Source organism: Lysobacter stagni (assembly GCF_030053425.1).
Classification (GTDB): domain Bacteria; phylum Pseudomonadota; class Gammaproteobacteria; order Xanthomonadales; family Xanthomonadaceae; genus Lysobacter_J; species Lysobacter_J stagni.
Genome location: NZ_JASGBI010000001.1, coordinates 625,253 through 681,896 on the forward strand (window position 1 = coordinate 625,253; position 56,644 = coordinate 681,896).

General features: G+C 67.9%; 50 protein-coding genes and 3 pseudogenes (1 of these 53 only partly in view). 27 read left to right on the forward strand and 26 right to left on the reverse strand.

Features of this window, described 5'->3' with window-relative positions; genetic code table 11:
- Positions 1-124: 124 nt before the first annotated feature.
- Positions 125-985, reverse strand: a complete 861-nt coding sequence (locus QLQ15_RS02780; protein WP_283211337.1) for a sulfite exporter TauE/SafE family protein — start codon at positions 983-985, stop codon at positions 125-127.
- 137 nt (positions 986-1,122) lie between these two features.
- Between QLQ15_RS02780 and QLQ15_RS02785 the strand changes: the two genes are divergently transcribed.
- The 5 genes from QLQ15_RS02785 to QLQ15_RS02805 all read left to right on the forward strand — a co-directional run bounded on the left by QLQ15_RS02785 (position 1,123) and on the right by QLQ15_RS02805 (position 6,108).
- Entirely contained in the window at positions 1,123-3,093 is a 1,971-nt protein-coding gene (locus tag QLQ15_RS02785; protein ID WP_283211338.1) for a transglycosylase SLT domain-containing protein, read from the forward strand.
- 26 nt (positions 3,094-3,119) lie between these two features.
- Positions 3,120-4,016 carry a complex I NDUFA9 subunit family protein gene (locus tag QLQ15_RS02790; RefSeq protein ID WP_283211339.1) on the forward strand — a complete coding sequence of 299 codons (897 nt, stop codon included), beginning with the start codon at positions 3,120-3,122 and terminating at the stop codon, positions 4,014-4,016.
- A gap of 77 nt (positions 4,017-4,093) precedes the next feature.
- Positions 4,094-4,393 (forward strand): hypothetical protein, encoded by a 300-nt coding sequence (locus tag QLQ15_RS02795; protein WP_283211340.1) that lies wholly within the window; start codon positions 4,094-4,096, stop codon positions 4,391-4,393.
- A 103-nt stretch (positions 4,394-4,496) separates the two neighbouring features.
- A complete protein-coding gene (locus QLQ15_RS02800; RefSeq protein ID WP_283211341.1) occupies positions 4,497-4,874 on the forward strand; it encodes a PH domain-containing protein in 378 nt (125 codons plus the stop codon).
- Positions 4,875-4,884: 10 nt separating this feature from the next.
- A complete protein-coding gene (locus QLQ15_RS02805) occupies positions 4,885-6,108 on the forward strand; it encodes a multifunctional CCA addition/repair protein (RefSeq protein ID WP_283211342.1) in 1,224 nt (407 codons plus the stop codon).
- Between the two features lie 222 nt (positions 6,109-6,330).
- Here QLQ15_RS02805 and QLQ15_RS02810 read toward each other — a convergent pair whose 3' ends face one another.
- From QLQ15_RS02810 to QLQ15_RS02820, 3 genes are all read right to left on the reverse strand, one after another.
- Positions 6,331-8,961: a TonB-dependent receptor plug domain-containing protein gene (locus QLQ15_RS02810; RefSeq protein WP_283211343.1), complete on the reverse strand. Its 2,631-nt coding sequence runs from the start codon at positions 8,959-8,961 to the stop codon at positions 6,331-6,333.
- A gap of 143 nt (positions 8,962-9,104) precedes the next feature.
- On the reverse strand, positions 9,105-9,521 hold the full coding sequence (locus QLQ15_RS02815; RefSeq protein ID WP_283211344.1) for a VanZ family protein: 417 nt from the start codon (positions 9,519-9,521) through the stop codon (positions 9,105-9,107).
- Entirely contained in the window at positions 9,518-10,681 is a 1,164-nt protein-coding gene (locus tag QLQ15_RS02820; RefSeq protein WP_283213912.1) for a class I SAM-dependent methyltransferase, read from the reverse strand. The genes QLQ15_RS02815 and QLQ15_RS02820 overlap by 4 nt, the downstream gene beginning before the upstream one ends.
- 127 nt (positions 10,682-10,808) lie before the next feature.
- Between QLQ15_RS02820 and QLQ15_RS02825 the strand changes: the two genes are divergently transcribed.
- Positions 10,809-11,555, forward strand: a complete 747-nt coding sequence (locus tag QLQ15_RS02825) for a pteridine reductase (RefSeq protein WP_283211345.1) — start codon at positions 10,809-10,811, stop codon at positions 11,553-11,555.
- A gap of 329 nt (positions 11,556-11,884) precedes the next feature.
- On the opposite strand, the gene QLQ15_RS02830 is transcribed toward QLQ15_RS02825, so the two are convergent.
- Entirely contained in the window at positions 11,885-12,712 is an 828-nt protein-coding gene (locus tag QLQ15_RS02830) for a DUF6159 family protein (RefSeq protein ID WP_283211346.1), read from the reverse strand.
- Positions 12,713-12,868: 156 nt separating this feature from the next.
- On the opposite strand from QLQ15_RS02830, the gene QLQ15_RS02835 reads away from it, so the two are divergent.
- Positions 12,869-13,588 carry a L,D-transpeptidase family protein gene (locus QLQ15_RS02835; protein ID WP_283211347.1) on the forward strand — a complete coding sequence of 240 codons (720 nt, stop codon included), beginning with the start codon at positions 12,869-12,871 and terminating at the stop codon, positions 13,586-13,588.
- A gap of 3 nt (positions 13,589-13,591) precedes the next feature.
- Here the strand turns inward: QLQ15_RS02835 and folK are convergent, their stop codons facing one another.
- The 3 genes from folK to tsaD all read right to left on the reverse strand — a co-directional run bounded on the left by folK (position 13,592) and on the right by tsaD (position 15,569).
- Positions 13,592-14,077, reverse strand: a complete 486-nt coding sequence (gene folK, locus QLQ15_RS02840; RefSeq protein WP_283211348.1) for a 2-amino-4-hydroxy-6-hydroxymethyldihydropteridine diphosphokinase — start codon at positions 14,075-14,077, stop codon at positions 13,592-13,594.
- A gap of 19 nt (positions 14,078-14,096) precedes the next feature.
- On the reverse strand, positions 14,097-14,450 hold the full coding sequence (folB, locus tag QLQ15_RS02845) for a dihydroneopterin aldolase (RefSeq protein ID WP_283211349.1): 354 nt from the start codon (positions 14,448-14,450) through the stop codon (positions 14,097-14,099).
- An 84-nt stretch (positions 14,451-14,534) separates the two neighbouring features.
- Entirely contained in the window at positions 14,535-15,569 is a 1,035-nt protein-coding gene (tsaD, locus tag QLQ15_RS02850) for a tRNA (adenosine(37)-N6)-threonylcarbamoyltransferase complex transferase subunit TsaD (RefSeq protein WP_283211350.1), read from the reverse strand.
- Between the two features lie 181 nt (positions 15,570-15,750).
- On the opposite strand from tsaD, the gene rpsU reads away from it, so the two are divergent.
- The 4 genes and pseudogenes from rpsU (at position 15,751) to dnaG (ending at position 18,746) form a co-directional block, all read left to right on the forward strand.
- Positions 15,751-15,966, forward strand: coding sequence for a 30S ribosomal protein S21 (rpsU, locus tag QLQ15_RS02855; protein WP_031371286.1), 216 nt, complete (start codon positions 15,751-15,753; stop codon positions 15,964-15,966).
- A gap of 203 nt (positions 15,967-16,169) precedes the next feature.
- Positions 16,170-16,616: a GatB/YqeY domain-containing protein gene (locus QLQ15_RS02860; protein ID WP_283211351.1), complete on the forward strand. Its 447-nt coding sequence runs from the start codon at positions 16,170-16,172 to the stop codon at positions 16,614-16,616.
- 167 nt (positions 16,617-16,783) lie between these two features.
- Positions 16,784-16,840 (forward strand): annotated as a pseudogene (locus QLQ15_RS18340) (SEC-C metal-binding domain-containing protein); the annotation flags it as partial.
- Positions 16,841-16,970: 130 nt separating this feature from the next.
- Entirely contained in the window at positions 16,971-18,746 is a 1,776-nt protein-coding gene (gene dnaG / locus QLQ15_RS02865) for a DNA primase (protein ID WP_283211352.1), read from the forward strand.
- Between the two features lie 36 nt (positions 18,747-18,782).
- Here dnaG and QLQ15_RS02870 read toward each other — a convergent pair whose 3' ends face one another.
- Positions 18,783-19,211 (reverse strand): nuclear transport factor 2 family protein, encoded by a 429-nt coding sequence (locus QLQ15_RS02870; RefSeq protein ID WP_432277836.1) that lies wholly within the window; start codon positions 19,209-19,211, stop codon positions 18,783-18,785.
- Between the two features lie 93 nt (positions 19,212-19,304).
- Positions 19,305-20,186, reverse strand: a complete 882-nt coding sequence (locus tag QLQ15_RS02875) for an AraC family transcriptional regulator (RefSeq protein WP_283211354.1) — start codon at positions 20,184-20,186, stop codon at positions 19,305-19,307.
- Positions 20,187-20,323: 137 nt separating this feature from the next.
- Here QLQ15_RS02875 and QLQ15_RS02880 point away from each other — a divergent pair, with 137 nt between their 5' ends.
- The 6 genes from QLQ15_RS02880 to QLQ15_RS02905 all read left to right on the forward strand — a co-directional run bounded on the left by QLQ15_RS02880 (position 20,324) and on the right by QLQ15_RS02905 (position 26,425).
- The gene (locus QLQ15_RS02880) at positions 20,324-20,884 is read left to right on the forward strand and encodes a DUF1579 family protein (RefSeq protein WP_283211355.1); all 561 of its coding nucleotides are present in this window, start codon (positions 20,324-20,326) and stop codon (positions 20,882-20,884) included.
- Positions 20,885-21,113: 229 nt separating this feature from the next.
- Positions 21,114-22,379 (forward strand): sensor histidine kinase, encoded by a 1,266-nt coding sequence (locus tag QLQ15_RS02885; RefSeq protein ID WP_283211356.1) that lies wholly within the window; start codon positions 21,114-21,116, stop codon positions 22,377-22,379.
- A complete protein-coding gene (locus QLQ15_RS02890; protein WP_283211357.1) occupies positions 22,372-23,148 on the forward strand; it encodes a LytR/AlgR family response regulator transcription factor in 777 nt (258 codons plus the stop codon). Before QLQ15_RS02885 ends, QLQ15_RS02890 begins: the two co-directional genes overlap by 8 nt.
- Before the next feature lie 52 nt (positions 23,149-23,200).
- Positions 23,201-23,581, forward strand: a complete 381-nt coding sequence (locus QLQ15_RS02895; RefSeq protein WP_283211358.1) for a hypothetical protein — start codon at positions 23,201-23,203, stop codon at positions 23,579-23,581.
- A 133-nt stretch (positions 23,582-23,714) separates the two neighbouring features.
- On the forward strand, positions 23,715-25,715 hold the full coding sequence (locus QLQ15_RS02900) for a S9 family peptidase (RefSeq protein ID WP_283211359.1): 2,001 nt from the start codon (positions 23,715-23,717) through the stop codon (positions 25,713-25,715).
- A gap of 146 nt (positions 25,716-25,861) precedes the next feature.
- Complete coding sequence (locus QLQ15_RS02905) at positions 25,862-26,425, forward strand: hypothetical protein (protein ID WP_283211360.1); 564 nt, start codon at positions 25,862-25,864, stop codon at positions 26,423-26,425.
- A gap of 6 nt (positions 26,426-26,431) precedes the next feature.
- Here the strand turns inward: QLQ15_RS02905 and fosX are convergent, their stop codons facing one another.
- The 6 genes from fosX to QLQ15_RS02935 are packed head-to-tail and all read right to left on the reverse strand — an operon-like array spanning position 26,432 to position 31,678.
- On the reverse strand, positions 26,432-26,836 hold the full coding sequence (gene fosX, locus QLQ15_RS02910; protein WP_283211361.1) for a FosX/FosE/FosI family fosfomycin resistance hydrolase: 405 nt from the start codon (positions 26,834-26,836) through the stop codon (positions 26,432-26,434).
- A 20-nt stretch (positions 26,837-26,856) separates the two neighbouring features.
- A complete protein-coding gene (locus QLQ15_RS02915) occupies positions 26,857-28,185 on the reverse strand; it encodes a Xaa-Pro dipeptidase (protein WP_283211362.1) in 1,329 nt (442 codons plus the stop codon).
- A gap of 39 nt (positions 28,186-28,224) precedes the next feature.
- A complete protein-coding gene (locus QLQ15_RS02920) occupies positions 28,225-29,148 on the reverse strand; it encodes a heme o synthase (RefSeq protein WP_283213913.1) in 924 nt (307 codons plus the stop codon).
- An 11-nt stretch (positions 29,149-29,159) separates the two neighbouring features.
- The gene (locus tag QLQ15_RS02925; protein WP_283211363.1) at positions 29,160-30,308 is read right to left on the reverse strand and encodes a COX15/CtaA family protein; all 1,149 of its coding nucleotides are present in this window, start codon (positions 30,306-30,308) and stop codon (positions 29,160-29,162) included.
- Positions 30,309-30,342: 34 nt separating this feature from the next.
- On the reverse strand, positions 30,343-30,945 hold the full coding sequence (locus QLQ15_RS02930) for a hypothetical protein (RefSeq protein WP_283211364.1): 603 nt from the start codon (positions 30,943-30,945) through the stop codon (positions 30,343-30,345).
- A gap of 10 nt (positions 30,946-30,955) precedes the next feature.
- Positions 30,956-31,678 carry an SURF1 family protein gene (locus tag QLQ15_RS02935; protein WP_283211365.1) on the reverse strand — a complete coding sequence of 241 codons (723 nt, stop codon included), beginning with the start codon at positions 31,676-31,678 and terminating at the stop codon, positions 30,956-30,958.
- A gap of 65 nt (positions 31,679-31,743) precedes the next feature.
- On the opposite strand from QLQ15_RS02935, the gene QLQ15_RS02940 reads away from it, so the two are divergent.
- Complete coding sequence (locus QLQ15_RS02940) at positions 31,744-31,959, forward strand: twin transmembrane helix small protein (protein WP_283211366.1); 216 nt, start codon at positions 31,744-31,746, stop codon at positions 31,957-31,959.
- A 133-nt stretch (positions 31,960-32,092) separates the two neighbouring features.
- Here QLQ15_RS02940 and QLQ15_RS02945 read toward each other — a convergent pair whose 3' ends face one another.
- The 5 genes from QLQ15_RS02945 to coxB all read right to left on the reverse strand — a co-directional run bounded on the left by QLQ15_RS02945 (position 32,093) and on the right by coxB (position 36,497).
- Positions 32,093-32,971, reverse strand: a complete 879-nt coding sequence (locus tag QLQ15_RS02945) for a cytochrome c oxidase subunit 3 (protein WP_283211367.1) — start codon at positions 32,969-32,971, stop codon at positions 32,093-32,095.
- A gap of 39 nt (positions 32,972-33,010) precedes the next feature.
- Entirely contained in the window at positions 33,011-33,628 is a 618-nt protein-coding gene (locus tag QLQ15_RS02950) for a cytochrome c oxidase assembly protein (RefSeq protein WP_283211368.1), read from the reverse strand.
- A complete protein-coding gene (locus QLQ15_RS02955) occupies positions 33,625-33,759 on the reverse strand; it encodes a hypothetical protein (RefSeq protein ID WP_283211369.1) in 135 nt (44 codons plus the stop codon). The genes QLQ15_RS02950 and QLQ15_RS02955 overlap by 4 nt, the downstream gene beginning before the upstream one ends.
- Before the next feature lie 147 nt (positions 33,760-33,906).
- A complete protein-coding gene (ctaD, locus tag QLQ15_RS02960) occupies positions 33,907-35,520 on the reverse strand; it encodes a cytochrome c oxidase subunit I (protein ID WP_283211370.1) in 1,614 nt (537 codons plus the stop codon).
- A 26-nt stretch (positions 35,521-35,546) separates the two neighbouring features.
- Positions 35,547-36,497, reverse strand: a complete 951-nt coding sequence (gene coxB / locus QLQ15_RS02965; RefSeq protein WP_283211371.1) for a cytochrome c oxidase subunit II — start codon at positions 36,495-36,497, stop codon at positions 35,547-35,549.
- Positions 36,498-36,848: 351 nt separating this feature from the next.
- Here coxB and putA point away from each other — a divergent pair, with 351 nt between their 5' ends.
- The 5 genes and pseudogenes from putA (at position 36,849) to QLQ15_RS02990 (ending at position 47,026) form a co-directional block, all read left to right on the forward strand.
- Positions 36,849-40,070, forward strand: a complete 3,222-nt coding sequence (gene putA, locus QLQ15_RS02970) for a bifunctional proline dehydrogenase/L-glutamate gamma-semialdehyde dehydrogenase PutA (RefSeq protein WP_283211372.1) — start codon at positions 36,849-36,851, stop codon at positions 40,068-40,070.
- A 273-nt stretch (positions 40,071-40,343) separates the two neighbouring features.
- The gene (locus QLQ15_RS02975; protein WP_283211373.1) at positions 40,344-43,808 is read left to right on the forward strand and encodes a YadA-like family protein; all 3,465 of its coding nucleotides are present in this window, start codon (positions 40,344-40,346) and stop codon (positions 43,806-43,808) included.
- Between the two features lie 512 nt (positions 43,809-44,320).
- Positions 44,321-45,159 (forward strand): annotated as a pseudogene (locus tag QLQ15_RS02980) (S8 family serine peptidase); the annotation flags it as partial.
- A gap of 150 nt (positions 45,160-45,309) precedes the next feature.
- Positions 45,310-45,588 (forward strand): PPC domain-containing protein, encoded by a 279-nt coding sequence (locus QLQ15_RS02985; RefSeq protein ID WP_283213914.1) that lies wholly within the window; start codon positions 45,310-45,312, stop codon positions 45,586-45,588.
- Between the two features lie 400 nt (positions 45,589-45,988).
- Positions 45,989-47,026 (forward strand): winged helix-turn-helix domain-containing protein, encoded by a 1,038-nt coding sequence (locus tag QLQ15_RS02990; protein ID WP_283211374.1) that lies wholly within the window; start codon positions 45,989-45,991, stop codon positions 47,024-47,026.
- A gap of 283 nt (positions 47,027-47,309) precedes the next feature.
- Here the strand turns inward: QLQ15_RS02990 and QLQ15_RS02995 are convergent, their stop codons facing one another.
- Positions 47,310-48,689 (reverse strand): OmpP1/FadL family transporter, encoded by a 1,380-nt coding sequence (locus tag QLQ15_RS02995; RefSeq protein WP_283211375.1) that lies wholly within the window; start codon positions 48,687-48,689, stop codon positions 47,310-47,312.
- A gap of 231 nt (positions 48,690-48,920) precedes the next feature.
- On the opposite strand from QLQ15_RS02995, the gene QLQ15_RS03000 reads away from it, so the two are divergent.
- Positions 48,921-49,613: a rhomboid family intramembrane serine protease gene (locus QLQ15_RS03000; RefSeq protein ID WP_283211376.1), complete on the forward strand. Its 693-nt coding sequence runs from the start codon at positions 48,921-48,923 to the stop codon at positions 49,611-49,613.
- Between the two features lie 83 nt (positions 49,614-49,696).
- Positions 49,697-50,017 (forward strand): DUF1820 family protein, encoded by a 321-nt coding sequence (locus tag QLQ15_RS03005; protein ID WP_283211377.1) that lies wholly within the window; start codon positions 49,697-49,699, stop codon positions 50,015-50,017.
- Between the two features lie 24 nt (positions 50,018-50,041).
- Here the strand turns inward: QLQ15_RS03005 and QLQ15_RS03010 are convergent, their stop codons facing one another.
- From QLQ15_RS03010 to gpmI, 4 genes and pseudogenes are all read right to left on the reverse strand, one after another.
- A complete protein-coding gene (locus QLQ15_RS03010; RefSeq protein ID WP_283211378.1) occupies positions 50,042-50,314 on the reverse strand; it encodes a hypothetical protein in 273 nt (90 codons plus the stop codon).
- 2 nt (positions 50,315-50,316) lie between these two features.
- A pseudogene (locus QLQ15_RS03015) lies at positions 50,317-51,648 on the reverse strand (S41 family peptidase); the annotation flags it as partial.
- Between the two features lie 129 nt (positions 51,649-51,777).
- On the reverse strand, positions 51,778-52,986 hold the full coding sequence (locus QLQ15_RS03020) for a murein hydrolase activator EnvC family protein (RefSeq protein WP_283211379.1): 1,209 nt from the start codon (positions 52,984-52,986) through the stop codon (positions 51,778-51,780).
- The gene (gene gpmI, locus QLQ15_RS03025) at positions 52,986-54,494 is read right to left on the reverse strand and encodes a 2,3-bisphosphoglycerate-independent phosphoglycerate mutase (RefSeq protein WP_283211380.1); all 1,509 of its coding nucleotides are present in this window, start codon (positions 54,492-54,494) and stop codon (positions 52,986-52,988) included. The genes QLQ15_RS03020 and gpmI overlap by 1 nt, the downstream gene beginning before the upstream one ends.
- 182 nt (positions 54,495-54,676) lie before the next feature.
- Here gpmI and QLQ15_RS03030 point away from each other — a divergent pair, with 182 nt between their 5' ends.
- Complete coding sequence (locus QLQ15_RS03030) at positions 54,677-55,333, forward strand: DUF4097 family beta strand repeat-containing protein (RefSeq protein WP_283211381.1); 657 nt, start codon at positions 54,677-54,679, stop codon at positions 55,331-55,333.
- A 105-nt stretch (positions 55,334-55,438) separates the two neighbouring features.
- Positions 55,439-56,644, forward strand: partial view of a M28 family metallopeptidase gene (locus QLQ15_RS03035; RefSeq protein ID WP_283211382.1) — the 5' portion only. 552 nt of this gene lie beyond the right edge of the window; 1,206 of the gene's 1,758 nt are visible here — the first part of the coding sequence; the start codon lies at positions 55,439-55,441; its stop codon lies off the right edge, out of view.

A 56,644-nucleotide genomic window follows, 5' to 3' on the forward strand; every position in this document is an offset into this window, starting at 1 on the left:
GTGGGCCTGAAGCCGCTATTTCCGTGAAGATCATGTGAAGATCTGCGGCCCGCCCACGAATCCGGGGCCCACGTCGGGCCTGTCACCGCGTTCGGAAGCGCGCCAGGCCGCGCGCGACGAAGCGTCAGCCGCCGATGACCAGGCTGGAACCGACCAGCACGAGGAATCCCGCGAACACGCGCTTCAGCGTGTCTCCGTGGAGGCGATGCGCCAACCGCATGCCATAAGGCGCTGCGAGTACGGACGCCGCGGCGACGCCGATCGCGGCGGGCAGATAGATGTAGCCGAGGGCATGGTGCGGCAGCGCACCTGCCGGTGCATGAAGCGCATAGCCCACCGCGCTGGCGATGCCGATCGCCACGCCGCAAGCGGATGACGTACCCACCGCCCGTACCGGTACGACGCCCCGCCACACCAGAAGCGGCACCGTCATGCTGCCGCCGCCGATGCCGACCACCGCCGATACCGCGCCGATGCCCAGCCCTGCCGCGACCATGGGCGCGCCCGTCGGTGCGGGCACGGCCTCGCCCGCCTTCGCACGCGTGCCTCCGAACGTGAGCTGCGCGGCGGCGATGAAGCAGTAGCCCGCGACGATCCAGCGCAGGAGGTTGTCGTCCACGCGCACCGCGATGCCGCTGCCAAGCCAGCCGCCGATCAGCAGACCGGGCACCATCCAGGCCACCGTCGGCCACAGCACGCTGCCGCGTGAGGCGTGCGCACGCGCGGAGGCAGCCGCCGTCAGCACGATGCTCGCCAGCGAGCTGGCCAGCGCGGCATGCATCGCGGCTTCTTGTGGGATCCCCAGCGTCGGCAGCAGCCATGCCAGTGCGGCCACCAGGACCAGACCACCGCCCACGCCGAGCAGACCGGCCAGCACACCTGCCACCGCACCCAGCAGGAGGAACACAAGCACTGCACCGATCATCCGGATCTCCTTGCGAAGCAATGCGAACTTGTCGCCGAACGTTGCCTGAGCGTGACGCATGCGTGGAGACGGTTGCTTCACGACGCTGGGCTATAGTCCCGCCAATGGTCCCCCGCCCATTCATCATCGTACTCGTTGCGTGCTGCGTGGCTGTTGCCGCATCTGCCTGTGCGCAGAGCAGCGCAGCCGGTCCTGCCGTGCCCATTCCACCCTTGCCCAGGCCACTGGCCGACAGCAAGCTGCCCCGCGTTCGTGCCGCGCTGGAAGACGCCGAACTCGGCCGATTCGATGCCGCGCAGTACCGCGACCTTGCGGAGCACCCGCTGCTGCCATGGATCGAGTACGCCGCACTGCGGCGCGATATCGACACGGTGGCGCCCGAGCGCGCGCAGGCATTCCTGACGCGCTGGCGCGGCCAGGCCGCCGCCGCGACGTTCCGCGATGCCTGGATCGCCGCTTCCGCCCGACGCAAGGACTGGCCGTCGGTGCTCGCCGCGTGGGACCCGCAGATCAAGAGCGTCGCACTTCGCTGCAGCGAACTGGACGCGCGCCAGCAACTCGGACGCGCCGATGCGCAGTGGACGCGCGATGCCCAGGCGATCTGGCGCAGCACCGGCAAGTCGCTGCCGGATGCCTGCGACAGCCCGATGGCGGCGCTGTCGGCACAGGGCGGGCTGACGCCGGACCTGCGATGGGAACGCATCGACCTGGGCGCGGCCGAATGGCAGCCCGGCGTGATGCGCGTCGCCGCGCGCGGCCTGCCTGCCGACCAGGCAACACTGGCCAACGACTACGCGTCCTTCGTCGACTCACCCAACGAACGCGCCCTCACCTGGCCAAAGACCGACCGCAGCCGCGAAATCGCTTCGCACGGGCTGGCGAAGCTGGGCAAGTCCTCGCCCTCTTCCGCCGAGGCGATGCTGCCGCGGTTCGCCGACGCGCTCGGGCTGAGCGAGGCCCAGCGCGGTCGCGTGCTGTACCAGGTCGCGCTGTGGACGGTGGCCTCCTACGAACCCGAATCGGCGCGCCGACTCAACGCGGTGCCTGCATCCGCCTTCGACGAACGCCTGCACGAGTGGCGCGTGCGCGAGGCGATGTCGCGTTCGGACTGGCCCGCCGCGCGATCGGCCATCGAGAAGATGGGAACCAAGCAGCGCGGCGAATCGCGCTGGACCTACTTTGCCGCGCGCCTGGACGAACTCGCCGGCCGCAAGACCGACGCCGATCGCCAGTACCGCGAGGCCGCGAACAAGCCCGAGTTCCACGGTTTCCTCGCCGCCGACCGGCTCGGGCGTCCGTATGCCTTGTGCCCGTGGCTGCCGGAAACGCCGAAGGCCGCGCAGCAGGCCATCGCGCGCGATCCCGCGATGGTCCGCGCCATGGCACTGTTCCAGATCGAACGCACCGGCTGGGCGGCGCGCGAATGGGATGACGCGCTCACGCGCTTCAACGACGAGCAGCGGCGGATCGCGGTGGAAGTGGCACAGGGCAATGGATGGTTCGACCGCGCGGTGTTCGCGCTGGGTCGCAGCCCCGACGAACTCCGCCTGTATGGACTGCGCTTTCCCCTGCACCACGAGGCGACCATCCGCCGGGAAGCCGAGCGCAACCGGCTCGATCCGGCGTGGGTGGCCGCCGAGATCCGCGCCGAAAGCGTGTTCTATCCGCGTGCGCGCTCCAGCGCGGATGCGATGGGCCTGATGCAGGTACTACCCGCAACGGGCGCCGGCGTGGCCTCGCGGCTTGGCCTACCGTGGGCCGGCTCGGACAGCCTGTTCGATCCGGATATCAACATCGCCATCGGCACGGCCTACCTGCGCGAGCTGATGGACAAGTACGGCGGCCTGCCCTACCAGGTGATCGCCGGCTACAACGCGGGCCCGTCGCCGCTGAGTCGCTGGCAATCGCAGCGCGCCGGCATGGACCCGGACTTCTGGATCGAGACGATCAGCTACAAGGAAACGCGCGAGTACGTCGCGCGCGTGCTGGCCTTCAGCGTCCTCTACGACTGGCGCCTCAACGGCGACGCATTGGCCGTGAGCGACCGCATGCGCGGCCGCCTCGATGGACCGCGCAAGCGGTTCGAATGCCCCACGCCCGCCGCCACGCCGACTGCACCGCCCGCAACGACCGTCGGCAGCCGACCGCGTTCGCGATCACAGCGCTGAATTCGACGCTCGCCTACACTGGGGCGATGGCAAATCGGCACGTAGTGGTCCTCGGTGGTACCGGCTTCGTCGGCCGGCATCTGGTCGCGCGCCTGCTGGAGGGCGGCGATCGCGTCACCGTGCTCAGTCGCGGCGTCGATCCGAGCAAGCGCGGATTGAAGCCCCGTGGCGCCAGCCTGATCGAGGGCGACGTCGGCGATGCGAACTTCCTGGCCGCAGTGCTGGACGACGCCGATGCGGCGATCAACCTGACGGGCATCCTCAACGAGAAGGGCGACCGCGGCGATGGCTTCGAACGGGTGTTCGTCGGCATCACCTCATCGCTGATCGAGGCGATGGAGCGCATGGGCGTGCGCCGCCTGCTGCAGATGAGCGCGCTCAACGCCGGTCGCGGCGAGAGCCACTACCTGCAGGCGCGCGGTCGCGCCGAACAACGCGTGCGTGCAAGCGGGCTGGACTGGACCCTTTTCCGCCCCTCGGTGATCGCCGGACCGGGCGATGGTCTGTTCTGCCGGTTCGACCAGCTGCTGCGCATGGCACCGGTGCTGCCCATCGGTCGCGCGGACGCGAAGTTCCAGCCCGTCTGGGTGGGCGACGTGGTCGATGCCTTCGTGCGTGCGCTCGACGAGCCGCGCAGCATCCGTGAAACCTACGACCTGGTCGGCCCGGACGTGATGACGCTGGCCCAGATCGTGCGCGTGGCCGCGCGTGCGCGGGGCCGCCATCGCGCGGTCATCGGGTTGCCGCTGGCGCTCGGGCGCCTTCAGGCGAATGTCGGCGAATGGCTGCCCGGCAAACCGATCAGTCGCGACAACTGGCGCTCGCTGCAACTGGACTCGGTGAGCTTCGAGGACGGGCTGCGCCGGCTGGGCATTCCAGCGACACCGGTGGAACCCAAGGTCGCGCAGTTCCTGAACGGCTGACGGCACCCGCGCGCGCGCCGTACTTCCGATACGCTTGGGGTCCCCCGGGCCCTGCCCATCGATAGGACGCTCGCACCATGTCGATCACGTCGTTGCTCGCTGCCGCCTTTGTCGGACTGGCCGTTGGCCAGGTCGCGCCGCCTACTGCAACCCCGCCGGCCGCGCCCAGCGCCAGCAGTCCGATGACCAGCGACGTGGCCGCAGAAGCCGTCCATTCGACCGACGACGACGACAAGATGGTGTGCCGCCGCGTGCGCAAGACGGGCAGCAACATGCTGGTCAACGACTGTCGCACCGTGGGCCAGCGCCGCAAGGAGATGGAAGACGTGCAGCAGGCGCTGCGCAACCGCCCGCCGGATCCGACCAAGGGCAACTGATCGCGGCATCGCGCGGCATGGACGGTGGGCCAACGCTTCCGTCCATGCACCGGTGGCGGGCCGCCCGCTAAGATCGGAGCCCGCATCCGACCGGGAGTCGCCCATGGGTCTGTTCGACACGCTGCTCGGCCACGCCGCCGAGAAATCCATCGACAAGCTCGCGGCGGATTTGGCGCCGCTGCTCGCGCCAGGCGAAAGCCTGCAGCGCGCGTTCGGCCTGATCCGCGACCTCATCGTCTTCACCGACCGCCGCATGATCCTGGTCAACAAACAGGGCATGACCGGCAGCAAGGTCGAGTACCTCAGCGTTCCCTATCGAAGCATCGTGATGTTCTCGGTGGAAACGGCCGGGCATTTCGATCTGGAAGCCGAACTGCGCGTGTGGGTGTCCGGCCAGCCCGCGCCGATCTCGCGCTCGCTTGGCCGAGACAGCGGCGCGCAGGAGATCGTCGCCCTGCTCGCGCAGCACTCTCCGCGCTGAGGTCGAAAGCATGAGGCGCTATCTCGTCGGCGGCGCGGTCCGCGACCGTTTGCTGGGCCTGCCGGCGGGCGATCGCGACTGGGTGGTCGTGGGCGAAACGCAGGCGTCTATGGAAGCGGCGGGCTTCCGCGCCGTGGGCCGCGACTTTCCGGTGTTCCTCGACCGCGACGGCGAAGAGCACGCGCTTGCGCGCACCGAACGCAAGAGCGGACGGGGTTATCGAGGCTTCGTCGTCGACGCTGATCCTTCAGTAACGCTGGAGGAAGACCTGCAGCGGCGCGACTTCACCATCAACGCGATCGCGCAGGACGAAGCGGGCGACATCATCGACCCCTGCGGCGGCGTGCGCGACATCCAGGCGCGCGTACTGCGCCATGTCGGTCCCGCGTTTGCGGAAGATCCGCTGCGCGTGCTGCGCGCCGCGCGGTTCATGGCGCGCTTCGCCGCGATCGGATTCACCGTCGCGCCCGAGACGATGGCGCTCATGCGCGAAATGGCCGCCTCCGGCGAACTGTCCACGCTGACGCCCGAACGCGTGTGGCAGGAGTTGCGTCGCGCGCTGGCCAGTGCCGCGCCATCGGCATTTCTGCGCACGCTGCACGAAGCCGGAGCGCTCGGCGTGGTGCTTCCGGAAGTGGAAGCCCTCTACGGCGTGCCGCAACGCGCGGAGTTCCACCCCGAGGTGGACACGGGCGTGCACGTCGAACTGGTGTGCGACATGGCCGCGAAGCTGGCGCCGGGCGACGATCTGATCGGCTTCGCCGCGCTCACGCACGACCTGGGCAAGGCACTCACGCCCGCACATGTGCTGCCCAAGCACCTGGGCCATGAGCACGCTGGCCTGGCGCCGCTGCGTGCGCTGTGTGACCGGCTCAAGGTGCCGACCGAGCATCGACAGCTGGCCGAAGCGGTATGCCGCGAGCACCTCAACGTGCATCGCTTCGACGAGCTGCGCGCCAGCACCGTGTTCGAACTGCTCGCGCGCTGCGACGGGTTCCGCAAGCCGGCACGCATCGCGCAGCTGGCCATCGCCTGCGAAGCCGACAAGCGCGGACGCGCCGGCCGCGAGGACGAACCCTATCCGCAGGGGCGCGCGCTGTGTGCCGCCTTGGACGCGGCGATGGCGGTGCGCGCGGACGATGTGGCGCGCGGCCTGTCCGGCCCGGAGGTAGGCGAAGCGATCCGGCGTGCGCGCATCGCGGCGATCGCGCAGGCGACGGGCAAGAAACCGTAGGACGCGGAAAAAGCAACGCCGGACGACCTTCCCCGTCGTCCGGCGCGTCTCCCCCCTGCAGGTGCGCGCACGATATCCGAATGAAGGCGACGTCGACGGTGCGGCAGGTCACAGGACCTCGCGCATCGACGTTGCCTCATCCGGCCATAGCGCCCAACCGTGAACGCCATCGCACGACCTGCAACGGCGCCGGACGGATGACGTCCGGCGCCTTGTAGCGACTCAGAACTCGTACGACGCCTTCACGTACCACTCGCCGCCGTTGAAACCGAACGGCGAGGACAACGGGTACTGCGCGCCGAGGAAGTTGAGCGTGCTGTTGGTTTCCTTGTCGGGGTAGTTGTCGAAGATGTTGTTGCCGCCGACCGTGATATGCAGCTTGTCCTGGTACAGGCTGAAGGTCACCGCCAGGTCGAACAGCCACTCCGAGCCGAACTCGCCCTTCTCGCCGAAGGTGAAGTCTTCCCAGCTGTCGTAGTAGTTCGCACGGGCGGTGAAGTTCATATTCCAAGGCGAACGCCAGTCGAAGGTGAGCACGCTGCGGTTGTTCGGCAGCTGGTTCTCCAGGTCGGCCACGCGCTCTGCGTCGATGACCGGCGCGCCGGTGCCCGGAACGGTCGCGACCTTGTCCACTTCCTGCTTGTTGTAGCTGTGGCGGAAGTCAAACACGCCCGAGCCCCAGGCACCGAAATCGGAGCGGTAGGTGGCCACCAGGTCCACGCCCTGCACCGTGCTGTCGAAGCCGTTGACGAAGTACGACACCTGGCCCAGCAACTCCGCACCCGGCACGCCGGCATCGATCAACGCCTGCTGTTCCGGCGAACCGGGCTCGATGGTGATGGTTTGCAGCGCGATGCGGTCATCGACTTCGATGTTGTAGTAGTCGAGGGTCATGCTGAAGGCATCGGTCGGCGTCCACACCATGCCCGCCGAATAGGCGAAGGATTCCTCCGCATTCAGCGGCTGCGCGCCCAGTGCGATCGCAGCGGGGCTGTTCACCGGGAACGTGCCCAGCGGCACCAGCGCGCCGCTGGAGTCGGCCGTGGTCGTCACGTCCAGCGTGTTGAGCTGGCCCGGCGTCGGCGTGCGGAAGCCGGTGTTGACGGTGGCGCGCATCGCGAACGCATCGGTGAACGCAAAGCGCGTGGAGGCCTTCCAGTCGAACGTGCTGTCGAACGCGGAGGAATCCTCGTAGCGGCCGGCCACACCCACGGTCCAGCGTTCGACCACATCGGTTTCCACGTCGATGTACGCCCCGCGGCTGTACTGGCTGAAGTTGCCGGTCGCTTCAGGCGAGTCGCCCTGGAAACCATCCGAACCGATGCCGAACAGCACGCCGGTCGGGCCGTTCGCCCACGAGGCCGGATCGCCGGCGGCGATCTTGTAGGTCTCCTCGCGCCACTCGGCGCCGAAAGCGACGTTCACTGGCGTGGCGAACACGTTGTTCTGCCACGGGTAGACGAAGTCGGCATTGGCGCCGCGTTCGAGCTGGGTGAGGTTGCCCGGCTTGAAGCGCGTCGGGCTCAGGCGACCCAGGCTGGGATTGATCGAGTTGGTCATGGTGTAGACCATCTGGTTCTCACCCTGACGCAGGCTCACGTCCCAGCGCAGGCCCGCACCGGTTTCACCCTTCGCACCGAACACGCCTTCGTAGTCTTCGATCGTCGCGCCGAAAGTAGGCGTGTAACCGCCCGGGAACAGCGTGTAGATCGGGTTGAGGGCGATGAAGCCCGACGGGCTGGTCGCATCGGCGGTGAGGAAATCGGCCGGGTTCAGGCCCTGCGCACGGATGTTGTCGACGATGGACTGCTCGACCGCATCGGCGGCGCCGTCGCCATCGCTGTCCACGAACAGCGTGCCGCGCGGCCCCACGCCCGGCACGCCCACCGGCGTGCGGTAGAAGAAGCTCGACTCGTACTCGGTATCGGCGTAACTGCCGAAGCCGTACAGGCTGACGGCATCGTTGAGCGGGTACTCCGCGTTGAAGAACGTGCGCAGGCCTTCGCCGTCGGGATCGCCCCAGCGCTGGCCCAGGCCTTCGAACGGAACCAGGTTGCTGCCGACGAATGCACCGACCTGCGCCGCGTCCGCGCGCGGGATGCCGCGCGAGGTGTGGTCGCTGTCGAAGTACTCGAAGGTCATGTTGAAGAAGCCACCGTCGCTCAGCGGGGTGCCGAAGTTGACCGAGCTGCGCCACTTGTCGCCGTCGCCCTCGTAGGTCGAACCGTACTGGCCATCGATGCGGACGCCATCGTCGTAGTCGTTGAGCAGCACGTTGATGACGCCGGCGATGGCATCGGAACCGTACTGCGCGGACGAACCGTCGCGCAGCACTTCCACGCGCTGGATCGCGGCGGACGGGATCAGGCTGTAGTCGACCGCCTGCGAACCCTGGTTGACCGTGCCAAAGGGCTCGACCTGCAGGTTCACGAGTGCGGAACGGTGCCGGCGCTTGCCGTTGATCAGCACCAGCGTCTGGTCGGGCGGCAGGTTGCGCAGGTTGGCGGGACGGACGAAGGCCGTGCCGTCGGCGATCGGAAAGCGCTGTGTGTTGAACGACGGCGCGATGTTGGCCAGCTGATCGGTGAAGTCGGCCGAGGCCTGCTTCTCCAGATCGGCGGGGCGGAAGACGTCGACGGGCGACAGCGACTGCGTCGGCGAACGGCCCTGGACGCGGGTGCCGGTGACGACCAGTTTGTCGAGCTCCACCGGGTCCTGTCGCGCGGCGGGCGCCGACGGAGCCGGGGGCTGGGACGGGGCCTGCGGGCCGTCCTGGGCCAGGACCGGCAGGGCGGTGGAAATGAGAGCGGCAGCGACGGCCAAAGTCAGACGATTGCGGGTTACGGCAAGCATGGCGTTTTCCTTGCTCAGGGTGGGCGGACTCCCCCTGTCGAGCCCGACGCCGAGCTTTAACCAAGCTTTAACCTTTGCGCAATACCTACGGTCGCTTTTCCTAATCTGGCTTTATGGTTAATTTTTGGCCAATCTCCCGCTTCTCACCGGGTGACGCGACGATCCAGCCATTCCAGGGCCAGTGCCGCGGGGGTCGGCCCGAGCACCAGCCCACCGAGGGCTCCAAGCGCATTGGCCAGCGCGTCGGCGGAATCCGCCTGCCGCGACACCGTCAGCGCGCCCTGCGCGAACTCCAGCCCGATGCCCAGCCCGATCAGCCCGGCGACGGCGACCGACTGCGCCCGTCGCCCCTGGAACAGCATCACCGCGTACGCGGCGAGGATCAGATAGGCCAGGAAATGCTCGACCTTGTCCACGCCATCGAACGGGGCCGGCGGCAGGTCCTGCGCCGACACCAGCGAGGTGGCGACCACCGCGCCGATCATCAGCAGCCAGATCCCCAGCCACAGCCAGGGACGCCGGAAATCGCGCAGCCAGGGGCGCACGGGGGCGGCGCTCACAAACGGAAGCTCAGGTCGCCGGCCATGAAGGCCGTGCCGAACTCGACGTCCTTCTCGAAGCCCATCGCCTGGAAGCGCTCGCCCATCTCGCTGGGCAGGGTCAGGCGCTTCACTTCCTGCGTACGCTTCATTCGCTCGCCCTCGTCGGCGATACGCTCGATGCGTTCCAGAACGCCCGCCAACCCATTGCCCAGCAGGAAGCTGGCCTGCGAGCAGTAACCGGCGAAATCGAATCCCGCCGCGACGCCCGCCTCGGCCAGCGCCGTGAAGTCCACCGAAGCGGTGAGGTCCTGCAGTCCCGGCCACAGCAGCGGCTCATGGTGCATGCGGTGACGGTAGAACGCGCGCAGCGTGCCGTCGCTGCGCTCGGGCAGGTAGTACTCGCCACGCGGATAACCGTAGTCGATGAACAGCATCGCGCCTCGACGCATGCCGCCGGACACCGCCTGCACCCAGTACGGCAGCTGCGGCAGCGCTTCGGATCGATAGCCGTGTTCCAGCTCGCGGCCGAGCCGGCGCTCGATGTGGCGCACGGCATTGACCAGGAATGTATCGGCCGGTCGCAGCACGCGCACCAGCTCGCCTGCTTCCACCGCGACATGTTCCTCGTACACCTCGCCGGCCTCGATGGCGAAACGCGGCGTGGGCAGCGCATCGATCACCTCGTTGGCGAACAGCACGCCATCCCAGTCGTCGTTGAACGGGCCGTCGAGCCACTCCACCAGCTCGAACAGCGGCGGCACCAGCCGTTCCTGCAGGCGCTCGCGCTGGCGATGGCGCAACTGCGCGCTCGGCTCGAGGATGCAGTAACGGTCCGGCAACGCATCCAGTTCCATCAGCCGCTTCAACGCGACTTCCGCGAACGCACCCGTGCCACCGCCCAGCTCGAGGAAACGCGCACCGGGCCCGATCTGCTGGAACACCGTGGCGACGCTCTCGGCCACGCAGGCGGCGAAGATGGGGCCGATTTCCGGCGCGGTGACGAAGTCGCCGCTCTCGCCGAACTTGCTCGCACCGGCGCTGTAGTAACCCAACCCCGGGGCATACAGTGCCAGCTCCATGAAGCGTGAGAACGCGATCGCGCCGCCGTGTTCGGCGATCTGCGCCTGGATCGCGCCGGTCAACCTGGCGCTGTGCGCGAGCGCATCGGCATCGGGCATCGGAAGCGACTGAGCCTCGCGCTGGCGCTCCTGCGCGCCGGGGCGGGACGAGGGGGATTCGGTGGACATGCCATGGAGCCGTGGGACACTGGCGCCCAGAATACGTCACGACCCGGAGAGTCCCGTCATGTCCGCTCCGAACGCCGCCCCCGTCGCGCTGATCACCGGCGCCGCGCGCCGCATCGGAGCCGCCATCGCGCGCAGGCTGCACGCCGCGGGGTATGACGTCGCCCTGCACTACCGAGGTTCGCAGGAAGCAGCGGAAGCGCTGGCGCAGGAACTCGAACGCATCCGTCCTCGCAGCACGCTGCTGCTGCACGCGGAACTGGCCGACTTCGATCGCCTGCCGGAACTCGTCGCGCAATGCGTGGGCCGCTTCGGCCGACTGGACGCGCTGGTGAACAACGCGTCCGGCTTCACGCCCACGCCGATCGGCACGACCACGCCCGCGCAGTGGGACGCCCTGTTCACGAGCAACGCGCGCGCACCGTTCTTCCTGAGTCAGGCCGCTGCGCCGCACCTGCAGGCCGCGGAAGGCGCCATCGTCAACCTCACGGACCTGTATGCACAGCGCCCGCTGCGCGAACACACGGTCTACTGCATGGCCAAGGCCGCGCTGCTGATGATGACGCGCTCGCTGGCGCTGGAACTGGGCCCGAAGGTGCGCGTCAACGCGGTATCGCCCGGCGCGATCCTGTGGCCGGAAGAACGCAGCGACCCCGCCACGCAACAGGCGATGCTCGCGCGCACGCCGCTGGGTCGCACGGGTACACCGGAGGAAGTGGCCGACGCCGTGCGCTGGCTGCTGCAGGACGCCCGTTACTGCACCGGACAGGTGCTGCACCTGGATGGGGGGCGGTTGTTGGGGGTGTAGTGCGACGGCCGTCTGTGGCGATGCTGATCAGCAGCAACAGCTTCCGCTCGCAAGCGAGCGGGTTACTTTTGTTTCGGCAAAAGTAACCAAAACCATCCGCTCCCTCCGCGATCCGCCGCTACGCGGCGGTCCCCTGTGCTCCTCGCCAGTCAGGGGGACGTCGCCCAAACTCGCTGCGCTCAAACATGGGCGACTCTTCGCCCCCTGCCTGGCTGCGGTGCTCGGCTCGCTCCGAAGTCGCAAGATCAACCTCAACGGCACTGCAAAGGCAGCGGCAAAAGCAAAGCGCCGGCAATGTGCCGGCGCCCTGGTCAATCACTTCGCCTCGATCACTTCGTCGCGAACGCCGATTCCAGCTGCAGCCCCTGGAACGCCGGCGGTGCCGAGCCTTCCGTCGCGTAGCGGTACAGCGCGGCCGAGTAGATGCCGCTGAGCGCTGCCTGGTACACGCCCATCACCAGCAGCGCGATCACGAACACCACCAGGATCGCCACCGCCAGCACGCCCGACAGCTGCGCCGCGACCCACGCCAGCAGCAGGCCGACCACGAGCACGGCGAACATGGCCATGCCGAACACCAGACCGATGCCGACGTTGCCGATGGCGTTCTCGCCCCAGGTGCGCTTGAGCAGGTTCGCGCTGCGCTTGAGCGCCTCGAACGGCCCGACTTCCTGATGCACCAGCACCGGCACCACCAGGAACGTCGCCAGCGTCCACACCGTACCCAGGCCACCGCCCAGCAGGCGCACCAGGAAGTGGTCGTCGTCCTTCATGCGCTTGAGGATCAGGCCGACGGTGGCGGCGATCGCCGCGTAGCCGAGGATCGCCGGCAGTCGCGCCTTGGCGGCGTTGATGCCGTCGGCGATCGTCGGATCGCCGCCTTCCAGACGGATCATCGCCGCGCCAACCAGCGCGCAGTTGAAGAACACGATGACGCTGTACTGGCAGAAGTAGAACAGGAAGACCCAGATCGCCCCGGAGACGCCGAAGCCGTGCTGGAACACGCGCCAGCCGATCAGCGGCACCAGGAACGTCGCCAGCACCACCAGCGTCGCCGCTGCGGAAATGATCGGAAACACCATCAGTTCCTTGTCCGAACGCAACACCGCCGCGCTCGCCTTTACCAATTCCCAACTGCGCGAGAACTTCTCGAACATCTCGATTTCCCCAAAGTCCCCCATGGACCAACGCGCATCCTCGCGGCGCGAGGGCATTGGCGGCAAGGGGGGCAGACGGGAATTCGGACGGCCGGCGCACTCCGCATACCGGCATCGCTATGCTCCGGATATCGCACGGACTGCAACGGAACGGTCATGAAGCCCACCCGCCTCGCCCTCCTGCTGCTGGTCGCTGCATTCGCGACGGCGAGCGCCAAACCAGTCACCGTGCCAACCAGTCCGCGCGCGCAATCCGCCGAGGCACGCGTGCGACCTGCGCTGCAACGCGACCTCGCCGCCGCGGGCCTGCGTTATGGCGCGCCCGTGCTGGTGCGGTTGTTCAAGCGCGAGCACCGGCTTGAGGTGTGGGTCGACGACGGTCGGCAGTTCCGCCTCTTCCGCCACTATCCGATCTGCACCTGGTCTGGCCGGCTGGGGCCCAAGTTGCAGCAGGGCGACGGCCAGGCGCCCGAGGGCGTGTATCGGATCGGCCCGACGCAGTTGAACCCGACCAGCCAGTACCACCTGGCCTTCAACCTCGGATATCCCAACGCCTTCGATCGTGCACACGGGCGCACGGGCAGCTATCTGATGGTGCACGGCAACTGCGTGTCGATCGGCTGCTACGCCATGGGCGATGGGAACATCGAAGAGATCTACAGCCTGGTGGCGGCGGCGCTGCGTGGCGGTCAGCCGTCGGTGCCTGTACTGGCATGGCCGTTTCGTTTCGATGCGCCCGATGCGTCCTCGATGCTCACGCATCGCACCTGGGGCGGCTTCTGGCAGCAACTGCGTGCGGTCGACCATGCCTTCGACACCACCCGACGCATGCCGGCAGTGCGCGTGGTGGACGGTGCGTACCGCGTGCAGCCCTAGCCGTTACCCGAGCGTCGCGGTGTCCCACTCGACGCCATGATCGGCGTGGCGCTTCCACAGTTCGGCAAGGGTGAGGCCGACACCCGGGACGACGACGTCCGGCGCGATCTCCGCCAGCGGTCGCAGCACGAAGGCGTGCTTCAGCTCGGGCCGCGGGATGCGCAGGTTGCCCGCGCCTTCCAGTACACGGTCGTCGAACAGGACGATGTCGATGTCGAGCGTGCGGTCGCCGTAGCGCGGACCGCTGCGGTCGCGGCCGTGCGCGTCTTCCAGCGCATGCAGCCACGCGTTGAGCGCGTGCGGGTCCAGGTCGGTTTCGACGATGGCCGCGGCGTTGTGGAAATCGGGGCCATCGAAACCCACCGCGCGCGTGCGGTAGACCGGTGACAGCACGACGTCGCCAAACCGCTCGCGCAGTGCCTGCACGGCCGCACGCAGGTGCACGACGGCGTCGACGTTGCTGCCCAGGCTCAGGTAGGCACGGCTCATCGGGAGATCGCGCACCGGGTCAGGACGCGGAGCGTTCGATCATCACGCCCACGGCGCGCGCGCCGCGGACCGCGCCGGGCTTGCTCAGCTTCAGGCGCACGCGCTGCACGCCGAACTCGGTGAGGATGATCTGTGCCACGCGTTCGGCCAGCGTCTCCACCAGGCCGAAGTCGGACTGGCTCACGTACTCGACGACGCGCTTGCTCACCGCCTTGTAGTTCAGCGTGTCCGCGATGGCATCACTGGCGGCGGGAATGCGGTTGTCGAACGCCATCTCGATGTCGAACACCAGCGGCTGGCGGATGCGGCGCTCCCAGTCGTAGATGCCGATCAGTGTCTCGATCTCGAGACCTTCGATGAAGACGTGGTCCATGGGATTGGGGGCTTGGGCCGTGGCGTGGGACTGACGTGATTCTACGGTCCGCGTCGGCCAGTCCCTATTGCCGAGTCGCGGGACTCACGCGGTCGCCACTTCCTCGAGCGTTGCCATGTCCCAACGCGGCGTCACCCGCACTGCAAGGTCACCGTGCTGGCCAGCCTGCAGGCGAAGCGCGCCGGCGAAAGCGATCATCGCGCCGTTGTCGGTGCAGAACTGCGGACGCGGGAAGCTCACGCGACCGCCGCGCCTGCGTGCCATCTCGTCCAGCTTCGCGCGCAGGCGCTTGTTCGCGCCCACGCCACCGGCCACCACCAGCGTGTCGCAGCCGGCCGCATCCAGCGCGCGCTCACACTTGATCGCCAGCGTGTCGACCACCGCGTCCTCGAAACCACGTGCGATGTCAGCGCGGGTCTGCTCGCCGCGGTCGCTGTGTTGCCAGGCCAGCAGCACCTGGGTCTTCAGGCCGCTGAAACTGAAGTCCAGCCCGGGCCGGTCGGTCATCGGCCGTGCGAACTTGAACACGCCGGGCCGGCCCTGCTCGGCCAGCGCGGCCAGCTGCGGGCCACCCGGATACGGCAGGCCCATCAGCTTGGCGGTCTTGTCGAAGGCCTCGCCGGCGGCATCGTCCAGCGTTTCGCCCAGCAGCCGGTAGCGGCCGATCGCCTCCACATGGACCAGCTGCGTATGGCCTCCGGACACCAGCAGCGCCACGAACGGCGGCTCCGGGCGGCCGCGAGCGGGGTCTTCCTCCAGCAGCGGTGCCAGCAGGTGGCCTTCCATGTGGTGGACGCCGATGGCCGGCACATCCAGCGCCCAGGCCAGCGAACGCGCCACGCCGGCGCCGACCAGCAACGCACCGACCAGCCCCGGGCCGGCCGTGTAGGCCACGCCGTCGAGGTCGGAGGCCTCCAGGCCGGCCTCGGCCAGCGTCTGGCGGACCAGGGGGAGCAGTTTGCGCACGTGGTCGCGGCTGGCCAGCTCCGGCACCACGCCGCCGTATTCGGCATGCAGGGCGATCTGGCTGTAGAGGGCGTGCGCGCGCAGGCCCGTGACCGTGTCGTACACGGCCACGCCGGTCTCGTCGCAGCTGGTTTCGATGCCGAGGACTTTCAAAGGGACGGTTTCCGCGGGGGACGGACAGCGCATCCGGACCGCCGGAAGCGTGTGGATTCAAGGACCTGCGTCCAGCACAGGCCCTGGATAGGCCCCTATGTTGCACCTTCCGGAAGGCCGCCGCTATAATGCGCGGCTCTTCCCCGGCCTGCCCGGGCCGGTTCCTGAAACGAGATTACGTATGCCCAGCGTCAAAGTCCGCGAAAACGAGCCTTTTGAGTTTGCTCTGCGTCGCTTCAAGCGCACCTGTGAGAAGGCCGGCGTCCTGGCCGAGACCCGCAAGCGCGAGTTCTATGAGAAGCCGACCCAGGAACGCAAGCGCAAGGCCGCTGCCGCGGTGAAGCGCCAGGCACGCCGCGCCTCGCGCGACGTGACCAAGCGTCAGCGCCTGTACTGATCGCGTCCAGCGGGGCCGCGCAGCGCGCGACCCGCTCCTGAACGCATCGCACGAGCCGGCCGCGCCCAGCGCTGCCGGCTTTTTGCGTTTCCGAACGACCGATCCCAGGGCTTGCAACGGCCCTTAAGCGCGATTCCGTCCGGACCCAAACCCGCCACCCCGCACCGCGTGCCATTGGCACTCGACCCGCCAAGGAGCCCCCGATGAGCCTCAAACAGCGACTCAACGACGACATGAAGGCCGCCATGAAGGGCGGCGACAAGGCCAGCCTGGCCGTCATCCGCCTGATCAACGCCGCGATCAAGCAGAAGGAAGTCGATGAGCGGATCGAGCTGGACGACACCGCGGTCATCGCCGTGCTCGACAAGATGGTCAAGCAGCGCAAGGACTCGGTCAGCCAGTACGAAGCCGCCAACCGCGAGGACCTGGCCCAGGTCGAGCGCGACGAGATCGTCGTGATCGAGCGCTACATCCCCGCCAAGATGGGCGAAGCCGAAATCCTGGCGGCCATCGAGGCCGCCATCGCCGAGACCGGCGCCACCGGCCCGGCCGACATGGGCAAGCTGATGGGTCCGCTCAAGGCCAGGCTGGCCGGCCAGGCCGACATGGGCCAGGTGTCGGCGCTGGTGAAGAAGCGCCTGAGCCCGTAACGGAGTTACCGGCCCGCCGTCGGCGGGCCATGCAAGGAGGTGCACCATGAAACGCCACGACCACCCGATCGCCTGCTTTCGAGGTCACAAGTAAGCGACGCAAGGGCTTCCCCTCCGAAACCCGCGTCAAGCGCGGTCACCGGATCGTGCATGGCCACAAGGAGCTGATGGAGAAGCTCGGTCGCAACGATCCCTGTCCGTGCGGCTCGACCCGGAGGTTCAAGGAACTGCTGTCTCCACACGGGACGCTTCGAAGGATCGCAGCGCCACCATTACACGAGGGACTGATCCACCGGAGCCGGGCGCATGCCCGGCTTCGTCGCCTCTGCCACCTGCGTGGCATCCTTACTCGCCATGGCCCGCATTCCCGACGCCTTCATCGACGACCTGCTCGCCCGATCCGACATCGTCGAGATCATCGGCGCGCGCGTGCCGTTGAAACGGCAGGGCAAGGAATACTCCGCACGCTGCCCGTTCCACGACGAGCGTTCGCCCAGCTTCACCGTCTCGCCGACCAAGCAGTTCTACCACTGCTTCGGTTGCGGCGCGCACGGCACCGCGATCAGCTTCCTGATGAACTACGACCGCCTCGAGTTCCTCGACGCGGTGGAGGAACTGGCCAAGCGCCTGGGCATGGAGGTGCCGCGCGACACGCACCAGCGCAACGCCAACCCCGATAGCCAGGACCTGTACGGCGCGGTGGAAGCAGCGTCGAAGTTCTTCCAGAAGCAGCTGGCGAACGACGGACGCGCACTGGGCTACTTCGACAGCCGCGGCGTCGACGCCGACACGCGTGCCCGCTTCAGCCTGGGCTACGCCCCCGATGGCTTCAACGCGCTGCGCGATGGCCTGGGCACCGACCCGCGTCGCATGAAACTGCTCGAACGCGCCGGCCTGTTCTCCAAGAACGACCGCGGCCACGTCTACGACAAGTTCCGCGACCGCGTGATGTTCCCCATCCACGACCGGCGCGGGCGCACCATCGCCTTCGGCGGACGCGTGCTCGATAAAGAGAACGGGCCGAAGTACCTCAACTCGCCCGAGACCGAACTCTTCCACAAGGGCCGCGAACTCTACGGTCTGTGGCAGGTTCGGCAGGCGCACAACAAGATCCCGCGACTGATCGTGGTCGAGGGCTACATGGACGTGATCGCGCTGTTCCAGAACGGCGTCGACACGGCCGTGGCGACGTTGGGCACCGCGACCACGCCCGATCACGCGGAACTGCTGTTCCGCAACGCGCCCGACGTTTTCTTCTGCTTCGATGGCGACCGCGCCGGTCGCGGCGCCGCATGGAAGGCGGTGGAATCGGTGCTGCCCCGAATGAAGGACGGACGCCAGGCGTTCTTCCTGTTCCTGCCCGACGGCGAAGACCCCGACTCGCTCATCCGTCACGAAGGCCGCGACGGCTTCGAGGCGCGTCTGCAACAGGCGACGCCGCTGTCGCAGTTCTTCTTCGACTCGCTCAGCAGCGACGTCAACCTGCACACGCTGGAGGGCAAGGGTCGCCTGGCCGAGCGCGCCAAACCCTTCCTCGCGCAGATTCCCGACGGCGCGTTCGGCGACCTGATGAAGCAGCGCCTGACCGAGCTCACCGGCGTCGGCGCACGCGCCAGCACGCCGGACACGCACGTGCCCGCGCAGCGTGCGCGCGGCGGCGCCGCCGCGCAGCCGGCCAACAAGCCATCGTTGGTACGCAGCGCGATCACCGCGCTTCTGCAGCAGCCTGCGGTCGCCCTTGCGCTGCCTTCATCGCTGCATTTCGCCTCGCTGGACCAGCCCGGCATCGGGCTGCTGGTGGAACTGATCGAACTGGTGCACGAGCGCCCGGACATCTCCACCGGCATGATCCTGGAACACTTCGCCGATCGCAGCGAAGCGGCCGCGCTGACCAAACTGGCGATGGCGCGCGCTGTGGAGACCACCGCGTCCACGCCACTGGACACGCGAGTGCTCGACGACGCCGATCGTCGCCAGCAGTCCTTCCTCGATACCGTCGCGCGCCTGGATGCGCAGGCGCTGCAGCAGCGCATCGAATCGCTGCAGTCGCGCATGTCCACGCTGGTCGATGCGGAAAAGCAGGAGCTGCGCGAGCTGCTCACCCTGCGCGTGCAGCACAGCCGCCACTGAGCGACGCAACGCCGCATCACCTGACGCCAGCGCGTGCTACTTCGGCTTCGAGTACCACAGCGCGTTGACGATGACCCAGCGGTCGCCGAACTTCCCCATGTGGAAGAAATCCACGAACCATGGTGTTTCCGCGCGCACGGCGGCGGTGTTGCCCGCAACATCCAGCACGGTGCATGAGCGATCCCACTGCGCCTTCGGTGTCTTCAGCGCGCCCTGTCGCGTCAGTTCGACCAGTTCCTCCTTGCTCATGCGACGCAGGCCCAGGCGTTCGTCCACCGTCTCGCCCAGCACGCGCCGCTTGGCGAGGTCGGGATGCAGCGAGCGCGCGACGCGCTCGGGATCGCCCTCCAGCTGCCCGTCGACGTAATCGAAGCACGTCGCTTCGATCGCAGTGCGCGTGGCAGGCTCGATCACGGCGACCGGAACGGTGGCCGTGGCCGATGCGGCAGCCAGCATCAGACTCATCAGGGGCATGGGCAACTCCTTGCGCGTGAGGACCGGACAGTGGACGTCAGCGTAACGGGGACCGCGGGGACGGAACCTCGTACCGGCATCGCATCATCCGCGATGCCGCACGGCAATCTGCGTAGGCCCCACGCCGCGCACGGCACGGATGCAACGCGCCATGTGGCTGGGATGCGCGAAACCGGTGGCGAGCGCGATCTCCGTCATGCTCATCCGCCCGTTCGCCAGGTGCTCGCACGCGCGCTCGACGCGGCGCTGCATGACGAACCGGTGGGCAGGCATCCCGCAGGCATTGCGGAAAAGCACCTTGAAATGCGACACGCTGAAGCCCGCCACGTCGGCGAGTTCGGCCAGCGTCAGGTCCGCATCCAGATGCGCTTCGATGTAGTCCACGACGTTGCGCAGCCGCCACGCGGGCAGCGCGCGGGCGTGTTCGTCATGACGCACGCCCGGCGAACGAAGGCGAAGCAGACGCGCCGCGAGTGCGCAGGCCAGTGCGTCGGCGAACAGACGCCCGGACGGATACCCGTCGTGGCTTTCGCGCTGCATCATCCAGCCGATGTGTTCGATCTGTTCGTCGCGGACGTGGATCGCCGGGGCGGGGTCGGCCGCGTCCGCTGCAAGGCCCAGCGTCGCCGCGGCTTCGTGCATGCGTTCGGGTGCCAGCCGCAGCAGCAGCGACGTCGCTGGCGCCGACAGCGTCCAGCGCGTGCTGGACCCGGCAGGCACGACGCAGAACTGGCCGTGCAGGCGCGTGCCGCGACGCTCGGCGCTGGTCGCGCGGTAGGACACCGGCACCGGTCCACCCAGGTGCAGGCACAGCACGTGCCGGTGATCCACCGGCGAATCGAACCGTCCCGACGGCACGGGCGAGGTCAGCACATCGAGCGACGGCAGCGCGCCGCCCGGCGCAGCATCCGAGATGGCCTGCACCGGCGCGGGTGGATAGCAGGAAGGGCGGCCGCGGTCACGCATGAGCGGATGCTCCACCGCCACAGGGGCCGGACGAAGGCCCGAAAGTCATCCTTTGGTGTCCGCCGTCGGCCAATCGTGCGCGCCGCCCACGAGGAAGCGCCCCAGCATGGCTGCCTCCAACCAGACATGCGGCAACGATGAAGACACTAGCCCCCCTCGCGCTCGCGCTGGCCCTTGCGGCCACGACGCTCCTGGCCCATGCGGGCGAGGCAACACCTCGCCCCGCCGTCGCAGCCGGCACCGTCGGTGATGAACATCGCCGCCTCGGCGAACTGGCGGGACTGTGGGCCGTGAGGCAGTCGCTTTGGCTCACCCCGGGACAGCCGCCGCGTGTGGACGCAGGCACGGCAGAGTTCAGTATCGTGCTGGGAGGCCGCGCATTGCGGCAGGACCTGCGCGTGAGTTCGGACGCGCCGTTCCAGGGCATCGGCCATACCGGCTTCGACAACGTCTCCCGCACGTATTTCACCAGCTGGATGGACGTGAACTTCACCGACCTGCTGGTGCTGCGTGGCGAGTACGACGAGGCCAGCCATACCTACCGCTTCAGCGGCAGCATGACCGGCGCCGACGGCACGCACGTGCCCACGCGCGAGGAGCTGCGGGTGGTCGATGCGAACCATCTGCTGGCCCGGTACTTCGAGACGAAGCACGGCACTGAGACCCTGGTGGTCGAACTGGCCTACTCGCGCCGCTGACGCGCACCGGACTTCATCCCACCGCAGAGCCCTCCGCCCGGCGCCTCAAGCGCCGGGCCTTCGCCTGTCCGGCCTCGGCGCAACCGCGCCTCGACCGCGGTCCGCCCCGCGACATTCGCTCCGGTCAGCACCGGATTCGTCGCCACGCAGCCGCGTTCGTCGCAATCCCGGCCCATTCCGGCCGGGGCTCGCTATGCTCCGCCGCAATCCTTCCGCTTCAGGCCGTCACGTGTTCAAGAGCATGGTCTTCGTGCTGCGCATCGCCGCAGCCTGGTTGCTGGCAATCCTGGTGGCTTCGGCCATCTGGAACGAAATGCCGCTGCTGGGCCGCCTGGACTGGCTGATGACGATCGTCGGCATGGCCACGATGGCGCTGGTGGTCGCCGCCGCGCTCTCGCACGTGGGCCGGGTGCGCCTGATCTCCGGCCGCAACGACAAGGAAGCGTTGGACAACCGGCAGCGCCGGCAGGTGGAGATTCCGTTCGACGCCGGCGAGGCGTTCGACCTGGTGGATGCCGCCATCCGCGAGCTTCCGCGTGTCCAGGACGTGGAAAGCGCGCGCGACAGCCTGCAGGTGCGCGCCAAGGTGATGCGCCTCGAAGACTACAACGCGTATCCGCTTGGACGCTGGAACCCCATGCGCTGGTTCGGCGTGCCGCAGAACCGCATCCAGGCCACCGTGCTGCCGGGGCGCGACAGCGCCAGCGTGACGCTGATCTGCGAGCCGGAAACGCCCGCATGGAGCGACTGGTTCCTCGTCGATGACGGCACCAACTTCGAGAACGTCGAAGCCATCACCCGCGCCATCAGCCGCCGCGTCGCGGAACGACGCCAGAGCGAGAAGAGCGAAGCGGCGCAGACCGCCGTCGAGAAGGAGCTCACTGTCGCCAAGCTGAGCCTGCTGCATGCGCAGGTCGAGCCGCACTTTCTGTACAACACGCTGGCCAGCGCGCAATTGCTCACGCGCAGCGATCCGGCGCGCGCCGACGAGATGCTCGGCCACCTGATCCAGTACCTGCGTCGTTCGCTGCCGAGTGCGGACAACGAGCTGTCCACGCTGGGCGCCGAACTGGAGCGGGCGCTGGCGTACCTGGAAATCCTGAAGATCCGCATGGGTTCGCGCCTGTCGGTGCAGGTGGACGTGCCGGAAAACCTGCGCGCCACGCCATTGCCGCCGATGGTGCTGCAGACGCTGGTGGAGAACGCGATCAAGCACGGGCTGGAGCCGCGCACCGGTGGCGGCACGGTCTGGATACGCGCACGCCGCATCGACGATGTGGTCACGGTCACCGTGGCCGACGACGGCGAGGGCTTCAACACCAAGACCAGCGGCACCGGCATCGGCCTGAAGAACGTGCGCGAACGCCTGCGCCTGCTGTACGGCGCGAGTGCGGCGCTGTCGGTCGTCGCCAACTTCCCGACCGGCGTGGCGGCGACGCTTTCGGTTCCGCCCGCCCTGCCGCCGCCGATCGAACAGGATTTCCGCCATGTCTGAGACCGCCCTCACCTGCGTCGTCGCCGAGGACGAAGCGCTGCTGCGCGAAGCCTTGCTGAAGCAACTGCGCCAGGCCTGGCCCGAGCTGCAGGTCGTCGCCGAATGCGAGGACGGCGCGAGCGCACTGGAAGCGCTGGCCGAACACAAGCCGCGCGTGGCGTTCCTCGACATCCGCATGCCCGGCCTGACGGGGCTCGAGGTCGCCGCGGCCGCGGCCGAGGTCGCACCGCAGACCCAGATCGTGTTCGTGACCGCGTACGACCAGTACGCCATCGATGCGTTCGAGCGCGGCGCCGTGGATTACCTGCTCAAGCCGATCTCGCCCGCGCGACTGGAAACGACCGTGCAGCGCCTGCAGGCCCGTACGGGAAACAACGACGCGGCCACGCTGGCGGCGTTGCTCGATCGACTGGGCACGCGTCCGCCCGCACCGTCGGCCGCGCCGCCGCTGACCTGGATCACCGCCAGCGCGGGACGCGAGACGCGCCTGATCCTGGTCGACGAGGTCGCCTATTTCCGCGCGGACAACAAGTACACGACCGTGGTGACGGCCGAAGGCGAGGCACTGCTGCGTACGCCCATCCGCGAACTGCTGGCGGTGCTCGACCCGTCCACGTTCAAGCAGATCCACCGCTCCACCATCGTCAATCTCAAGGCGATCGCGGGCATCGTCCGCGACGACGCAGGGCGCGGCACCGTGCGCCTGAAGTCGCGCCCCGAAACGCTGTCGGTCAGCGCGCCGTTCATGACGCTGTTCCGCCACATGTGATCGCAACGCCCGGTTTCCGGCATCGGACCGCCACCCTCCTTCGAGGTGACCCATGAAACTCTCGGCCCTGCTGTATTTCCTGCTTTCGCTGTTCGGCGTCGATGTCGGCCGCAGCACCTTCGTCGACCGCGTCAGCATCGATGGCGTCCAGTCGCTCTACAGCAAGGCCACCGTGGAAGCCGGCGTCGCCCGCTTCGAATGCCTGCGCAGCGCGAGTGGTCAGTGTTACTACACCGTGTTTCCGCGCGACTGCGCCGCTACGTCGACGACCGGTCGTAACGCCTGCGTGTCCGAACCGATCAAGCGCTTCTCCGTCGCCAACGGCGACAGCCGCCAGATCACGGGGTTGCACGACTTCCGCCTGTGCGTCAGCGAGAAGGACGGCACGCCGGGCACGGGCTGCCAGATGCCGGCGCCGAAGGCTGCGCACTGAGGACGCTGGTGACCGGGGGCCGCACGCGCCCGGTTGCGCGTTCCATCCAGCGGGCTCAACGGGAGCGGTGACAACCTTCATCGTGACGCGACGCGCGCGGTACAGTCGCGATTCCGTCCCCGGGGGAACACCGATGTCGCCGCGTTCGTCCTTCCTCGTTCACGCCCTGCTCCTTGCCTGCACGTTGCCGGTGGCGGCCCAGCCCGCACCGAGGGTGAGCCGCGAGCAGGTCGGAACCCGCACCAGCGAGAACATCCCGGCGCTTCCGCCCGCGCTGGTGGAGCAACTCAACCGTTACCAGAACACGCGCGGCGCCACCTTCGCCGGCTGGAGCGGAGACTGCATGCTGATCAGCACGCGCTTCGCCGAAACGGCGCAGGCGCATCGCGTATGCCAGCCGCTGGGCATGCGCGAGCAGCTGACGTTCTATCCCGAACCCCTGGCTGCCATCGAAGTGGCACCGGCGAAGTCGAAGCTGGACGGCTTCGTGTTCGGCAAGGACGTGGGCGGCAACGAGTTCTGGCAGCTGCACTGGTTCGACCTGGCCTCACGCAACACCACCCTGCTCACCGACGGCAAGGCACGCAACCAGGGCCCGCTGTTCTCGCACGATGGCAAGCGCTTCGCATGGAGCAGCACCGCCCGCAACGGCAAGGACACGGACATCTGGGTGACGGAGTTCGCGACGAAGCAACCGCGCGTGCTGGTCGCCGAGGGCGGCCAGTGGAACGCGATGGATTTCTCGCCGGACGGCAAACGCCTGCTGGTGATGAAGTACGTGTCCGCGGCAGAGTCGTACCCCGGTGTGGTGGACGTGGACAGCGGCAAGCTCACGCTGTTCCCTGTCGACGGCGGCAAGGCCTCGTTCAACGGATTCCGTTTCGCGCCCGACGGCCGCGCGGTGTACTTCATTTCCGATGAGCCGGTGAAGGGCAAGGCGCAGGAGTTCCATACGCTGCGCCATCACGATCCGGCCACAGGTCGGTTCGAAGTGCTGACGTCCGCAACGCCGTGGGACGTGGCGGACCTGGCGATCGCCGACGACGGCAAACACCTGGCCTACACCACGAACGAGGACGGCATCTACAGGCTGCACGTGCTTTCGCTGCCGTCGCACACGCCTGTGAAGTTGCCCGAGCTCCCGGTCGGCGTGGTGGTGAACGTGGGCTTTTCGCCCGATGGCAAGCGCCTGGCGGTCACGATGAACTCCGCCACGTCGCCCAGCGACGTTTATGTCATCGACCTGCCTGGTGCGAAGCTCACGCGTTGGACGCAGAGCGAAGTGGGCGGACTGGATCCGTCGAAGTTCGTCGCACCCACGCTGGTGCATTACCCGACCTTCGACGAAGTGGACGGCAAGGCGCGCCTCATCCCCGCCTTCTACTACCGGCCGGCGAATGCGCCGGCGGGCGCGAAGCTTCCGGTGGTGATCAACATCCACGGCGGGCCCGAGGGCCAGTCGCTGCCCACGTTCAACCCGACCGCACAGTTCCTCGCCAATGAGCTGGGCGTGGCCATGCTGTTGCCGAACGTGCGTGGCTCGGAGGGCTACGGCAAGACGTACCTGGGCCTGGACAACGCCGACAAGCGCGAGGACTCGGTCAAGGATATCGGTGCGCTTCTCGACTGGATCGCACAACAGCCGGAGCTGGATGCGTCCCGCGTCGGCGTGTACGGCGGGAGCTATGGCGGTTACATGGTGCTGGCCTCGCTGATGCATTACAGCGATCGCATCAAGGCGGGCGTGGACATCGTCGGCATCTCGCACTTCGGCACGTTCCTGAAGAACACCGAGAGCTACCGTCGCGACCTGCGCCGCGCCGAGTACGGCGACGAGCGCGATCCGGCGATGGCGAAGGTGTTCGATGCGATCTCGCCGCTGAATCACGCCGACCGCATCCGAGCCAAGCTGTTCGTCGCGCAGGGAAAGAACGACCCGCGCGTGCCGTACACCGAGGCCGAGCAGATCGTGAAGGCGGTGCGCGGCAACGGCCAGCCGGTCTGGTACCTGCTGTTCGACGATGAGGGCCACGGCTTCCGCAAGAAGACCAACGTGGATTACTTCACCGCCGCGACGATGCTGTTCTGGCAGCAGAACCTGATCGGCGAAGACGATACCGCAGCGACGAAGTAGCTCCTTCGACAGACCCATCGCGGCGCGCGGCCACCCTGCGCGCCGCGGATTCAGGCAACGCCCGCCCGCGCCCGCGATGCGTTTGCGTTGACTCCGCCACCACACGCGACGGCGCAAGCTGACGCCAGCTTCGGTGGAGAGCTGTCATGCGCGCCCCCCTTCCCCTTCTGACTGCGGTCCTCACCGTGGCGTGCCTTGGTAGTGCGTGCAGCACCAACGCGCGCAACGACAGCCAAGCCACCGCCCCCCTGCCGGTACCGGTGAACGAGCACGAGCGCGCCGAGAAGGCGCTGACCGCGTTCCTGGCCTCACGAAGCATCCGGGAAGTTCCGGCGCATCGCGATGCGACACCGGACCTCGATGGCGATGGCTCGCCCGATCTGCTGATGCTGCTCGACGACCAGAACTGGTGCCAGGTCGACGGTTGCACGCTGCTGGTCTTCCACGCCGGCAAGGATGGCGACTCGCTGGTGAGCGAGTCGATCTCGGTGCGCGCGCCCATCGCCATCGGCAGCCGCATCAACCGCGGCTGGCACGACCTGCTGGTGAACGTGGGCAACGGCGACGACGCCGGCGTGGTGGCGCTGGAGTTCGACGGAACGCGCTATCCGGCCGATCCGTTGATGGCCGCCTTGCTGGACCCGCACCGCCTGCCGTCGGCGACACCGTTGATCGACGCGGAGATGGCGCCGCGGGTGGCTACGCAGTAGCGCCGGTCACGCGCCGCTCGAGTACCGTGCAAGACGCTGGTCCAGCGTGCCTGTGTGCAGCTCGAAGAGGTGGTTGTCGAAATCGTGGAAGTAGAGGGACTGGCCCTCGCCTTCGACGCGAGTTCGTGCCGACCGGAACTCCACGCCCAGCGCCTTCAGGCGGGTTTCGTAGCCGGGCAGCTCGTCCGCGCTGACGTGGAATGCGACGTGCTGATACGAACGGATCGAGGGAGGCTCGCCTTCCATCGCGGCCAGCCAGACATCACCCAGCACAAAGAACTTCTCGCGCGTCAGGGAGAAGTTGCGATCGCGACTGTCGTAGACCTCGCGCGCGCCGAGGCCCTCGCACAGGAAGCGCGCCATGCGTTCGAGATCGCGCACGACGAACGTGATGTGGCTGAGACCGCGCACTCCGGAGGGGCGCTCGCCCGTCATCGACCGGCGACGTCGCCCTTCACCACCACCCCACCCTTCATCACGAAGGGCACGTCCTGCAGCAGCGTGACGTCCTGCGTCGGATCGCCCGGCACGGCAATGAGGTCGGCGTAGCGCTTGGCCTCCACCACGCCCACATCGTCGCGCCCCAGTGCCTGTGAGGCGTTCACCGTCGCGGCCTGGATGGCCTGCAGCGGCGACATGCCGTAACGGACCATCACCGGGAACTGACGCGCATTGTCGCCGTGCGGATAGATGCCGGCATCGGTGCCGAAGACCATCTTCACGCCGGCCTGGTTGGCGCGGCGGAAGTTCTCGCGCTGGATATCGCCGATCTCGCGATCCTTGCGCATGTTGTCCTCGAGCTCGCCGTTCTTGCGGCCCTCGGCCTGCGTGTAGTCGGTGTTGTAGATGTCCATCGACAGCCACGCTCCGCGCTGCTTCGCCAGGCGGATGCCTTCCTCGTCGATCAGGCTGGCGTGCTCGATGGTGTCCACGCCGGCACGGATGGCGTCCTTGATGCCCGCCGCGCCGTGCGCGTGCGCGGCGACCTTCAGGCCCCACTGGTGCGCTTCATCGGCGACGGCCTTCATCTCCTCAAAGCTCATCTGCTGCTGGCCGGGCTCGGTGTTGCGCGAGAACACGCCGCCGGTGGCGCAGATCTTGATGACCTGCGCGCCGTACTTGCGCAGCTCGCGCACGCGCTGGCGGCCCTGTTCGGGCGTGTCGGCGTTGTAGGGGCTGCGTTCTTCCATCGACGGCGGGAAGAACGTGGAATCGCAGTGGCCACCCGTGGCGCCGAATGCGAACGCCGCGGTGACGATGCGCGGACCGGTCAACTTGCCCTCTTCGATGGCCTGGCGCAGGCCCACGTCGTTCCATGCCTCCGAGCCGACGTTGCGCACGGTGGTGAACCCCGCCAGCAGCGTGCGCTGCGCATGCACCACCGACAGCATCGACCAGAAGCGGTCGTTGAACTGCAGGCCGGTGTAGCCGCCGTATGTGGGGTCGGCATCCAGGTGCACGTGCATGTCGATCAGCCCCGGCATCAACGTCATGCCCGGGAGGTCGATGCGCTTCACGTCCGCCGGCACAGGCGCGCCTGCGCGCGCCACCTCGACGATCCGGCCATCGCGCACCAGCACCTGCGGGTGGTCGATCATCCTGCCGCTGCGCACATCCAGCAGCCGATCCGCGGTAACGACGGCGTCGTCCGACGAGGGTGCCTCATCGATCAGCAACGGCGCCTTCGCCGAAGCGGCGGATGCGAAGGCGAACAGCGGAAGCAGCGCGATCGTCAGGAACCCCGGGGAACGGTGCGGCATCGACATCTCTCGTAAGGGAAGGAACCGCGGCCGGACCCGTCAGCGCTGCGGCTGGAACTCCATGATCGGCGACGGCTGCAGCAAGGGCATCAGCCAGTGGTCGAGCAGGAGGAACGCGAACAGCGCCATCAGGTAGACGATGGAGTAGTTGAAGACCTTCATCGCGTACAGCTCGTCGGGCGGGTTCATCAGGCGCCAGGCATAACCCAGGAACACCACACCCAGCACCAGCGCACCGCCGAGGTAGAACAACCCGCTCATGCCCGCCGCCCACGGCAGGACGGTCACGGCGACCAGCAGCACGGTGTAGAACAGGATCTGCCAGCGCGTGTATTCCACGCCGTGCGTGACCGGCAGCATCGGCACCATCGCGCGTGCGTAGTCGGCACGGCGGAAGATGGCCAGCGCCCAGAAGTGCGGCGGTGTCCACACGAAGATGATCAGCACCAGCAGCAGCGCGTGCGGCCAGTCCCATTCGCCGCGCATGCCGGTGATCGAGGCCCAGCCCAGCAGCGGCGGCGCCGCGCCTGCGATGCCACCGATCACGATGTTCTGCGGCGTGGCGCGCTTGAGAAACACGGTGTAGACCACCGCATAACCGATGAGCGAGGCGAACGTGAGCACCGCCGTGATGGTGTTGACCCACACCACCAGGATGGTCATCGACAACGCCGCGAGGATCATCGCGAACACCAGCGCCTGGCGCGGCGTGATCTGGCCGGCGACGATGGGGCGCCACGACGTGCGCGCCATCTTGGCGTCGATGCGCGAGTCCAGCAGCTGATTGATCGCGGCCGCGCTGGATGCGGCGAGCCAGATGCCGAGGAAACCCAGCACCGACTCGCGCAGCGGCGGCAGGCCCGGCACCGCGAGGAACATGCCCACCAGCGCGGTGAAGACGATCAGCGCCACCACGCGCGGCTTGGTGAGGTCCCAGTACTGCTTGGCGGTGGCGTGCGGCATGGCGGTGGACATCACGGTTCCGGGGAGCGCAGGCGCGCCAGCAGCGAGACCAGGACGAACAGCAGCAGCGCCGCACCGGCGTTGTGCATCACCGCAACAGCCAGCGGCAGGCCCAGCTTGACGTTGGCGATGCCCAGCGCGACCTGCGCCACCACCAGCAGGCCCAGCAGCGTGGCCCAGCCGCGCATGCCCGGCGTGCGGATCAGGCGCAAGGCGAGCCACAGCATGTAGACGAACACCACCACCGCCATCATGCGGTGCGCCATCTGGATGGCGATGCGCGCCTCTCCATCGAGGATGCCGCCTTCGTAATCCACGCCGATGCCGCGCCAGAGCACGAACCCTTCATGGAAATCATGCGGCGGCCACCACTGGCCCACGCAGGTGGGGAAGTCGTTGCCACAGGCCAGCGCTGCGTAGTTGGCGCTGACCCAGCCGCCCAGCGCGATCTGCAGCGCGAGAACCGCGATGCCCACCATCAGCAGGCGGCGCACCAGGGTTGCCTCGGCCAGGCGGATCGGCAGGTTCGTCGCGCGCCACGCCATCCACAGCAGCAAAGAGAAGGTGAGCAGGCCGCCGAGCAGGTGCGACATCACCACGACCGGTTTCAGCAGCCAGGTCACCGTCCACATGCCCAACAGGGCCTGGAAGATGATCACCGCCAGCGTGATGGCCGCCACGCGCGCGAGGTCGAGGTTGCTCCAGCGCAGCGCGGCGAACAGCAGGATCGCCTCGCCCGCGATGGCCAGCGCGGATGCGGCGACGTGCTCGCCATGCATGTACATCGGAATGGCGATGCCGACCAGCAGCGCGGCGGCGGCGATCTGCAGCGCGCCGCGTGGGCGCTTGCGTGCCGCGATCAGCGCGAGGGTGAGCACAAGCACGCCCAGCGTGCCGGCGATCATGCGATGGAACTGCTCGCGCCAGGCCTTGTGCACTTCGACCGGGCGAATCGCGGTGGCGGCGTGGTCGACGATCTCGTGCGCGGCCGTCGGCCATGCGGCCCGGCCGTAGCAGGTCGGCCAGTCCGGACAGCTCAGGCCGGCGTTGGACAGGCGCACGAATGCGCCGAAGACGATCACGCCCAGAGCGAGCGCGACCGCCAGCCAGGCGATCCGGTGGAAATGCCTGTACGGAGCAGGCTTGTGCGGCGTGGTCATGCGGAACAGCTCATCCAGTCAATGCGGGTGGCGATCACTTCACCTTGATCAGCCTGGCGACGTCGGCGCGCAGCCCGGCCGGATCGAAGCCGGGAGGGTAGCGCAGAATCACGAAGCCGTAGGGATCGATCACGTAGGCCGGCACACCGTGCACGTTGCCGGTGCCGCGGTCGTCCACCCGGGGCAGTCCTGCGCGCAGGCTGGCATCGGGACGCAGCTCGCGCAGCGTGCCCGGCCGCGGCGCCGAGGCGGGCCAGCACGGCGCCTGGGTCGGGCACGCCCACAGGACGTGGACCTCGTCCGCGTCCTTGCCGAACAGCTGCCATACCGTGTTGATCTCGCGCGCGAGCGTCTCGCACTGCGCGCCGCAATCGGCCGGCGGTGCGACGACGATGCGCCAGGTGCGTTCGCCGGCCTTCCACACGTATTCGCCGCCATCGAGCAGGCGCGGCGACAGCGCGCGCAGATCGCTCGGCGGATCGAGCAGTTCGCCGTTGTTCTTCAGGCCCTGCGGACGCCAGCCCGAGAAGCGCAACAGGCCGGCAACCAGCATGCTGCCGAAGAACATCGCGAACAGCAGCACCAACAGCATGCGATTGCGACTGCGATGGGCGGAGGCGTTGGGGTCGTCGGTCATGGCGAACTCCTTATGGTCGACGGCGCTTGCGGAACGTGAGGATCAACGCGGTGGCCAGCACGGCCAGGGCCAGTGCGAACCATTGCACGGCATAGCCGCGGTGCTGCTCGGGCGGCAGCGTGTTGGGCAGCAGCTCCAGGTCGCGCTCGAAGCCGATCTTCAGCGCGGGATCCAGACGCAGCACGCGCGGCGCCAGCGGCACGGACAGCCCGGTCTCGCGCGCGATGGCCGCGAGGTCCACGCGCGGCATCAGCCAGCCCCCGCCCTGCCGCACGAGCGCGGGACCCAGCGCGAGCCCCGTGGAGGGCGGCGAGGTCAGCAGGCCGCTGAGCTGCATCGTGCCGTCCGGTCGGGGCACCGTGGGCAACGTGCGGTCGCCGGGCAACGGCAGCCAGCCCAGGTCGACCAGCAACGGCTGGCCCTGTTCGGGAACGAAGATGCGGTAGGCGCGCACGCCGGCGCGGCCATTGCGTTGCTGGTTGTCCAGCAGCAGTGCATCGCGTGCATCGAACGAACCGGTTCCGGCCGCCCAGTCGTACTCGCGCACGCGCGCGGCGTCGGTGGCGACCGACAGCGGTTTCGGCGTGCGGTCGGCCAGAACCCGTGCGGCGGCATCGAGCATCGCCTGCTTCTCGACCGCGCGACGGGACTGCCACAGGCCGAGGTTGGCGAACAGCGCGATCGCCAGCAGTGCGGCGGTCCAGCCGACGATGAGGGTACGACTACGGCTCACGACTTCCTCGCGTGCCGCTGCGATAATGGCTGCCACCCCCGCCACGGGGCCGATCGGAGGCCGCCATGAACGATTCGCTGAAGACCCTGCTGGTCATCGCCTTCCTGATCATCATCCTGTGGAACCTGGGCGCCGGCCTCTACTACATGCTCGTGGACAAGGGCGAGAGCAAGCGCACGGTGAACGCGCTGACCCGCCGCATCGCGCTGTCCGTCGCGCTGATCCTGCTGGTGGTGCTGGCCAACTACATGGGCTGGATCAAGTTCCACGGCGGTCCGTGAGGCGCCGGGATTCGTAATTCGGGATTTGGGATTCGCAAAAGCAAAAAGGGCGACGGTCATCCCGTCGCCTTTTTCGTTGGAGATCCGGGTTGTGGTATTGCGAATCCCGAATCCCGAATCTCCAATTCCGTCCTTACAGCACGTAGACGAACAGGAACAGGCCCAGCCAGACCACGTCGACGAAGTGCCAATACCAGGCCACCGCCTCGAACGCGAAGTGGTGGTCCTTGGTGAAATGGCCCTTCAGGCAGCGGAACCAGATCACCGCCAGCATGATCGTGCCGAGCGTGACGTGCGCGCCGTGGAAGCCGGTGAGCATGAAGAACGTGGAACCGTAGATGCCCGAACCGAGCGTCAGGTTCAGTTCCTTGTAGGCGTGGATGTACTCCTCCGCCTGGAAGAACAGGAACAGCGCGCCGAGCAGGACCGTCAGGCCCAGGAAGGTCAGCAGCTGCTTGCGGTGGCCGGCCTTCAGCGCATGGTGCGCGATGGTGACCGTGACGCCCGAGGTCAGCAGGATCATCGTGTTGAGCAGCGGCAGGCCCCAGGCCGGGATCGTCTGGTAGAGGCCGCCGATGCCGCCCGGACCGTTGCTCGGCCACGCAGCCGAGAAGCCCGGCCACAGCAGCGAGTTGGTCATCACGCCGTCGCCTTCGCCACCGAGCCACGGCATCGCGAACTGGCGGGCGTAGAACAGCGCGCCGAAGAACGCGCCGAAGAACATCACCTCGGAGAAGATGAACCAGAGCATCCCCATGCGGAACGAGGTATCGACCTGCTTGTTGTAGTTGCCGCGGATCGACTCGCGAACGACATCGCCGAACCAGCCGAACAGCACGCCGACCATCAGCGCGATGCCGATGAAGAACACCGGCCTGCCCCAATGGACTTCGTTGAACCAGCTGGCGAGGCCGACCATGGTCGTGAACAGCGCGATCGACCCGAGGAACGGCCAACGGCTGCTGTGCGGCACGAAGTAGACGTTGGCGTCTGGCGAATGGGTTTGGGCCATGGCGGCGTTCCGGTTATGTGGTGCGATTGCTAGGAAGGATCAGCGCGTCACGGCGGCCAGCGGGTCGGGCGCGGCGTTGGCCGTGCCTTGCGCCTGGGCGGTGAGCGCTTCGTTCTTGAAGAAGGTATACGACAGGGTGATGGTCTTCACGTCGGCCGGCAGGTTCGGATCGACGATGAAGCGCACCGGCATTTCACGCACTTCACCGGCCTTGAGCGTCTGGGCGGTGAAGCAGAAGCATTCGGTCTTGCTGAAATAGCCCGAGGCACGCGCTGGCGCGACCGACGGAACGGCGCTGCCGACGATGGTGCGTTCGGAGGTGTTGCGCGCGTGGTACGTGGTCTCGTACTGCTCGCCCGGCACGACCTGCATCGTGAGGTTGTTGGGCGAGAAGTCCCACGGCAGCTTGGAATTCACGCCGCCATCGAACTGCACGGTGATCACGCGCTTGGCCGGCGTGGCCTGCGCCTGGCCAACGCCTTCGGCGGCGGTACGCTCCAGGCGGATGCCGAACACCTTCTCGCAGGCGATGCGGTAGAGCGGCACCAGCGCGAAGGTCAGGCCGAACGCGGCGATCGCCACCACGACCATCTTGCCCAGTCCGGCGCTCTTGCGGTCCGGCGTGGCGGGACCGTGTTGTTCCGGCGCGCCGCTCACTTGCCCACCGTATTGCTGACGATGAACACCACGTACACGGCCACCGCGATCGCCGCGACCCACAGCGCCGTGCGACGCGCGGCCTTGCGGCGCGTTGCGAGCTCGTCCTGGTTGTGGGTCGGCTGGTTCATGGTCGGTACGCAGGAAGAAGACGGGGTTTGGCTCTTGGAGCCCCCTTAAGTTAAGGGGGCGGCCGTCGCGAAGCGGCGGCGGGGTTGTGGAAGCTTGCCCACTCGTCCGAAGCCGGTGCTCCTCGCGCTTCTCCCATCAAAGAACGATCAATGAGTGATGTCGCCGTGCGCCAGGTCGCCATCGCGGATGACCGGCGGGGTGCTGAAGGTGTGGTGCGGTGCCGGGCTCGGCACGGTCCACTCCAGGCCACGCGCGGTCGGCCAGGCGCGGGCTTCCGCCTTGACGCCCACGGCCTTCGAGCGCCACAGGATGAAGGCCATCATGAACGGCGTGGCGAACATGCCGAACGCGCCGATCGAGCTGACCAGGTTCCAGTCCGCGAACACGACGTTGTAGTCCGGGATGCGGCGCGGCATGCCGGCCAGACCCAGGAAGTGCTGCGGGAAGAACAGCAGGTTGACGAAGATCATCGTCCACCAGAAGTGGAACTTCGCCATCGACTCGCTGTACATGCGGCCGGTCCACTTCGGCCACCAGTAGTAGACGGCGGCGATGATGGAGAACAGCGCGCCGGTCACCAGCACGTAGTGGAAGTGCGCGACCACGAAGTAGGTGTCGTGGTACTGGAAGTCGGCCGGGACGATGGCCAGCATCAGGCCGGAGAAACCGCCGATGGTGAACAGGATCACGAACGACAGCGCCCACAGCATCGGCGCCTCGAACGAGATCGAGCCGCGCCACATGGTGGTCACCCAGTTGAACACCTTCACGCCCGTCGGCACCGCGATCAGCATGGTCGCGAACATGAAGTAGAGCTCGCCACCGAGCGGCATGCCGACGGTGAACATGTGGTGCGCCCACACGATGAACGAGAGGAAGGCGATCGAAGCGGTCGCGTACACCATGGCCTGGTAGCCGAACAGCGGCTTGCGGCTGAAGGTCGGGATGATCTCCGACACGACGCCGAACGCCGGCAGGATCATGATGTAGACCTCGGGGTGACCGAAGAACCAGAAGATGTGCTGGAACATCACCGGGTCGCCGCCGCCGGCCGCGTTGAAGAACGAGGTGGCGAAGAACTTGTCGGTGAGCAGCATCGTCACGGCACCGGCGAGCACCGGCATCACGGCGATCAGCAGGAACGCGGTGATCAGCCAGGTCCAGCAGAAGATCGGCATCTTCAGCAGGTCGATGCCCGGGGCGCGCATGTTCAGCACGGTGGCGATCACGTTGATCGCGCCCATGATCGAGCTGATGCCCATCATGTGGATGGCGAAGATCGCGAAGGCCACGTTGCTGCCGCCCTGCAGCGACAGCGGCGGATACAGCGTCCAGCCGCCGGCCGGTGCGCCGCCCGGCAGGAACAGCGTCAGCAGCAGCATCGTGAAGGCGAACGGCAGGATCCAGAAGGACCAGTTGTTCATGCGCGGCAGCGCCATGTCCGGCGCGCCGATCTGCAGCGGGATCATCCAGTTCGCCAGGCCCACGAAGGCCGGCATGACGCCGCCGAAGATCATGACCAGCGCGTGCACGGTGGTCATCTGGTTGAAGAATTCGGGATTGACGAACTGCAGACCCGGCTTCATCAGCTCAGCACGGATGACCACCGACATGCCTGCGCCGATGATGAACATGATGAAGCTGAAGATCAGGTACAGCGTCCCGATGTCCTTGTGGTTGGTCGAGAAGAACCAACGCTCGATGAAGCCCTGCTTGTGGGCGTGATCATCGTGATGGGTGTCAGCGTGCGTGACGGCCATGGCCTACCTCAGGAGATGCGGGACGATCAGCCGGCGACCGGAGCCTGCTTTTCAGCAGCGGCCGTGGCGTCGGTGTTCGGGGTGGTGCCTTGCGGCTGGGCCTCGTCGGCCGGCGCGGCCGGCTGTGCGACGGGGGCGGCCGGAGCGACGGGCGCCGGGGCGTTCTTGGCCTTCTGGTCGGCCAGCCACTGCTGGTACTCGGCCTTCGGCAGGGCATGGACCACGATCGGCATGAAGCCATGGTCCTTGCCGCAGAGCTCGGCGCACTGGCCGCGGTAGACGCCCGGTTCCTTGATCTCGGTCCAGGCCTCGTTGACGATGCCCGGGATGGCGTCCTGCTTCCAGCCCAGCGCCGGCACCCACCATGCGTGGATGACGTCGTCGGCGGTGATCACGAAGCGGATCTTGGTGTCCGTCGGCAGCACGAGGACGTTGTCGACGTCGAGCAGGTAGTGCGGGTGGTTCGCGTCGCGCGCGTCCTTGCCGCTCTGGCGGATCTCGTCGCTCTTGCGGTCCAGGCGGCTGGTGAAGCCGACGTTCTCGCCGAGGTAGTCGTACTTCCACATCCACTGATAGCCGGTGATCTTCACCGTCATCTCGGAATCGCGGGTGTCGTACATCTTGATCAGCTTGCTGGTGGCCGGGAAGGCCATCAGGACAAGCAGGACGACCGGGACCACGGTCCAGATCACTTCCAGGCGGGTGCTATGGGTGAAGTCCTTGTCCGGCACCACTCCCTTGGAATGGCGGAACTTGAACATGGCGTAGAACATGGCGCCGAACACCAGCAGGCCGATGATCACGCACACCCACAGGGCGAACATGTGGGCCTCATAGGCGTTGGCCGACTGCAGGGTGACGCCCCTGCCCATGTTCAGCTGCCACGGCTTCGGGTCGGCCGCCTGCGCGCTGGCAAGGACCGGCAGCGCCATCGCGGCGATGCCCGCGCCCCACTGCTTGAAACGACCGGCTTTCATCTGTTCGAGCCCCAGGAATCGCTAGGTAAATGTTATGTGCTTGGCTGAGCCGTTCGGCTTGGCTTCCGGGCTCATCCAGATGTCGGGGTCGGGCTTCCAGCCCTGGCAGGATCCAGTAATGGGGATCCAAAAAACTGCCCCGCGGAACCGCTCATTTTACCTGCCGCCGGGAGCCCCAACAACCGAGCTGGTCAAATTACACGGGATTGTCGGCAGATTTCGCAATCTTCTCATCCGTGGAGCCGCGCACGGAACGCGTTCGCGCCGCCGCTGGCGGCCGATGGCGCAACACTTCCGGCAAGCCGGAGGCTCTAGACTATTGGGCTTCCCAAGGCTGTCCCCTGGCCCCGAATGACCATCGATTCCGCATCCGCCGTCGCCAGCGATGGCCCGCCGGCACCCCGCGAGCTGATCAGCCCCGAGCTCCCGCCGCCGTCCGCCCCCTACCGGGCCGCCATCACCTCCGGCTGGGTCCGCGACGAGGCCAGCCACGTCCGCGCTCTGCTGGACCGCGCCCGCCTTCCCGATACCGAGCGCGCCGCCGCCCAGGCGACCGCCGCCGACCTGGTCCGCCGGGTCCGCGCCCGTGCCAAGGACCAGGGCGCGATCGAGGCCTTCATGCGCCAGTACGACCTGGGCAGCGAGGAAGGCGTCCTGCTGATGTGCGTGGCCGAAGCCCTGCTGCGCATCCCCGACCAGGAAACGGCCGACAAGCTCATCCGCGACAAGCTGGGCGATGCGGACTGGAAGAAGCACATGGGCCAGTCCGATTCGGTCCTGGTCAACGCCTCGACCTGGGGCCTGATGCTGACCGGCCATCTGGTCGACCTGAATGATGAGACCAAGCGCGACGTGCACGGCGCCTTCAAGCGCCTGCTCGGCCGCGTCGGCGAGCCCGTGATCCGCCTGGCCGTGCGCCAGGCCATGAAGATCATGGGCCACCAGTTCGTCATGGGCCGCACCATCGGCGAGGCGCTGGCGCGTTCGCAGAAGAACGGCAACGCCGCCTACCGCTATTCCTTCGACATGCTGGGCGAAGGCGCGCTGACCACGAAGGACGCGCTGCGCTACCTGCAGGCCTACCGCGATGCCATCCACGCGATCGGCAAGAGCGGCAACTTCCTCGGCACCGACGTATTCGCCGCGCCGTCGATCTCGGTGAAGCTCTCCGCGCTGCACCCGCGCTACGAACATGCCAAGCGTGAGCGCGTGTTCGCCGAGCTGGTGCCGCGCGTGCTTGAGCTGGCGCAAATGGCGAAGTCCTACGGCATCGGTTTCACCATCGACGCCGAGGAGGCCGACCGCCTCGAACTTTCGCTCGACGTCATCGCCGCGGCGTACACCGACGCATCGCTGGACGGCTGGGAAGGCTACGGCCTGGCGATCCAGGCGTACCAGAAGCGCGCGCCGGAGGCGATCGACTTCATCGCCGACCTCGCCCGCCGCCACGGCCGTCGCATTCCCGTGCGCCTGGTCAAGGGCGCGTACTGGGACAGCGAGGTCAAGCGCGCGCAGGTGGACGGCCAGCTGGGCTATCCGGTGTTCACGCGCAAGCCGAACACCGACGTCAGCTACCTGGCCAACGCGCGCAAGATGCTGGAAGCGTCGGACGCGATCTACCCGATGTTCGCCACGCACAACGCGCAGACCATCGCCACGATCCACCAGCGCGCGAAGTCGATGGGCCGCCAGAAGCACTTCGAGTTCCAGAAGCTGCACGGCATGGGCGACGACCTCTACGCCGAGGTGATCCCCGCCGATCGCCTGGACGTGCCGTGCCGCGTGTACGCACCGGTGGGCTCGCACGAAGACCTGCTGCCGTACCTGGTGCGCCGCCTGCTCGAGAACGGCGCCAACTCCAGCTTCGTCAACCGCATCACCGACGAGGACATCGCCATCGATGACCTCATCCACGACCCGGTCGCGACCGTTTCCGCATTCGAATCCATCGCGCATCCGCGCATCCCGCAGCCGCTCGATCTGTACCGCAGCTTCGGCATCGACAGGACCAATTCCATGGGCATCAACCTCGCCAACGACGATCAACTGCGCGCACTCGCCGAACAGGTCAACGCCGCCGCACGCAGTGACTGGCGCGCCGCGCCGCTGGTGCCGGGCGCGAAGACCATCGGCCCGGACATCGCCGTGACCAACCCGGCGGACCGTCGCCAGACCGTGGGCCAGTGGCAGGCCGCCGACAGCGCGACCGTGGAGAAGGCATTGCAGAACGCCGTCGCCGCGCACGATGCATGGAACGCAACGCCCGCCGCCAGCCGCGCCGCGATCCTGGAACACGCCGCCGACCTGCTCGAGCAGCGCATGCCGCAGTACCTCGCGCTGTGCACGCGCGAAGCCGGCAAGAGCATCCCCGACGGCGTGGCCGAAGTGCGCGAGGCGGTGGACTTCCTGCGCTATTACGCCGCCCAGGCACGCAAGCAGTTCGCGATCGAACCGCTGCCGGGCCCGACCGGCGAATCCAACACGCTGCAGCTCTCCGGCCGCGGCGTGTTCGTCTGCATCAGCCCGTGGAATTTCCCGCTGGCCATCTTCGCCGGCCAGATCGCCGCCGCGCTGGCTGCCGGCAACAGCGTCATCGCCAAGCCGGCCGAACAGACCAACCTGATCGGCTACTACGCCGTGAAGCTGCTGCACGAGGCGGGCATTCCCGAAGCGGTGCTGCAGTTCCTGCCGGGCGACGGCGCCACCGTCGGCGCGGCGCTGACGAAGGACCCGCGCATCGCCGGCGTCGCCTTCACCGGTTCGACCGACACCGCGCGCGCCATCAACCGCGCCCTCGCCGCGCGCGACGCCGCCATCGGCGTGCTGATCGCCGAGACCGGCGGCCAGAACGCGCTGATCGCCGACTCGTCCTCGCTGCCGGAACAGGTGGTCAAGGACGCGATCGCTTCGGCCTTCACCTCCGCCGGCCAGCGCTGCTCGGCCGCGCGCGTGCTGTTCGTGCAGGACGACATCGCCGACAAGGTCACCCACATGCTCGCCGGCGCAATGGCCGAGCTGAAGGTGGGCGACCCGGGCCTGCTGTCGACCGACGTCGGCCCGGTGATCGACGAGGACGCGCTGAAGATGCTGGTCGACCATGCCGCGCGCATGGACCGCGAAGCCACGAAGATCGCCGAAGTCGCACTCGATGCCGACGCCGGCAACGGCAGCTTCTTCGCTCCGCGCGCCTACGCGCTCAAGTCGCTGGACCAGCTGCACAAGGAAGTCTTCGGCCCGGTGCTGCACGTGCTGCGCTGGAAGGCCGACCAGCTGGATGCGGTGATCGACCAGATCAACGCCACAGGCTACGGCCTGACGCTGGGCATCCACTCGCGCATCGACGAGACCATCGAGAAGATCAGCGCGCGCGTGAAAGTGGGCAACTGCTACGTCAACCGCAACCAGATCGGCGCGGTCGTCGGCGTGCAGCCCTTCGGCGGGCAGAACCTGTCGGGTACCGGCCCGAAGGCCGGCGGCCCGCACTACCTGCCGCGCTTCGCCACCGAAAAGACCATCACCATCAACACGACCGCCGCGGGCGGCAACGCCTCGCTGCTGACGCTGGGCGACTGATCCACGGGCGACCGCCCGCTTCTTCCCGCCCCGAACCGAACGACGGCCCCGGCTCACACCGGGGCCGTCGTCGTTTGGGCGATCCGTCAGAGACGGCATCGCACGAGGAGTTCCCCGCGATGTCATGGACTTGTCGCGCGTCTGTTATCGGACTGTGATGCGACGACGGCGGCTGTGATGGGGATTTCAAGCCGATGGCGGCGACGCGAATGAGGGTTGGGGTCCGGCTGGACGGCAGCGTCCACCGATCCGACTCCTCCAGCGAGAACCGCCATGTCCCTGATGCAGTGGTACGCCCGACCGCAACGCCGCCTCCTCACCCTCGCGCTCCTCTCCGCCCTCGCCGGCCCCGCCTTCGCGGGGGGCAACTGCCAGCTTTTCGACGACACGGGCGCGGCGATTCCGATCGACAGCACGGCCACCGGCGTCGGTGCACTGGCCTGTGGACCGGACGCGAAGTCCACGGGCGACGGTGCGGTGGCGCTCGGCGACGAAACCACCGCGTCCGGCAGCAAGGCGACCGCGATCGGTTCGTGGATCGACCTGAACGGCGATGGGCTGGTCGACGCGAACGAGATCACCTGGGCCAAGGGCATGAACGCCACCGCGATCGGCGCCGCCACCCAGGCGCTGGGCAATGCTTCCACCGCGCTCGGCGCCCGCGCCGTGGCCAACCTCGACAACAGCGTCGCGATCGGCAACCAGGCCCAGACCCAGGCGGTGGGTACCAGCACGGTGACCACGCGCGAAGGTGCCACGCGCAACGGCAGCGGCACCGTGGTCACGACCAATCCCTCCACTTCGCTCCCGGCCTCGGGAAGCAACAGCATCGCGATCGGCTCGCAGGCGCGCGTCAACGGCAACAACAGCATCGTGATCGGGCCCGGTGCCAGCGCCGAGAAGATCACCAACCTGTACTCGGTGGCGGTGTCACCGGCGGGTAGCAAGGAAACGCAAATGACGATGGTCCAGCCGGTGAACAACACCGTGGTCATCGGCAACGCCGCGCGCGCCAATGGCGACGGAGTGACGGTCATGGGTGCCGGCGCCGTCGCCGAGCGCTACTCCCGCGTCCCCTTGAACGGCTTCGGTGGGCCATATGTGCTGACCAATGTCCCGGTGCCGGCCACCAACTCCACGGTCGTCGGCAGCGGCGCAGCCTCCAAGGGCATCAACAACGTCGTGCTCGGCAGCGGTGCCACGACCAGCGGGGACGGCCCCGACGCAACCGGAACGATCGAGTTCAAGGACCAGAACAGCACGATCGTCGGCTACCAGGCGGCAACGGTGCGCGGCTGGGGGGCGGCGTTCGGCTATCACGCGATCGCATACGGCCATGCGAGTACCGCGATCGGTACGGGCACCTATGCCGTGGGCACGGGTTCGACGGCGGTCGGCGGGTGGTTCGACGTCAACGCGGCGTTCGGCGCCACGCCTGTCAATACGCCGCCCAGCGGCTATGCCTTTGGCACCAACACGCCAGGCATGGCATCCCAGGCGTTTGGCGCCAACGCACGTACCTGGGGCAATTACGACACCGCACTGGGCCCGGCTGCGCGCACGAGTGATTTCGACAGTTCCCGCGGCGGCGGAAGTCTGTACAACTCCAACGACCAGAAAGTCATCAACGGCTCGATCGCCGTGGGCTTCGTGGCCTTCGCCGAAGGCCATGCCAGCATCGCCTTCGGCCAGCAGAGCCGCGCCCACGACTCCAACGCCATCGCGATCGGCAGCAAGAGCGTGGCCTGGGGCGCCGAAAGCCTCGCCCTGGGCGATGCCGCCATCGCAAGCTGGACCCTCGACACCGCCATCGGCAGCAACGCACAGACACTGGGTGGCTACGGCACCGGCAACATCGCTTTCGGCACCAACGCCCTGGTCGACGACGCCCTGGGTGGCGATGCCAGCAACGCGATGGCCTTCGGCACCGACGCGCGTGCGATGGCCAGCGACACCGTGTCGTTCGGCCACGATGCCTCGGCGAGCGCCGCGGGTGCGCTGGCGCTGGGCAACGCGACGCAGGCCAGCGGCACGTCCAGTGTCGCGCTGGGCGATGGGGCGCAAGCGTTCGGCGAATACGCATCGGCGCTCGGCGGCTACGCCTACGCAGGTGGCGACTTCGCACTGGCCGCAGGTACCAATGCCTTCGCGACGGGACTGAACAGCACCGCCGTCGGCTACAACAGCTATGCCTCGGGTGACGACAGTGCCGCGTTCGGCAGCTACGCGATCGCCGACGCGATGTCCTCCTCGGCGTTCGGCACGGGCGCGACTGCACTGGGCCAGGCCAGCGTGGCCGTCGGCAACACCGCGATCGCCGATTCGGCGATGGCGACGGCGGTCGGCAGTTCCGCACATGCGCGCACTCTGAAATCCGTGGCGGTCGGCACGAACGCGGACGCCGCGGGTGCATCGACCCTTGCACTCGGTAGTGATGCGGTGGCGCAGGCGGACAACAGCGTCGCACTCGGCGCCGGCACCGTCGCCGATCGCGCCAATACGGTGTCGATCGGCTCGGCCGGAAGCGAGCGCCAGATCGCGAATGTCGCAGCCGGCACGGAGGACACGGATGCGGTCAATGTGTCCCAGCTCAATACCGCACTGGCCGGCGTCGGCACCTCGATCGACGAGCTCGACCAGGCGGCGGTGAAGTACGACGACGCCACCACGCGTGACAAAGTGACGCTCGGCGGCACGACGGGCACCACCATCGGCAATCTGCGGGCGGGCCTTGCGACCAACGACGCCGTCAACGTCGGGCAGCTGCGTTCCGTGATCAATGCATTTGGCGGCGGCGCCACGTTCGACGGCAACGGCATCATGGTATTGCCGACCTTCCAGGTGCTCGGCGGGCAGTACAGCACCGTGACGGAAGCGTTCGCCGCGCTCGGCGCCAGCTTCATCGGACTGGGCGATCGCCTCACGCTCGTGGAGAACCACCTCGCCGGCCCGCATACGGACATTCCGGTCGGGACGGGCGATGGCCTGCCGGTCGGCGCGGGAACCGTGGCGGTCAGTCCGCGCGATACCGCCATCGGCACCGGCGCTACGGTGCAGGCGGACGGTAGCACCGCGCTGGGCAGCAATGCGTCGATCGTCGCAGGGGCGAGCAATGCGGTGGCGGTGGGCGCAGACGCGACGGTGAACTCGGCATCGGGCACGGCGGTCGGCCAAGGGGCGTCGGTCACGGCGACAAACGCAGTCGCGCTGGGCCAGGGCTCGGTCGCCAGTGAAGCGAACACCGTCTCCGTCGGCAGCACCGGGCGCGAACGTCGCGTCACCAATGTCGCCGCCGGTACCCGCGCCACGGATGCCGCCAACGTGCAGCAGATGCAGGTCGGTGACGCGCAGGCCGTCGCCACGGCGAATGCCTATACAGACGCCACCGCCACGCAGACGCTGACGCGCGCCAACGCCTACACGGACAGCCGTTACCAGTCGATGAGCGATGAGTTCACCAATCTGAAGAACGACATCGGTTATCGCCTGGGCAAGCAGGACGAACGCATCGACCGCCAGGGCGCGATGAGCGCGGCGATGCTCAACATGTCGATCAACGCCGCCAACTCGCGCAGTCCGCGCGGACGCGTCGGCGTCGGCGCCGGTTGGCAGAACGGCGAAAGCGCGCTGTCGATCGGCTACTCCCGGTCGATCGGCGAGCGCGCGTCGTTCTCGATCGGCGGCGCCTTCAGCAGCGACGACAGCGCAGCCGGCGTCGGCTTCGGCATCGACCTGTAGTTCCCGGCAGCCGCGGCGCCCGCAATGGGCGTCGCGGCTCGCACATCGCCCGACATCCCATCGCTCCATCAAGGAAATCGACCATGAACCTTCGCCGTACTCTGCTGAGCGTGATGATCGCCGGCGCCTGCGCGCCTGCTTTCGCCGCCACCGTCGACCTGTCCTCGCTCGAGGACGCCACCGTCTCGCCCCGTTTCATCGTGAAGTACCGCACCGGCAGTGCCGAGCGCACGCAACCTGCCGCACGCCAGCGTGCGCTTGCCGCTGCGGCCGAACGCGCGCGTCCGCAGATAGGCGCCGGCCAGAAGGGTAACGCCGCGTTGCGCATCGAATCGCTGCGTGCCACCGCCACCGGCACGCACGTGGTGCGCGCATCCCGAAAGCTCGATCGTGCGCAGGCCGAAGCCCTCATGCGCGCGATCGCCAGTGATCCGAACGTCGAATCGGTCAGTGTCGACCGACTGATGCGCCCCAGCGCGACACCGAACGATCCGGTGCTCGCCACACACCAGATGTGGCACTACGGCACCGGCAACGGCGGCGCCCGTGTGACCAGCGCCTGGAACGCGGGCGCGACCGGTGCAGGCATCGTGGTGGCGGTCATCGATACGGGCGCGACCCACCACGCCGACCTGGAGCCGAACCTTCTCCCCGGTTACGACTTCATCACCGACCACGAGTTGTCCGGCCGCCCCACCGATGAACGCGTCCCCGGCGGCTGGGACCTGGGCGACTACACCACGGCCGGCCAGTGTGGCGCGGGCTCACCCGGTGGCGACAGCAGCTGGCATGGCACGCACGTGGCGGGCACGATCGCGGAGGTGACCAACAACGGCGCCGGCGGCGCGGGCATCGCGTACGACGCGAAGGTAGTGCCGGTGCGCGTGCTCGGGCGTTGCGGCGGCACCCGAATCCAGCGGAGGTCATCAACATGAGCCTGGGCGGTTCGCATGCCTGCGAACCCGACACGCAGGCGTCCATCGACAAGGCTGTCGCGCTCGGCGCCACGGTCGTGGTTGCGGCGGGCAACGACAACGGGGATGTCATCAGCCACTCGCCGGCCAGCTGCGCACGCGTCGTCACCGTCGGTGCGACCGGTTATGCAGGCCAGCGCGCGGGCTACTCCAACTATGGCGCTGGCGTGGATCTTTCCGCACCGGGCGGCGCAGGCGTCGAAGGCTCGCCGAACGGCTATATCTGGTCCACGCACAACACGGGCAAGACGGCGCCGGAAGGCGACCGCATCGTCGGCATGACCGGTACGTCGATGGCGACGCCGCATGTCTCGGGCGTGATCGCGCTGATGCAGAGCGTCGCACCCAGGCCGCTCACGCCGCAGCAGGTCGAAGGCCTGCTGGTGTCCTCGGCCCGCGCGTTTCCGATCAAGCCAGATCGCGCGATCGGTTCGGGCATCCTCGACGCCTCTGCTGCGGTGGACCGTGCCCGGACCTTCGGACAGCCGATCCAGGCCGTGCCGCTGACCAGCAACATCGCCGAATCGATGCCGCCGCTGGCCGGTGGGCAGAGCGTGATCTACGCGATCGACATCCCCGCCGGCCGCGATCGACTGGAAGTAACGACGTACGGCGGTCGCGGCACGCTAGCGATGTACGCCAACTACGAAGTCGAGCCAATGTCGGCCGCGAACATCGCCTCGTCCGTGCGTCCTGGCACCAACCAGGTCGTCAACATCAACGCGCCGGCGGAAGGCCGGTACTACATCAAGGTGACGGCGACCGCCGACTCCGCCGGCGTACTGGTGCGCGCTCGCATCTTCTGATCGTAACGACACGGTCGGCCGGGGCATGGGTGCCCCGGCCGTTTCGACTCCACCGCCGTGCTGTCTCTGTCACGCACGCCACCACCAACGCTGCTTGCGCAGTCTCCGCAATCGCCCTCTTGCGGAATGTCCGGCGCAACTCGCAGTGGCGGGGCAGCATCAACTGCCATAACCGATCCGAAACACCCCGCGTCTGCAGCTCGATGCGAGCCGGCATCGCGGTTACGCATGGGACTTTGTCGCAGCACTGCCGTCGATGCTTCGGATCAGGCTTGATGCTGGCCACCGCAGGCCAACGCACCATCCAGCAATGGCCGAAGAGAGACCACGTCTTAGTCGCCTGCGAACGTGTCCGCGGTACGCTCCGGGGACGGCAAGGGCACGAAGGATGGCCAGGCGCATGCGCCTTCCGATATTCCGGTTTGGTGGATTCGAGCTCGATCCCGCTGCACGCGAGCTTCGGCGGCAGGGAGAGCGTGTCCCGTTGGCGCCGAAATCGTTCGACTGCCTGACCTACCTCGTTGCCCATCGCGACCGCGCGGTGGGGCGCGACGAACTCATCGCTGCCGTCTGGGGCCGCGTCGATATCACAGACACTGTCGTTGCCCAGACCATGCTGCGTGCACGCAAGGCATTGGGCGATGTATCGCAGGGGTTCGTGCGCACGGTGCCGCGGTTCGGTTATCACTGGGTTGCACCGATCCAGGAGATCGCGCGCGGCGAAGTCGCGCCGGCGATCGGCACGATGGTCGGCGATGCGGCGCCTGCCACCTTCATCCGCGGCGAGCGAACACCCGCGTGGCGTCGAAGAATCGCACTCGGCATCATCGTGGTGGCTGCACTCACGGGCGTGGTCGCGTGGCCCCTGCTGCCGGTACCGGGGGCGCCCTGGCATGTCGCTCGACTCGTGGACACCGGCGCTGTACTCGTGCTTCCGGTCCGAGTGGAATCGTCGGATGGTGAAGACGCGTGGGTGAGCCTGGGCACCATGGATTACCTCGCCAGTCGGCTGCGCCAAGGTGGACTGCGCGTCGTGCCGAGCGAGCAGGCATTGCATCTGAACGCACAAGCCGCCGCTTCGCGACCGCTCGATCCGGCACAGGCCCAGGCGCTGCAGCGCCTGGGCGAAGTGCGATGGGTGATCGCTCCGGAGGCCGTGCGTGATGCGCGCGGTTGGCGCCTGCGCCTGGCCGTGTTCCACGACGGCCATGAACACCTGATTGAAGCGCGCGGCGCCAGCGCGCTTGCGGCGGCCGCCAGTGCCGCCGACGCATGGCTGCGCCGGGTACATCCTCATCGCGCGCGCTCCGACGTCAGTCCCGGCGAACTCGACGAACGATTGCAGCAGGTCGACGCCGTACTACTGGCCGGAAAGCTCACCGCCGCGCGCCGCCGAGCAGACCGCGCTGCGCTTAGCCGATGTCGCTACTGCGTATAGGGGGGCGCGGATCGCGCACTGTCGCGAGTCCAGATGCCGGTACGCGGCGGCCTTGATACCTTTGCCGCGACCAGAATGCCGCGTGGCTATACCGCGCGTTGCGCGGTCGGTGATGTCAGAACAGTCACCGGCGCGCGTGCAATAGTTGCGCGGGGAACGCGATACCGCCATCGAACCGCCGCTTTGATCGACGCATCCCACAACACGACGGCCATGCAGAGGCCCACAACAAAAAGCCCCGCCGAAGCGGGGCTTTTCGTCGATGCCACGAGGGCGTTGTGGATCAGAACTGGTACTGCGCGGCGACACCGAACAGATCCGCATGGCCGGAGAACTTGCCGGTCAGGCGCGAGCCGCTGCTGGACACCACGTCGACGGTCGGGCTGTCGATCTCGATGCGCATGTACGCGGCGTCGACGCTGAACGCCGGCGTGGCGCGCCAGGTCATGCCGAGCGTGTACAGCTGGCGGTCGTTGTCCGGCAGGCGCGGCGTGCGCGTCTGGTCGTTGGTCGGCGTCTCGTCGTACGCGATGCCCGCGCGGAACGTGAAGGCATCGTTGAAGTCGTACTCGCCGCCCACGGCGTACATCATCGAATCGGACCAGCGGAAGGCTTCGCTCGAGACCGCCGTGCCGTCGGCGCGGACGATGTCGACCGAACGCATCGAATCCCAACCGGTCAGCTGGGCGTCGGCCATCATGCGGAACTTGTCATTGAAGTCGTACTGCACGCTCAGCGTGTCGACCGACGGCGTGGTCAGCTTCGCGCCACCGGGGCCGTCGTTGTACGTGGTGATGCCACGCGCGCTGAACAGCGCAGCGACGTTGGCCGGCACGGTGAAGTCGATGGTGCCGTCCAGCTCGGTGTCGATCTCCGAACGGTGCGAGTAGCCGATCGACAGCGCGTCGGTCGGACGGAACTGCGCGCCGACGATCCAGCCGAAGCCGGTGTCGTCGCCTTCGACCGAGGCGGAGCCGTCGTTCTTCTGCGGACCGAACGGCGCGGCAACCGGGTTCGGCGTCGTGCACGCTGCGGCGCTGATGCGGCAGATGCCGGAACCGAAATCCACGGCGTTGGTCAGGGTGGCTTCGGCGCGCTGGTAGATCAGGCCCAGGCCAACCGAGAACCTGTCGGTGATGGCCAGGCCGGCCGACAGGGTCAGGTCGATGGTCTTCAGGTCCGACTTCACGGCGTTGTAACGGCCGACCCAGTCGCTGTCGTATTCGGTCATCAGGCCGAACGGCGCGGAGATGCTGGCGCCCAGCGTCAGGTTCTCGAACTGGCCACTCAGCGGAACCACGACGGCCAGTGCGGGGACGACGGTCGCGTCGCCCGGGTCACCGCCGTCGCCGCCGCGCAGCGGGCTCTGCAGCGGGGTGCCGGCTGCGGCCACGCCGCCGCCGTTGAAGTCCGCGGTAAGGTCGATGACGGTGACGTCAGCCTGTACGGTGGTCTTGTCCAGGTTGACCATCGCGGCCGGGTTGTTGCTCACGACCGACGCGTCCTTCTTGGCCACGGCCGTGCCTGCATTGGCGCGGCCCATGTTCTGGACGCTGTTTTCGCGGATCTGGAAGCCCGTTGCGGCGGCATTGCCGAAGGTCAGTGCGCCAGCGATGCCGAGCGCCAACGCCGTGAGGCGCGTGAAACGGGAAGCGTGTTGCATGCGTATCGTCTCCGTTGGAGTATTTTTTGGTTCCGGAACGTCATTGCCTGACCCCGGCCGAGCCGGTCGCCAGTGCGCGCCGGAAACCCCTCCCGACGTACGACGCCGTATGCACTATAACCCGGCTTTTAACCGGAGGCTAACAACGGCCGGCATGCTTCTTTCCGCTCGCAACTCATTGGTTTTCTTGCCCTATTCAGGCGGAAATCCTTGCTCGCGCAGGCGCCTGCCGTGTTCGTGACGATCCCCGGTCGCGAGCGCGCGCCGATGCGCTGGGCAACCCCAGTTCTGTTCAGCCTGCTGTGGCTGTGCTTCGTGGCGGTCGAGGTGATGCCCGGGCAGGAACAGCGGCGTCTGCTGCTGGAATGGGGCGCCCTGTCCGGCGGCCTCGCCACCGTGCAGGAATGGTCCAACGCATTGCGCACCGGCAGCCTGCTGCGGCTGTTCAGTGCCTTGTTCCTGCATGCGGACTGGGCCCACCTGCTGGGCAACCTGGTGTTCCTGTTGATCTTCGGCCTTCCTGCCGAGCGCGCGATGGGGCCCTGGCGCCTGCTGATCCTGTTTCTCTTCGGCGGTGCCATCGCCAACCTGGCGGCGGTGATCGCGATCGGCACGCCGGACCGGCTGATCATCGGCGCCAGCGGCGCGGTGTCGGCGCTGATCGGCGCCTACCTGGCGCTATTCCCCGGGGCGAAGCTGGGCGTCGTGGTGCCGCTGGGCCTGTTCCTGCAGTTCGTGAAGGTCCCCGCGCCGCTGCTGATCGGGGTGTGGGCGCTGCTGCAGCTGGTCTTCACCTTCATCGGCCCGGCGTTCGGCGCGGTGGCATGGTCGGCGCACCTGGCGGGCTTCGCCTTTGGCGGCATATTCGCGCTCATCGCGCGTGCCGGCATCGCGCGGCGCATGCGTCGCAAGCGGGGATTCTGAGCCGACTTGCCGCTGCGCACTTGAGTCGGCACCGTGCCGACCCCATCGTCCCGCTGGCGACTCACGAAACGACCGGTCCGGCCATGTCCAAGCCTCTCTACAAAGTGACTTTCCTCAACGCCGGCAAGGTGTACGAGCTGTACGCGCGCACGGTCGCTTCCGGCGCGCTGTGGGGCTTCACCGAAGTCAGCGAGCTGGTGTTCGACGTGCACGACGGCGTGGTGATCGACCCCACCGAGGAACGCCTGCGCGACGAGTTCGGCAACACGCGGGCGCTGCACCTGCCGATGCACAGCATCGTGCGCATCGAGGAAGTGGAGCGCAAAGGCCAGTCGGCGATCCGCGACGCGGCCACGGGCGAGAAGGTGGTCACACCGTTCCCGCTGCCGGCGAAACCGCGCTGAGCCAACGTCGCGACCAGCTGGCCGTCAGTGCCTGCGAACCAGCCGTCGGTTGAGCAGCGGCAGAACCAGCTCCTCGCCGAGCAAGCCGTCGTTGAACTGCTCGGTCATGCGTCGCTCAAGCAGGTACTGGGCCCAGAAGCGGTCCCACTTGCGCCGCTTGCGCGGCGCGGGCACGTGCAGCTTCCAGTCCACGCGGATGCAGTCGGCGTGGCATACCGGGAAGGCGAACGCCGCGATGGATTGCGGCTTGCGCTGGAGTTTGCGGCAGGCAAGACACGCAAACGTGCGGTTGCTCACTGCTTCTTCGCGGCAGGCCTGGTCGCGGCGCTCGCCACCGGCTTCTTCAGCTCGACCAGCGCGGCCGCGATCGGCGCATCGCCATCGAGCACATCGCCGGCGTTGTCGCCCGGCTGGCCGTCCTCGCTCTCTTCTTCGCCGTCGCCGCGCAGGTGGCCGCGCAGGCTCGCTTCACTGAAGTTGCGCACGCTCTTGTCGTCGGCTTTTTCCGGATGCAGCACAACATCCGGCGAGATGCCCAGCGCCTGGATCGACTTGCCGCTGGGCGTGTAATAGCGCGCGGTGGTGAGCTTCACCGAATCGCCGTTGTCCAGCGGCAGCACCGTCTGTACCGAACCCTTGCCGAAGGTGCGACTGCCAACGATGCGTGCGCGGTTGTTGTCGCGCAACGCACCGGCAAGCACTTCCGAAGCGCTCGCCGAGCCGGCGTCCACCAGCACCACCACCGGCGCGCCGTTGAGGCGGTCGCCCGGCGTCGCGGCGAACTCGGCGTCGCTGATGGCGATGCGGCCACGCGTGCTGACGATCTTGCCCGACTCCAGCAGGTCGTCGGCGATCTGCACCGCCGAGGTCAACAGGCCGCCCGGATTGCTGCGCAGGTCGATCACCAGGCCGCGCAGCTTGCCGCCGGCCTGTGCCTTCAGGGCTTCGACCTTGGTCTCGAAATCCGCCGCGGTATCGGCCTGGAACGCACTGATGCGGATGTAGCCGTAACCCGGCTCGAGCATCTTGCTGCGCACCGAGGCGACGCGGATGGTTTCGCGCTGGATGGTCAGGTCGAACGGCTTCTCGCGACCCTCGCGCACGATGGTGAGGGTGACCTTGCTGCCCGACGGACCGCGCAGCGGGCCGGAGTTGTCGCCCTCATCGGGCTTGAACGCCTTGCCGTCGATCGCGGTGATGACATCGCCCGCCTTGATGCCGGCGCGCGCGGCCGGCGTATCGTCGATGGGCGCGATCACGCGCAGCGAGCCGTCCGGCTGGCGCATGAGCTCCACGCCGACGCCGTCGTAGGCGCCGCGCGATTGCTCTTCGAAACTGTCGGCGTCGGCCTTGTCCAGGTAGACGCTGTGCGGGTCCAGGTCGAACAGCAGACCGCGGATGGCCGAGTGCATGAGCTTGTGATCGTCCACCGGTTCGACGTACGCCTGCTTCACCGCGTTGTAGACCGACACATAACGACGGATTTCGTCCAGCGGCACTTTCGCTTCGGCGGTTTCGGCGTCCGGCGATTCGATCGACGCGTCGGCCTGCGCCGGCTCGGTCTCCTGCGCGGACGCTGGAAGGGCCATCGCGCCCGCCAGAGCGAGCGGAACGATAAAACGCAGGGACATGCAGGGACTCCGGAACCAGACGGGGGTGGCGCGAGCGCGCCGCCCATGGCGGTGATTATGGGCACGTCCGGGCGGCGCGGTGGAAGGCTTTCGTTAATCGCGACGCGCGCGGTGCGCGATGTTCAGGGGTCAGCGGCGCAGCCACGTGCCGGGGTTCACCGGCGCGCCATTGCGACGCAGTTCGAAGTACAGCGCCGGGCGGCCATGCCCCCCGGAACTGCCGACCGTGGACACGGTATCGCCGCGCTTGACCCGCTCGCCCACGTCCTTGAGCAGGGCGTCGTTGTGTGCGTACAGGCTCATGTAGCCGTTGCCGTGATCGACGATGAGCAGCAGGCCGTAGCCCGTCATCCATTCGGCATAGACGACCTGGCCGTCGGCCACCGCCTTCACCGGCGTGCCGGCACCGGCCGCGATGAGCAGACCGTCGCTGCTGCGGCCGTCGGGCATCGTCGCGCCGAAGCCGGCGAGCAGAGCGCCCGACACGGGCCAGCCCATGCCACCGACCTGCGGCGCGCTGGCGACCGTGACCGGCTTGCGAATCGGCCCTTCGGACGGACGTGCGGCGGCGCGGGCGGTACGCTCCGCGGCGGCCTTGCGCTGCGCTTCGGCGCGCTCGGCGGCGACGCGCAGCTTCTTCAGCAGCTGCTCCAGGCCTTTGGCGTCGCGACCGAGTTCACGTTCGCGCGTGCTGCGGTCCTTGTAGCGTTCGTCGAGTTGCGCGACGAGCGAGGCGCGCGCCTTGCGATCGCTCTGCAAGCGGCCGAGCCGGTCGCGTTGCGTCTGGCGCGTGCGATCCAGCTGCGTGCGTCGCTCGACGATGGCCCGTTCCAGATCGTTGAGTTCACTCAGTTGCGCGTCGAGCTGGGCGATGCGCTGCATGCGATCGCGCTGCAGGTACCCGTAGTACGCGAGCATGCGGCTGCCATCGGCGACACGGTCCTGCGCGAGCAGCAGCTTGAGCGGCGCATCCTGGCCCTGCAGGTAGGCCGCGCGAAGCAGTTGCGCGAGCTCCTGGCGCTGCGCGCCCATGCTCGACTGCAACGCCGTGCGCTGTCGCTGCAGATCGGCGAGCGAGGCCTGCTCGCGCGCCATCCGCGTTTCGATCTCGCGCAGCTGACGGTTGGAACGGCCGACCTTCTCGTCTGCGTCGCGCAGGTCGCGCGATGCGCTGCCGCGCTGGCTTTCGATCTTGCGGCGCTCGGCCGCGACCGACTTGAGCTCGGTCTGGATCTTCTCCAGCTTGCGTTCGGCATCGCGACTGTTCTGCGCGGCCGCAGGCAGCGCCAGCATCGCGCTGGCGAGGAGCACGCCGACGAACGCGCGCCGCATCGGCATCAGCCGGCGAGCAGACTCGTGCCGCTCATCTCCGCCGGTTGCGGCAGGCCGAGCAGGTCGAGGATCGTCGGCGCGACATCCCGCAGCGCGCCACCGCTGCGCAGCGTGGCCGGGCGCGGGCCCAGATATACGAACGGCACGGGGCCGACCGTGTGCGCGGTGTGTGGCTGGCCGGTCGAGGGGTCGCGCATCATTTCCAGGTTGCCGTGGTCGGCGGTGATCAGCAGCGCGCCACCGGTATCGCGCACGGCCTGGGCGACGGCGCCGATGGCGATGTCGACCGCTTCGGCCGCCTTGATCGCCGCGGCGATATCGCCGGTATGACCGACCATGTCCGGATTGGCGATGTTGCAGATCGCCACGTCGATCGCGCCGGAACGGATGGCGCCGGTGAGCTTCTCGGTGACTTCGGGGCAGCTCATCTCCGGCTGCAGGTCGTACGTGGCGACCTTCGGGCTGGGCACGAGGATGCGCGTTTCGCCGGCATAGGGTTCCTCGCGGCCGCCGCTGAAGAAGAACGTGACGTGCGCGTACTTCTCGGTTTCGGCGATGCGCAGCTGGGTGAGGCCGTTGTCGGCCAACACTTCGCCCAGCGTGTGGCGGAGGTCGTCGGGGCCGAAGGCCACCGGCGCCGGGAGCTTGGCGTCGTACTCGGTGAGGCAGACGAAGCGCGACAGCTTCGGGCGGCGCGCGTGGAAGCCGTCGAAGTCCGGCGACACGAACGCGGCGGTGAGCTGGCGCGCGCGGTCGGCGCGGAAGTTCATGAAGACCACCGCATCGCCATCGGCCATCGGCACGTGGCCCTCGATGACGGTGGGCACGACGAACTCGTCGTTCTCGCCGCGCTGGTAGGCCTGCAGCAGGGCTTCGACCGGACCGGTGACGACGTGCTCGCTCTTTGCCTCGACCATCGCGTCCCAGGCGCGCTGCAGTCGGTCCCAGCGCTTGTCGCGGTCCATCGCGTAATAGCGGCCGCTGACAGTGGCCACGTGCGCATTGCCGAGCTTGCGGCAGACATCCTGCAACCTCACCAGGCTGGGCTCGGCGGACTTCGGCGGCATGTCGCGTCCATCGAGGAACGCATGCACCGCGACCTTCGCCACACCGGCCTGGCTGGCCAGTTCGAGCATCGCGAAGATGTGGTTCTCGTGGCTGTGCACACCGCCGGGCGACAGCAGGCCCATCACGTGCAGCGTGCCGCCGTTGTTCTGCGCCGCGGCGCAGGCGGCGCGCAGTTCTTCGTTGCCGAAGAAGGTGCCGTCCTCGACGGCTGCGTCGATGCGCGTGAGGTCCTGGTAGACGATGCGACCGGCGCCCAGGTTCATGTGGCCGACTTCGGAATTGCCCATCTGCCCGTCCGGCAGGCCCACGTGGCGGCCTTCGGTGTGGATCAGCGTGTGTGGCGCCGCCTTCAGCAACGCGTCCCAGTTCGGCAGCGTGGCCTGCGCGAGCGCGTTGTCGGTGGGGTCTTCGCGGTGTCCCCAGCCATCGAGGATCAGCAGGACCACGGGTTTCGGGCGCACGGAGGAGGCTGGCACGTGGGTTCCACTCGCAGGGGAAAAGGTGACTTCGGGCACGGGTGTGCACGGGCGATGGCTGCGATTGTAGCGAAGCGACCTAAACCGACGGGGCCTTCGCCGCATCCATTGGATCTGAAGCCCGTCCCAACACGGAAACCGAAACGATGCGTATGAGCCCCGCCCTCGTCCTCCCGCTCGCCCTGGCGCTGGCCGCCCCGGCCCTTGCCGCCCAGGACGTCGACAAAGTCAACGGCAGCATCACCGTCGAGGCCGGCCAGGAAGCCGGCGACCTCTCGACCGTCAACGGCAGCATCAAGATCGGCGCGGGTGCCCGCACCGGCAAGGCCGAAACCGTCAACGGCAGCATCAGCGTCGCCGAGAACGTCACGGCCGGCGGCCTGGAAACGGTCAACGGCAGCATCCGCGTCTCCGGCAAGGGCAAGCTGTCCAGCGGCCTGGAGACCGTCAACGGCGGCATCTTCGTCGATCGTGGCGGCGACGTGCGGGGCGACATCGAGACCGTGAACGGTGCCATCGGCCTGGTCGACACCGACCTGTCGGGCGGCATCACCACCGTCAACGGCGACGTCACGGTGGGCGTGGATTCGCACGTGAAGGGCGGCATCCACTACACCAAACCGAGCCAGTCCTGGTTCTCGTTCAACCAGCGCGACCCGAAGGTCATCATCGGCCCGAACGCGGTCGTCGACGGTCCGCTGGTGTTCGAACGCAAGGTCGAGCTGTACGTGCACAGCAGCGCCAAGACCGGCCCCATCACCGGCGCATCTGCGGTCCGCTTCGACGGCGCCACGCCGCCCGGCCAGTAAGCGCGAACCGAACTGCCGGGTCGTGCACGACGCGACCCGGAATCCCGGGCCTAGAATGGGCCAGCCCCGGTCGCGACCGCGGGTCTGGTCCATTCCGGAGGTCCCATGTCCCGAGATTCCCTGCTCAGCACCGCCTTGCTGGCGAGTGCGGCGATGGCCGGCGCGGTCGCGCTGTCCGCCTGTTCCAAGCCCGCCGCGGATACCCCGACGGCCGCCACCGCTCCGGCGTCCACAGCCGGCAGCACGCACGCCTTCAACGACGCGATCAACGCCGCCGATTTCGCCGAGCACGTGAAGGTGCTGGCGTCGGACGAGTTCGAAGGGCGCGCGCCCGGCAGCACCGGTGAGGAGAAGACCGTCCAGTACCTGGAAGCGCAGTTCAAGCGCATGGGTCTGAAGCCGGGCAACGGCGACAGCTACTTCCAGACCGTGCCGATGGTGGAGACCACCGCGGACGAGTCGACCGTGCTGAAGCTGGACGTGAAGGGCCAGCCCCGCGAGCTGAAGTTCGGCACCGACATGGTGGTCGGCACGCGCACGGGGCAGAGCAACGTGAAGGTCGACGGCAGCGATCTGGTCTTCGTCGGCTACGGTGTGAATGCACCGGAGCAGAACTGGAACGACTACGCCGGCCTCGACGTGAAGGGCAAGACGGTGGTGATGTTCGTCAACGACCCCGGCTTCCACGCGCAGGATCCGAAGCTGTTCGAAGGCAAGCGGATGACGTACTACGGCCGCTGGACCTACAAGTTCGAAGAAGCCGCCCGCCAGGGCGCGGCTGCGGCACTGATCATCCACGACACCGAAGGGGCGTCCTACGGCTGGGACGTGGTGAAGAACTCCTGGTCGGGCGCGCAGTTCGATCTTCCCGCGAAGGACGACCCGGAACCGCGCCTGCCCGTGCAGGGCTGGATCACCGGCGAGGCCGCGCGCAGTCTGCTGGCCGCCACCGGGCATAACCTGGACGATCTGTACAAGGCCGCCAACAAGCCCGGATTCAAGCCGATCGCGCTGCCGGCCAGGCTGTCGGTGGACCTGAAGAGCCAGACGCGCGAGAAGTCGTCGCGCAATGTCGTCGCTGTGCTGCCGGGCGCCAAGCGTCCGGATGAGGCGATCGTCTACATGGCGCACTGGGACCACTTGGGCAACCACGGCCATGACGCCGACGAACACGGCGGCGCGAGTGCAGGCGAACCGCACGCCGACACCATCTACAACGGCGCCATCGACAACGCGACCGGCGTGGCGGGCATCCTCGAGATCGCCGAGGCGTTCAGCAAGCAGACGCCGCCGCCGGATCGCTCGCTGGTA

What these genes read in the sequence shown, in the direction of transcription:
- QLQ15_RS02780 (WP_283211337.1), bottom strand. Translation starts at nt 985, where the DNA reads ATGCGTCACGCTCAGGCAACGTTCGGCGACAAGTTCGCATTGCTTCGC.
- QLQ15_RS02790 (WP_283211339.1), top strand. Translation starts at nt 3,120, where the DNA reads ATGGCAAATCGGCACGTAGTGGTCCTCGGTGGTACCGGCTTCGTCGGC.
- QLQ15_RS02795 (WP_283211340.1), top strand. Translation starts at nt 4,094, where the DNA reads ATGTCGATCACGTCGTTGCTCGCTGCCGCCTTTGTCGGACTGGCCGTT.
- QLQ15_RS02800 (WP_283211341.1), top strand. Translation starts at nt 4,497, where the DNA reads ATGGGTCTGTTCGACACGCTGCTCGGCCACGCCGCCGAGAAATCCATC.
- QLQ15_RS02805 (WP_283211342.1), top strand. Translation starts at nt 4,885, where the DNA reads ATGAGGCGCTATCTCGTCGGCGGCGCGGTCCGCGACCGTTTGCTGGGC.
- QLQ15_RS02810 (WP_283211343.1), bottom strand. Translation starts at nt 8,961, where the DNA reads ATGCTTGCCGTAACCCGCAATCGTCTGACTTTGGCCGTCGCTGCCGCT.
- QLQ15_RS02820 (WP_283213912.1), bottom strand. Translation starts at nt 10,681, where the DNA reads ATGCCCGATGCCGATGCGCTCGCGCACAGCGCCAGGTTGACCGGCGCG.
- QLQ15_RS02825 (WP_283211345.1), top strand. Translation starts at nt 10,809, where the DNA reads ATGTCCGCTCCGAACGCCGCCCCCGTCGCGCTGATCACCGGCGCCGCG.
- QLQ15_RS02830 (WP_283211346.1), bottom strand. Translation starts at nt 12,712, where the DNA reads ATGTTCGAGAAGTTCTCGCGCAGTTGGGAATTGGTAAAGGCGAGCGCG.
- QLQ15_RS02835 (WP_283211347.1), top strand. Translation starts at nt 12,869, where the DNA reads ATGAAGCCCACCCGCCTCGCCCTCCTGCTGCTGGTCGCTGCATTCGCG.
- folK (WP_283211348.1), bottom strand. Translation starts at nt 14,077, where the DNA reads ATGAGCCGTGCCTACCTGAGCCTGGGCAGCAACGTCGACGCCGTCGTG.
- folB (WP_283211349.1), bottom strand. Translation starts at nt 14,450, where the DNA reads ATGGACCACGTCTTCATCGAAGGTCTCGAGATCGAGACACTGATCGGC.
- rpsU (WP_031371286.1), top strand. Translation starts at nt 15,751, where the DNA reads ATGCCCAGCGTCAAAGTCCGCGAAAACGAGCCTTTTGAGTTTGCTCTG.
- QLQ15_RS02860 (WP_283211351.1), top strand. Translation starts at nt 16,170, where the DNA reads ATGAGCCTCAAACAGCGACTCAACGACGACATGAAGGCCGCCATGAAG.
- dnaG (WP_283211352.1), top strand. Translation starts at nt 16,971, where the DNA reads ATGGCCCGCATTCCCGACGCCTTCATCGACGACCTGCTCGCCCGATCC.
- QLQ15_RS02870 (WP_432277836.1), bottom strand. Translation starts at nt 19,211, where the DNA reads ATGAGTCTGATGCTGGCTGCCGCATCGGCCACGGCCACCGTTCCGGTC.
- QLQ15_RS02875 (WP_283211354.1), bottom strand. Translation starts at nt 20,186, where the DNA reads ATGCGTGACCGCGGCCGCCCTTCCTGCTATCCACCCGCGCCGGTGCAG.
- QLQ15_RS02880 (WP_283211355.1), top strand. Translation starts at nt 20,324, where the DNA reads ATGAAGACACTAGCCCCCCTCGCGCTCGCGCTGGCCCTTGCGGCCACG.
- QLQ15_RS02890 (WP_283211357.1), top strand. Translation starts at nt 22,372, where the DNA reads ATGTCTGAGACCGCCCTCACCTGCGTCGTCGCCGAGGACGAAGCGCTG.
- QLQ15_RS02895 (WP_283211358.1), top strand. Translation starts at nt 23,201, where the DNA reads ATGAAACTCTCGGCCCTGCTGTATTTCCTGCTTTCGCTGTTCGGCGTC.
- QLQ15_RS02900 (WP_283211359.1), top strand. Translation starts at nt 23,715, where the DNA reads ATGTCGCCGCGTTCGTCCTTCCTCGTTCACGCCCTGCTCCTTGCCTGC.
- QLQ15_RS02905 (WP_283211360.1), top strand. Translation starts at nt 25,862, where the DNA reads ATGCGCGCCCCCCTTCCCCTTCTGACTGCGGTCCTCACCGTGGCGTGC.
- QLQ15_RS02915 (WP_283211362.1), bottom strand. Translation starts at nt 28,185, where the DNA reads ATGCCGCACCGTTCCCCGGGGTTCCTGACGATCGCGCTGCTTCCGCTG.
- QLQ15_RS02920 (WP_283213913.1), bottom strand. Translation starts at nt 29,148, where the DNA reads ATGCCGCACGCCACCGCCAAGCAGTACTGGGACCTCACCAAGCCGCGC.
- QLQ15_RS02925 (WP_283211363.1), bottom strand. Translation starts at nt 30,308, where the DNA reads ATGACCACGCCGCACAAGCCTGCTCCGTACAGGCATTTCCACCGGATC.
- QLQ15_RS02930 (WP_283211364.1), bottom strand. Translation starts at nt 30,945, where the DNA reads ATGACCGACGACCCCAACGCCTCCGCCCATCGCAGTCGCAATCGCATG.
- QLQ15_RS02940 (WP_283211366.1), top strand. Translation starts at nt 31,744, where the DNA reads ATGAACGATTCGCTGAAGACCCTGCTGGTCATCGCCTTCCTGATCATC.
- QLQ15_RS02945 (WP_283211367.1), bottom strand. Translation starts at nt 32,971, where the DNA reads ATGGCCCAAACCCATTCGCCAGACGCCAACGTCTACTTCGTGCCGCAC.
- QLQ15_RS02955 (WP_283211369.1), bottom strand. Translation starts at nt 33,759, where the DNA reads ATGAACCAGCCGACCCACAACCAGGACGAGCTCGCAACGCGCCGCAAG.
- ctaD (WP_283211370.1), bottom strand. Translation starts at nt 35,520, where the DNA reads ATGGCCGTCACGCACGCTGACACCCATCACGATGATCACGCCCACAAG.
- coxB (WP_283211371.1), bottom strand. Translation starts at nt 36,497, where the DNA reads ATGAAAGCCGGTCGTTTCAAGCAGTGGGGCGCGGGCATCGCCGCGATG.
- putA (WP_283211372.1), top strand. Translation starts at nt 36,849, where the DNA reads ATGACCATCGATTCCGCATCCGCCGTCGCCAGCGATGGCCCGCCGGCA.
- QLQ15_RS02975 (WP_283211373.1), top strand. Translation starts at nt 40,344, where the DNA reads ATGTCCCTGATGCAGTGGTACGCCCGACCGCAACGCCGCCTCCTCACC.
- QLQ15_RS02985 (WP_283213914.1), top strand. Translation starts at nt 45,310, where the DNA reads ATGCCGCCGCTGGCCGGTGGGCAGAGCGTGATCTACGCGATCGACATC.
- QLQ15_RS02990 (WP_283211374.1), top strand. Translation starts at nt 45,989, where the DNA reads ATGCGCCTTCCGATATTCCGGTTTGGTGGATTCGAGCTCGATCCCGCT.
- QLQ15_RS02995 (WP_283211375.1), bottom strand. Translation starts at nt 48,689, where the DNA reads ATGCAACACGCTTCCCGTTTCACGCGCCTCACGGCGTTGGCGCTCGGC.
- QLQ15_RS03005 (WP_283211377.1), top strand. Translation starts at nt 49,697, where the DNA reads ATGTCCAAGCCTCTCTACAAAGTGACTTTCCTCAACGCCGGCAAGGTG.
- QLQ15_RS03020 (WP_283211379.1), bottom strand. Translation starts at nt 52,986, where the DNA reads ATGCCGATGCGGCGCGCGTTCGTCGGCGTGCTCCTCGCCAGCGCGATG.
- QLQ15_RS03030 (WP_283211381.1), top strand. Translation starts at nt 54,677, where the DNA reads ATGAGCCCCGCCCTCGTCCTCCCGCTCGCCCTGGCGCTGGCCGCCCCG.